The organism is Streptomyces sp. NPDC005925 (assembly GCF_040638805.1).
In the GTDB taxonomy this organism is placed as follows: domain Bacteria; phylum Actinomycetota; class Actinomycetes; order Streptomycetales; family Streptomycetaceae; genus Streptomyces.
In genome coordinates this window covers 114033-171703 of the sequence record NZ_JBEXVL010000004.1, presented here as the reverse complement: position 1 = coordinate 171703, position 57671 = coordinate 114033, and the positions used below count along the sequence as shown (strand labels likewise).

At 72.8% G+C, this 57671-nt stretch carries 45 protein-coding genes, 1 tRNA gene and 1 pseudogene (1 of these 47 only partly in view); 21 read left to right on the top strand and 26 right to left on the bottom strand.

Annotated elements, in window-relative coordinates; genetic code table 11:
- Positions 1 to 11, bottom strand: the 5' end (the start) of a protein-coding gene (locus tag ABZ354_RS07665; protein ID WP_358654021.1) for a helix-turn-helix domain-containing protein. The gene continues 673 nt to the left of window position 1, outside the view; 11 of the gene's 684 nt are visible here — the first part of the coding sequence; the start codon lies at positions 9 to 11; its stop codon lies off the left edge, out of view.
- Positions 12 to 592: 581 nt separating this feature from the next.
- Between ABZ354_RS07665 and ABZ354_RS07660 the strand changes: the two genes are divergently transcribed.
- Both ABZ354_RS07660 and ABZ354_RS07655 read left to right on the top strand, forming a co-directional pair.
- Positions 593 to 1900 carry a M6 family metalloprotease domain-containing protein gene (locus tag ABZ354_RS07660; RefSeq protein ID WP_358654019.1) on the top strand — a complete coding sequence of 436 codons (1308 nt, stop codon included), beginning with the start codon at positions 593 to 595 and terminating at the stop codon, positions 1898 to 1900.
- 546 nt (positions 1901 to 2446) lie between these two features.
- A tRNA-Arg gene (locus tag ABZ354_RS07655) sits at positions 2447 to 2519 on the top strand.
- A 351-nt stretch (positions 2520 to 2870) separates the two neighbouring features.
- Here the strand turns inward: ABZ354_RS07655 and ABZ354_RS07650 are convergent.
- The 3 genes from ABZ354_RS07650 to ABZ354_RS07640 all read right to left on the bottom strand — a co-directional run bounded on the left by ABZ354_RS07650 (position 2871) and on the right by ABZ354_RS07640 (position 4735).
- Positions 2871 to 3011, bottom strand: a complete 141-nt coding sequence (locus ABZ354_RS07650) for a hypothetical protein (RefSeq protein WP_358654017.1) — start codon at positions 3009 to 3011, stop codon at positions 2871 to 2873.
- Between the two features lie 23 nt (positions 3012 to 3034).
- Complete coding sequence (locus ABZ354_RS07645; protein WP_358654015.1) at positions 3035 to 3391, bottom strand: hypothetical protein; 357 nt, start codon at positions 3389 to 3391, stop codon at positions 3035 to 3037.
- Positions 3392 to 3484: 93 nt separating this feature from the next.
- Positions 3485 to 4735 carry a helix-turn-helix domain-containing protein gene (locus tag ABZ354_RS07640; protein WP_358654013.1) on the bottom strand — a complete coding sequence of 417 codons (1251 nt, stop codon included), beginning with the start codon at positions 4733 to 4735 and terminating at the stop codon, positions 3485 to 3487.
- A gap of 417 nt (positions 4736 to 5152) precedes the next feature.
- Here ABZ354_RS07640 and ABZ354_RS07635 point away from each other — a divergent pair.
- A pseudogene (locus ABZ354_RS07635) lies at positions 5153 to 6057 on the top strand (IS1380 family transposase); the annotation flags it as partial.
- A gap of 254 nt (positions 6058 to 6311) precedes the next feature.
- Here the strand turns inward: ABZ354_RS07635 and ABZ354_RS07630 are convergent.
- From ABZ354_RS07630 to ABZ354_RS07620, 3 genes are all read right to left on the bottom strand, one after another.
- Positions 6312 to 6791: a type II toxin-antitoxin system VapC family toxin gene (locus tag ABZ354_RS07630; protein ID WP_358654011.1), complete on the bottom strand. Its 480-nt coding sequence runs from the start codon at positions 6789 to 6791 to the stop codon at positions 6312 to 6314.
- Positions 6792 to 6852: 61 nt separating this feature from the next.
- Complete coding sequence (locus ABZ354_RS07625) at positions 6853 to 7122, bottom strand: type II toxin-antitoxin system prevent-host-death family antitoxin (protein WP_358654009.1); 270 nt, start codon at positions 7120 to 7122, stop codon at positions 6853 to 6855.
- Positions 7123 to 7508: 386 nt separating this feature from the next.
- The gene (locus ABZ354_RS07620) at positions 7509 to 8855 is read right to left on the bottom strand and encodes a chloride channel protein (RefSeq protein ID WP_358654007.1); all 1347 of its coding nucleotides are present in this window, start codon (positions 8853 to 8855) and stop codon (positions 7509 to 7511) included.
- An 869-nt stretch (positions 8856 to 9724) separates the two neighbouring features.
- Here ABZ354_RS07620 and ABZ354_RS07615 point away from each other — a divergent pair.
- From ABZ354_RS07615 to ABZ354_RS07600, 4 genes are all read left to right on the top strand, one after another.
- Positions 9725 to 10345: a snapalysin family zinc-dependent metalloprotease gene (locus ABZ354_RS07615; RefSeq protein WP_358654005.1), complete on the top strand. Its 621-nt coding sequence runs from the start codon at positions 9725 to 9727 to the stop codon at positions 10343 to 10345.
- A 354-nt stretch (positions 10346 to 10699) separates the two neighbouring features.
- On the top strand, positions 10700 to 10921 hold the full coding sequence (locus ABZ354_RS07610; RefSeq protein ID WP_358654003.1) for a hypothetical protein: 222 nt from the start codon (positions 10700 to 10702) through the stop codon (positions 10919 to 10921).
- A 1078-nt stretch (positions 10922 to 11999) separates the two neighbouring features.
- Entirely contained in the window at positions 12000 to 14144 is a 2145-nt protein-coding gene (locus ABZ354_RS07605) for a hypothetical protein (RefSeq protein WP_358654001.1), read from the top strand.
- 4 nt (positions 14145 to 14148) lie between these two features.
- Positions 14149 to 15792: an ABC transporter substrate-binding protein gene (locus ABZ354_RS07600; protein WP_358653999.1), complete on the top strand. Its 1644-nt coding sequence runs from the start codon at positions 14149 to 14151 to the stop codon at positions 15790 to 15792.
- Positions 15793 to 15982: 190 nt separating this feature from the next.
- Here the strand turns inward: ABZ354_RS07600 and ABZ354_RS07595 are convergent, their stop codons facing one another.
- Positions 15983 to 17182 carry an MFS transporter gene (locus ABZ354_RS07595; RefSeq protein ID WP_358654337.1) on the bottom strand — a complete coding sequence of 400 codons (1200 nt, stop codon included), beginning with the start codon at positions 17180 to 17182 and terminating at the stop codon, positions 15983 to 15985.
- Between the two features lie 294 nt (positions 17183 to 17476).
- On the opposite strand from ABZ354_RS07595, the gene ABZ354_RS07590 reads away from it, so the two are divergent.
- Together ABZ354_RS07590 and ABZ354_RS07585 are read left to right on the top strand one after the other, a co-directional pair.
- Positions 17477 to 18673, top strand: a complete 1197-nt coding sequence (locus tag ABZ354_RS07590; RefSeq protein ID WP_358653997.1) for a winged helix-turn-helix domain-containing protein — start codon at positions 17477 to 17479, stop codon at positions 18671 to 18673.
- Positions 18670 to 19191, top strand: a complete 522-nt coding sequence (locus ABZ354_RS07585; protein ID WP_358653995.1) for a glutathione peroxidase — start codon at positions 18670 to 18672, stop codon at positions 19189 to 19191. The genes ABZ354_RS07590 and ABZ354_RS07585 overlap by 4 nt, the downstream gene beginning before the upstream one ends.
- 377 nt (positions 19192 to 19568) lie before the next feature.
- On the opposite strand, the gene ABZ354_RS07580 is transcribed toward ABZ354_RS07585, so the two are convergent.
- The 3 genes from ABZ354_RS07580 to ABZ354_RS07570 all read right to left on the bottom strand — a co-directional run bounded on the left by ABZ354_RS07580 (position 19569) and on the right by ABZ354_RS07570 (position 21977).
- A complete protein-coding gene (locus ABZ354_RS07580; RefSeq protein ID WP_358653993.1) occupies positions 19569 to 19760 on the bottom strand; it encodes a DUF397 domain-containing protein in 192 nt (63 codons plus the stop codon).
- A 242-nt stretch (positions 19761 to 20002) separates the two neighbouring features.
- A complete protein-coding gene (locus ABZ354_RS07575; protein ID WP_358653991.1) occupies positions 20003 to 20860 on the bottom strand; it encodes a helix-turn-helix transcriptional regulator in 858 nt (285 codons plus the stop codon).
- 361 nt (positions 20861 to 21221) lie between these two features.
- Entirely contained in the window at positions 21222 to 21977 is a 756-nt protein-coding gene (locus ABZ354_RS07570; RefSeq protein WP_358653989.1) for a GPP34 family phosphoprotein, read from the bottom strand.
- A gap of 253 nt (positions 21978 to 22230) precedes the next feature.
- On the opposite strand from ABZ354_RS07570, the gene ABZ354_RS07565 reads away from it, so the two are divergent.
- Positions 22231 to 24579 (top strand): D-alanyl-D-alanine carboxypeptidase, encoded by a 2349-nt coding sequence (locus ABZ354_RS07565; RefSeq protein ID WP_358654335.1) that lies wholly within the window; start codon positions 22231 to 22233, stop codon positions 24577 to 24579.
- 193 nt (positions 24580 to 24772) lie between these two features.
- A complete protein-coding gene (locus ABZ354_RS07560) occupies positions 24773 to 26692 on the top strand; it encodes an MFS transporter (protein ID WP_358653987.1) in 1920 nt (639 codons plus the stop codon).
- Positions 26693 to 26942: 250 nt separating this feature from the next.
- On the opposite strand, the gene ABZ354_RS07555 is transcribed toward ABZ354_RS07560, so the two are convergent.
- Complete coding sequence (locus ABZ354_RS07555; RefSeq protein ID WP_358653985.1) at positions 26943 to 28061, bottom strand: ADP-ribosylglycohydrolase family protein; 1119 nt, start codon at positions 28059 to 28061, stop codon at positions 26943 to 26945.
- A gap of 165 nt (positions 28062 to 28226) precedes the next feature.
- Here ABZ354_RS07555 and ABZ354_RS07550 point away from each other — a divergent pair, with 165 nt between their 5' ends.
- Positions 28227 to 28769, top strand: a complete 543-nt coding sequence (locus ABZ354_RS07550) for a DUF2165 domain-containing protein (RefSeq protein ID WP_358653983.1) — start codon at positions 28227 to 28229, stop codon at positions 28767 to 28769.
- Between the two features lie 67 nt (positions 28770 to 28836).
- Here ABZ354_RS07550 and ABZ354_RS07545 read toward each other — a convergent pair whose 3' ends face one another.
- The 3 genes from ABZ354_RS07545 to ABZ354_RS07535 all read right to left on the bottom strand — a co-directional run bounded on the left by ABZ354_RS07545 (position 28837) and on the right by ABZ354_RS07535 (position 32727).
- A complete protein-coding gene (locus tag ABZ354_RS07545; RefSeq protein WP_358653981.1) occupies positions 28837 to 29400 on the bottom strand; it encodes a hypothetical protein in 564 nt (187 codons plus the stop codon).
- A gap of 47 nt (positions 29401 to 29447) precedes the next feature.
- Complete coding sequence (locus ABZ354_RS07540; protein ID WP_358653979.1) at positions 29448 to 32120, bottom strand: bifunctional FO biosynthesis protein CofGH; 2673 nt, start codon at positions 32118 to 32120, stop codon at positions 29448 to 29450.
- Between the two features lie 181 nt (positions 32121 to 32301).
- Positions 32302 to 32727, bottom strand: a complete 426-nt coding sequence (locus tag ABZ354_RS07535) for a VOC family protein (protein ID WP_358653977.1) — start codon at positions 32725 to 32727, stop codon at positions 32302 to 32304.
- Positions 32728 to 33023: 296 nt separating this feature from the next.
- Here ABZ354_RS07535 and ABZ354_RS07530 point away from each other — a divergent pair, with 296 nt between their 5' ends.
- The gene (locus ABZ354_RS07530) at positions 33024 to 35975 is read left to right on the top strand and encodes a BTAD domain-containing putative transcriptional regulator (protein ID WP_358653975.1); all 2952 of its coding nucleotides are present in this window, start codon (positions 33024 to 33026) and stop codon (positions 35973 to 35975) included.
- A 328-nt stretch (positions 35976 to 36303) separates the two neighbouring features.
- Complete coding sequence (locus ABZ354_RS07525; RefSeq protein WP_358653973.1) at positions 36304 to 36471, top strand: hypothetical protein; 168 nt, start codon at positions 36304 to 36306, stop codon at positions 36469 to 36471.
- Between the two features lie 89 nt (positions 36472 to 36560).
- Here ABZ354_RS07525 and ABZ354_RS07520 read toward each other — a convergent pair whose 3' ends face one another.
- The 3 genes from ABZ354_RS07520 to ABZ354_RS07510 form a co-directional block, all read right to left on the bottom strand.
- Positions 36561 to 37079 (bottom strand): hypothetical protein, encoded by a 519-nt coding sequence (locus ABZ354_RS07520; RefSeq protein ID WP_358653971.1) that lies wholly within the window; start codon positions 37077 to 37079, stop codon positions 36561 to 36563.
- A 158-nt stretch (positions 37080 to 37237) separates the two neighbouring features.
- Complete coding sequence (locus tag ABZ354_RS07515) at positions 37238 to 39592, bottom strand: PQQ-binding-like beta-propeller repeat protein (protein ID WP_358653969.1); 2355 nt, start codon at positions 39590 to 39592, stop codon at positions 37238 to 37240.
- Between the two features lie 470 nt (positions 39593 to 40062).
- A complete protein-coding gene (locus tag ABZ354_RS07510) occupies positions 40063 to 40812 on the bottom strand; it encodes a VOC family protein (RefSeq protein WP_358653967.1) in 750 nt (249 codons plus the stop codon).
- 135 nt (positions 40813 to 40947) lie between these two features.
- Here ABZ354_RS07510 and ABZ354_RS07505 point away from each other — a divergent pair, with 135 nt between their 5' ends.
- From ABZ354_RS07505 to ABZ354_RS07490, 4 genes are all read left to right on the top strand, one after another.
- Complete coding sequence (locus tag ABZ354_RS07505; RefSeq protein WP_358654333.1) at positions 40948 to 41574, top strand: TetR family transcriptional regulator; 627 nt, start codon at positions 40948 to 40950, stop codon at positions 41572 to 41574.
- Between the two features lie 154 nt (positions 41575 to 41728).
- Positions 41729 to 42397: a pyridoxal 5'-phosphate synthase gene (locus ABZ354_RS07500; RefSeq protein WP_358653965.1), complete on the top strand. Its 669-nt coding sequence runs from the start codon at positions 41729 to 41731 to the stop codon at positions 42395 to 42397.
- Between the two features lie 219 nt (positions 42398 to 42616).
- Positions 42617 to 42997 carry a hypothetical protein gene (locus ABZ354_RS07495; RefSeq protein WP_358653963.1) on the top strand — a complete coding sequence of 127 codons (381 nt, stop codon included), beginning with the start codon at positions 42617 to 42619 and terminating at the stop codon, positions 42995 to 42997.
- A gap of 128 nt (positions 42998 to 43125) precedes the next feature.
- Positions 43126 to 44334: an NAD(P)/FAD-dependent oxidoreductase gene (locus tag ABZ354_RS07490; RefSeq protein WP_358653961.1), complete on the top strand. Its 1209-nt coding sequence runs from the start codon at positions 43126 to 43128 to the stop codon at positions 44332 to 44334.
- A 14-nt stretch (positions 44335 to 44348) separates the two neighbouring features.
- On the opposite strand, the gene ABZ354_RS07485 is transcribed toward ABZ354_RS07490, so the two are convergent.
- Positions 44349 to 45668, bottom strand: a complete 1320-nt coding sequence (locus ABZ354_RS07485) for an MFS transporter (protein ID WP_358653959.1) — start codon at positions 45666 to 45668, stop codon at positions 44349 to 44351.
- A gap of 71 nt (positions 45669 to 45739) precedes the next feature.
- On the opposite strand from ABZ354_RS07485, the gene ABZ354_RS07480 reads away from it, so the two are divergent.
- Positions 45740 to 46822, top strand: a complete 1083-nt coding sequence (locus ABZ354_RS07480) for a helix-turn-helix domain-containing protein (protein ID WP_358653957.1) — start codon at positions 45740 to 45742, stop codon at positions 46820 to 46822.
- Between the two features lie 454 nt (positions 46823 to 47276).
- Here ABZ354_RS07480 and ABZ354_RS07475 read toward each other — a convergent pair whose 3' ends face one another.
- The 3 genes from ABZ354_RS07475 to ABZ354_RS07465 all read right to left on the bottom strand — a co-directional run bounded on the left by ABZ354_RS07475 (position 47277) and on the right by ABZ354_RS07465 (position 49559).
- A complete protein-coding gene (locus ABZ354_RS07475) occupies positions 47277 to 47777 on the bottom strand; it encodes an ATP-binding protein (protein WP_358654331.1) in 501 nt (166 codons plus the stop codon).
- Positions 47778 to 48442: 665 nt separating this feature from the next.
- Positions 48443 to 48955: an EF-hand domain-containing protein gene (locus tag ABZ354_RS07470; protein WP_358653955.1), complete on the bottom strand. Its 513-nt coding sequence runs from the start codon at positions 48953 to 48955 to the stop codon at positions 48443 to 48445.
- A gap of 223 nt (positions 48956 to 49178) precedes the next feature.
- Positions 49179 to 49559, bottom strand: coding sequence for an STAS domain-containing protein (locus tag ABZ354_RS07465; protein ID WP_358654329.1), 381 nt, complete (start codon positions 49557 to 49559; stop codon positions 49179 to 49181).
- Between the two features lie 365 nt (positions 49560 to 49924).
- Between ABZ354_RS07465 and ABZ354_RS07460 the strand changes: the two genes are divergently transcribed.
- A complete protein-coding gene (locus ABZ354_RS07460; protein WP_358653953.1) occupies positions 49925 to 50503 on the top strand; it encodes a sigma factor in 579 nt (192 codons plus the stop codon).
- A 287-nt stretch (positions 50504 to 50790) separates the two neighbouring features.
- On the top strand, positions 50791 to 52014 hold the full coding sequence (locus tag ABZ354_RS07455; RefSeq protein ID WP_358654327.1) for a maleylpyruvate isomerase N-terminal domain-containing protein: 1224 nt from the start codon (positions 50791 to 50793) through the stop codon (positions 52012 to 52014).
- Positions 52015 to 52140: 126 nt separating this feature from the next.
- Here the strand turns inward: ABZ354_RS07455 and purU are convergent, their stop codons facing one another.
- The 4 genes from purU to ABZ354_RS07435 all read right to left on the bottom strand — a co-directional run bounded on the left by purU (position 52141) and on the right by ABZ354_RS07435 (position 57482).
- Positions 52141 to 53022: a formyltetrahydrofolate deformylase gene (gene purU, locus ABZ354_RS07450; protein ID WP_358653951.1), complete on the bottom strand. Its 882-nt coding sequence runs from the start codon at positions 53020 to 53022 to the stop codon at positions 52141 to 52143.
- Positions 53023 to 53068: 46 nt separating this feature from the next.
- Entirely contained in the window at positions 53069 to 53569 is a 501-nt protein-coding gene (locus tag ABZ354_RS07445) for a hypothetical protein (protein ID WP_358653949.1), read from the bottom strand.
- Between the two features lie 554 nt (positions 53570 to 54123).
- Positions 54124 to 55896, bottom strand: coding sequence for a hypothetical protein (locus tag ABZ354_RS07440; protein WP_358653947.1), 1773 nt, complete (start codon positions 55894 to 55896; stop codon positions 54124 to 54126).
- Between the two features lie 200 nt (positions 55897 to 56096).
- The gene (locus ABZ354_RS07435; protein WP_358653945.1) at positions 56097 to 57482 is read right to left on the bottom strand and encodes a transcriptional regulator; all 1386 of its coding nucleotides are present in this window, start codon (positions 57480 to 57482) and stop codon (positions 56097 to 56099) included.
- Positions 57483 to 57671 lie beyond the last annotated feature (189 nt).

Below are 57671 nucleotides of genomic sequence, written 5' to 3'. Positions count from 1 at the left end.
TGGGGGCTCATCGGGCTCATCGGGCTCATAGGGCTCTGGGAGCCCTGGGAGCCCTGGTGTCTCTGGTGTCTCTGGTGTCTCTTATGACTCTTGGGGCGCTGATGGTCCCGGGGGGTGCGGCTGAGGTTCAACCCGAACTGAGAGGAGGCGCGATCCGGGGAGCATGTCCCCGTTTCGCTCGGACACAGGTCTAAACGGGGAAGCCGTCCCCGGTTATTTCCGGCTGACGCGGAAGAATCTTGTGACCCCCGCCACTCCCGTCGCCCCTACGTCGTTCCCGACGCTCCCGTCGCTCCCACGTCGTTCCCGCCGCTTCTGTCGCTCCGGCGGCTCGCGGCACTCCCGCCACTCCAGCGGCTCGCGGCACCCCTCTCCACCCGGCAACCCCCTCCGCCCCTCCGCCCCGCCATGATCACCACCCCCATCCCGTCACTACGTCACTGAAATGGCGCAACGGCTGGACAGGGGCGGATGGCGCGGACGCGATACCCACGATCGGTCTCCTCCAGCGCGCGGCCCCCCATCCACCGACTCAGGGTGATCCCAGGGGTGCAGCCGTTGACCGGCGGCTGCCGCTGGAGCGAGGGGCCGCATGCAGCCGAAGCAGACCGCCCGCCGAAGCCGAAGACGCACCCGTCGCGTGGCCGCCTTCGTCTGCGTGACTGCCCTGACCCTCGCCGTCGGCAGCTCGGCCGGCAACGGCCGCCTCTCTCCTTCCACCCCGGCCGGCTCGGGCCCGATAGCCCCCGGCCGGTCCTCGGCGCTCGGCCCCTGCCTGATCAAGGGAAAGCCCGACGTGCAGATGTCCGAGAGTGTCCCCACCGGTCGCGGCTACACCCGCTCCACCGGCACCGTCCGCGCCCTCAACCTGATGATCGACTTCTCGGACGCGCCGGGCCGCGGCCGCGCCCTGGACCGGTTCCGCGAGTTCTTCCCGCAGACCCAGAACTGGTTCCGCACCGCCTCCTACGGCCGCCTGGCCTACCGTCCCGAGGTCCCGATCCGGCACTGGCTGCGCATGCCGAAACCCTTCCACGCGTACGACATAGAACGCGGCGCGCCCTTCGACCCCGGCTACCGCGAGCTCGTCCGGGACATCGTGGCGGAGGCCGACCCGAAGGTGGACTTCAGGCAGTACGACCTGGTGAACGTGCTGGTGACGCCCAACGCGGGCCCTACGGCGCTGGACACCGTCCTGTCCGTCACCTTCGCCGGCAACACCGACGCGCCCATCGCCGACGGCGTCCCGGTCGCCAACGCGTCCTTCGTCTACTCCCGCCAGGACGACGGTTCCGGCTCCTACCACCGCACCGGCTACCGCGTACTCCCCCACGAGAACGGCCACGTCTTCGGCCTGCCCGACCTCTACACCCAGGAGGGCGGGGGCGCCGTCGGCCACTGGGACATCATGAGCGAGGACTGGGGGGCCAACAACGACCTGCTCGGCTGGCACAAGTGGAAGCTGGGCTGGCTGGACGCGTCCCAGGTGCACTGCGCGTCGGCCCCCGGGTCGGTCGAGTACGCGCTGACGCCGCTCGCCGAGCAGAACGGCCCGAAGCTGATCGTCGTACCGCTCGACAGTCGTTCGGGATACGCCGTCGAACTGCGCACGCGCGCGGGCAACGACCAGGTGGTGTGCCGCCCGGGCATCCTCATCTACAAGGTCGACGCGAACGTGGACACGGGCATGGGCCCGGTGACGGTGTACGACTCGCGCCGCGACAGCGGAGGCTGCACCCGCAGCGCGAACGTCCACGCGGAACTCTCCGACGCCCCCTTCACCCCCGGCGAGACCTTCACGGACCCCCGCAGGGGCCTGCGCATCACGGTGACCGCGGCGGACCTGAAGGGGGACTACCGGGTGCGGGTCACCAGGGGGAAGGGTGCCGGGGAGGGGTGAGGACGGGCCGGCCGACGGCGTGAAGGCGGCGGGGGCGGGCCGGGGTGAGGACGGGCCGGCAGGGCCGGGGGTGTCGGGTGGGAACAGACGGGAGGGCCGGCCCGGGGCGGTGGGGTGGGATGGAAACAGGCGGACGGGACCGGGACCGCGGGGTGGGAACAGGCGGGCTGGGCCCGGACCGGGTGCCGTCGAGCAGGGTGCGCCAGTCCTCATCCCGAGCCGTCGGTGCACAAGCTGGCGGAGGCACTGGCCGACTTCGGTCTTCCGACAGATCAACCACGGGGCCCCCGCCCGGAAGACGTCCACGTTGCTGACGGCGACATCGAGGTCGCCGAAGCGTTCTACGGCGAGGCGGACCAAGACCCTGGCGTCCTCGGAGGGGGCGATGTTCCTACCGCACCTGATCAGCCGCGCCGTACCCTCCACGAGCAGGGCAGCACCCTGCCGTACCTTGCCGCCCGACCGCTCCCGGCCCACACCAGCGCCCGCCCGAGCCCTGATCCGGTACCCTGTGGACCGAGCGCCCCGCCGGGCGCCGCCACCTTCGCCTTCGTAGCTCAGGGGATAGAGCACCGCTCTCCTAAAGCGGGTGTCGCAGGTTCGAATCCTGCCGGGGGCACAGCGTTGGTCAGGCGAGAGGCCCCGGAACTCCCAGGTCAGGGAGGGTTCCGGGGCCTCTTTCACTACCACTCTGGCTACGGTCTGACTACTGACTACAGCCTCGCTACGCCCACTGACGGGGCGCCATCCCTTAAAAATCCCCTAACGGATCTTGGCGTTTCTGCGGGCGCCCTGGACGGGAGCAACCCCCGTACTCCCAGGGGAAGACGGGGGTTGCATGTGCCGGGACGCAACGGGAGATGCCTCCCGGGGTGGAGTGGCCCGCCGCAGGCCCACGGGGAGAGGCGCTGCGGCGGGCCGGTCATCCCGCTGCCGGTACCGTCGGTGTTGCTGCCGGCAGCGGGAGTCGTCAGCGCCAGCGCCAGTACGGGTCCCGGTCCGGGCTGGTCTGCTGCGGCGCCGGCGCGCACCATCCCCGGTGCACGTAGATCGTGCTCCCGGGTCCCGTGGCGCCGACGATCGTGACGGCCTCGGACTCGGTCTCCCGCATCTGATTGAGGCATCGGTGGCACATCATCGGCGGTTCTCCCTCACGAGTCGGTACAGCCACCGGCTGATCTCGCAGCCGCCGGGGTCGTCGGTGCACTGCTCGCACATGGGGGCGTGGGTGAACAGGCCGCGGTGCGCGCGGTCGGCGGTGTCCTTCCGGCAGGCGCGCGGAAACCAGTGCATCGGCGGCGCGGTGCCCGGCAGAGGGCTCAAGTGCTCGCCGAGGTCGACCGCCGTCTCAGCCGTCAGCCGGACCTGGCACCACACGCAGGTGGCGCCGCGGGTCTGGTCGTCCGCCAGATCGTCGAGGGACGGAAGCCCGAGGATCTCCAGCACCGGAGCCGGTATCGGATGTCCCGTGCTCACGCTGGTACTCGGCATGGCTGACGCCTCCACGGTCACAGTGCTCTGTTCCACACACGTGACCGTAGAGGCGCCGTAACGGGAGAAGGGGCAGGATTCCTGCCCCTTGCTTCAGGCGGCGAGCATGCCCAGCTTCACCGCGAGTTCAGATGCGCGCTGCCTGCGCTCGGGGTGTCGCGACTCGGTCTGCTCGAGCACAATCCGGCGCGCGTACCCGTTGTACCGGATCGTCTCCGGCGCGGACTCGTGCGCCTTGCCGAGGGCGGCCAGCGCAGTGTCCGGCTGGCCATCGAGCTGGTAGGCGCGGGCCTCCTCGATCCGGTGGCGAGCACGCCTCGGCCTCGACTTGATGACGGACTTGTCCGCGCGGGCGGCCTGCCGTACGGACTCCCCGCCCTGGTGCAGTTCCACGGCGACCGTCACGGCGTGGGCGCCCATGATGGCCCGGCCGAAGGACGTGACCGGGTGGAAGTAGTTGCCGGGCAGCTTCCGGGCGGTCTTCTCCGCCTTGTCCCACCAGCCCCAAGCCGCGCCGGTCTCGCCACGGCGAGCCGCCGTGTACCCAGCCTCGAACTGCAGCGCGCCCGCGATAGCCCGCACGTGCTCGTCGGCGTCCGGCAACCGGGGCTCGAGGTAGCGCAGCGCCTCCAGAGTGACGGCGTCCGCGGCGCCTAAGTGCGCGGGCCCGGAGTCGCGGTGGGCCTGCGCGGTCAGCCACGCGGCCACGCCGATGGCGTGCGGGTCCTCGCTGTCCTGGGCAGCGACCATGCCCCGCTCGGCCACGCGCCACAGCAGGGCCGCGTCGGGCTGGTAGGCCACGAAGAACTGCGACAACGAGTAGACCTCGGAGAGGATCGCCATGGCCGCGCGCCGGTCGGTCCCGGTGTCGGCCTGCCGTACGGCGAGCTGCGCGTCCCGGATCAGGTCGGGCAGCAGCCCGCCGATGACCTCCCGGTGGTTCGGTGCCTCGTGCCGGGCCGCCCATGCCCGGTCCAGCCGGTGCCGCAGGTGCTGTGCGGACGGCGCCTCCCGGTCGGCGGTGAAGGGAAAGGCGTCGACGGCGACTTTCACGGCGGCGAGGCGGGGGTGGCCGGGGCCGATGAACAGGTCGATGTGCAGGGACTGGTCGCCGGTGAGGTCGGCGAGGTCGCGGACGCGCAGCAGCTCGGCGATGCGCAGGATCATGGGCAGCTTCGGGGGTTGGATCTGGCCGGCCTCGACTTGCTTCACCCACGAGGGGGACTTGCCGAGGAGGCCGGCGAGGACGGGGCGACTCATGCCGCGGCGCTGGCGGTAGATCTGCATGCGCTGGCCGAAGGCGACCGGGTCGGCGTACGGGTTCGGGGTAGCATCAGAAGACACGGTCTCGCCCCAATCTCTGAACTGCTCGTCACTGTCAGGGTATGGGGCGGGACCATTTTCGTGTGCGTGCCGTGCGGTTCTCCAGCCGTAGGCGGGCATGACGCAAGGCCCCCTTCCGCCGTAGCGGAAGGGGGCACGGTTCACGGGTACTGCCGACGGTACGGGTCAATTCCGAGCGACAGCAGGCCGCCGCCGCCCGGGTCGTCGGGTGGGGGCGCGCCGTCGCGGCGGCACACCAACGCGTCCGGGTCGCCGGGTGGCGCTGGAGGCTGTACCCGTCCGGGCACGACGGGCCAGGCGGACCGGCCGGGCCCCGCTCACCGCGGGGCCCCTGCTCACCGGCCTCCCCTCGACGGCCCTGCGGTCCGGGCTCGTCCGGCGGTCCGGCCGGGCCCGTCGTGACGTCCGTCCCTGGTTCAGGAGGACGCGACCGCGACCTGGAAGAAGACCTACGGCCATCACCCCCTGACGGCCTTCGTCGACCGCGGATCCGGCGGGACGGGTGAGCCGGTCGCCGCTCTTCTCAGACCGGGGAACGCGGGCTCGAACACGGCCGCCGACCACATCACCACTGCTCAACTGGCCCTGACTCGACTGCCGAAGCACTACCGGCGAGGGCGGCAGACGCTGATCCGTACCGACTCCGCGGCGGCACCCACGACTTCGTGTCCTGGCTCGCCAAGCGAGGACGGTAATTGTCCTACCCGGTCGGCACGGTGATCACCGAAGTGATCCACGAACACGTCCTGACCGTCCCGGCCACGGCTTGGACCCCGGCCGTCGAGGCGGACGGCGAGATCCGCGACGGTGCCCGGGTCGCCGAGCCCACCGGCATGCTGGAAGGCTGGCCGATGGGGATGCGGCTCATCGTCCGCAAAGAACGGCCTCATCCCGGAGCCCAGTTGAGGAGTACCGACGCGGCCGGCATGCGGATCACGTGCTTCGCCACGAACACCGCCGACAGACCGATCGCCGAGCTGGAGCTCGGCCACCGGCTGCGGGCCGGAGCGGAGGACCGCATCCGGGCCGCCCGGGCCACCGGCCTGCGGAACTTTCCCCTCCACCACACCGCCCAGAACAAGGTATGGCTGGAGATCGTTCGGCTCGCGCTCGCCCCGCTGGCCTGGATGCCGATGCTCTCCCTGACCGGCAGGGCCCGGCTCTGGGAGCCCCTCCGACTGCGGCTTTGCCTGTTCACCGTGGCCGGCCAACTCGTCACCAGCAGCCGCCGCCGCATCCTCCGCCTCGCCCGGCACTGGCCCTGGACCGGTGAAATCACTGCCGCACTCGAACGGCTCGCGCTCCTGCCCAACCCCGGCTGACCAGCAACCCTCCACCGGCCCGACGACAACATCACCTGCCCCGGGCAGTGGAACCCGGCGCCCGGCCGACGCGAGCCGGGCCACCGGCCTGCCCGACATCAGCTCCGGAAGCGAAAGGGTCCACCGACTACGTCGGCGAACCCTCACGAAAGATCGAGGCCAAAGCGGGTGTCGCAGGTTCGAATCCTGCCGGGGGCACACGGCACAGGGCCGGTTCGGTGGGCTTGATCCCTCGAACCGGCCCTGCTGCGTGGTCACATCCGTGCCACGCGCGGACCATGAAGTCCGGCTTGCGGCCGCCGTGCCAGTGCCCTGCCGTCAGCCTTCGTGGGGCGTCCTCGGCGGGTGACCGGCACGACGGTGAGGAGGTCGTCCAGCCCCTTGAAGTCGTCCGGGTCGGTGGTGAAGAGGGGAAGGTTCTCAGCCACGGCGGTAGCAGCGATCATCAGGTCGGCCACCCGGCGGCGTGGCTTGCGGCCGGCGCTGATCACTGCGGCACGGATACGGCCGTAGATACGGGCCGCTTCGGCATCGAAGGGGATGGGGTCGAACTCGTTCTCGGCGCGTTGCAGGACGTCCAGCCTGCGGGCGCGTTCGGCGTGTTCGTCGTAACTGCTCTGTTCGTCGTTGCGACGGACTTCGTGCGGACCGGCGGACAACTCGGCCAGGGTGATGGCGGTGATCGCCATTTCGTCCGGTAGCTCCTCGGGGGGCACCCAGCGGCGCAGGATCATGATGTTGGTGTCGAGGAGACCCTGCGGATGCGTCGAGCGGTCAGCGGTCAGCGGTCAGCGGTCAGCGGTCAAAGGGATCGTCCGGGTAGGTGTCGGCCGTGGCGTCCTGATCGGCGCGGAACCTGTCGAGGTCGATGCCGGGGGCGGTCCTGGACATCCCGGCGAACTCCTGGCGGGAGACGAACCGACGGCGTCGACGCAGCGGGACCAGCTGGCCGATCGGATGTCCGTCGCGAGTGACGGTGAACGACTGGCCGCCCTGTACGGCATCCATGATCTCTCGGGACCGGCTGCGTAGATCCCGTTGGGTAATTTCGGGCTGAACGCTCATAGCGACCAAGGTAGCCCCTGGTCCTACCAGGTGACACACGACGGCGGAAGGCTTGCGCCGCGACAAACCTTCCCCTTAGCAGCCGGGTATGGCCTTCGCTGATCGATCTGGTTAGAGCTACGGATGAGAAGGCATCTGACATCTACAGCTGACATCAACGACGTCGGACCGGGACACACGCCAGAGACTCTCTCTGACCGCCGCGTCAGTTGACGACAGCAGTCGAGCGCCCGGCTCCGGGGACGCGGAGCTCCGGTCCCGTCGAACGAGGTACGCGCGTGTGCGTGCGACGTATCCGCGGACGGCACTCCCGACGACGCGGGGCAACCTGCCGCCGTGCCGCCCGGCTTCCTCTGCGACGAGCAATGCCGGCACGGTTGAGACCGCTACTGCCGACGCGGCGCCGGTTGTTCCTCCGGCTCCATGAGAGGAGGTGCCAGCTTCGCCGTCGCGACGTACGAGACCACGACCGCGACGATCACCAGCGGCATGACGGTGAGCCCCTCCGACCCGATCAGCAGCGTGGCAAGCAGGACGGAGACCAGCGGAAGCCTCAGCATTGCGGCGCTCATCGCTCCAACACCCATCGTGAACCCCGCGACCAGGCTCAGCCCCGGCAGATGGGAGAGCAGGATGCCGCCCGCCGCTCCCACGAACATCGCGGGAAAGATCGGACCTCCCCTGAAACTGCTGAGCGATGCGCAATAGGCCAGGCCCTTGCACAGCACCAGCAGCGACAGCGCTCCCACCGAATACGTGGTGCTGTGCGCAAGGAGTGGATCCAGCGCCGTCTGCCCGGAATACAACACGTCGGTCGCTGCTCTGCCGGTGCCCTCCGCGTAGCCGATCGCCAGCCCCGCCACGACCAGGCCCATGCCCACCGTGGCCACCACTCGTCGCCTCTCGACGTGCGTCTTGAGCCGGACGGCGAGCCGTCGGATTCCCAGGCCCACGAGTGCGGCCGACAGACCGATGACCAGGGCCCAGCCGAATTCCGCCGCCGTCGGGCTCATGGCCTCGGGTACGTCGTGCAATGCCAGCGAATAGGTGCCCAGCCCGGTCCAGGATCCCAGTCCGACGAACATGAGAGCACCGATGCCCGCGGCCAGCAGACCGGGCATCAACACCAGCGCCATCATCGGCCCGCCCAGTCCCGAGGCTTCCATCAGGAGGAACGCGCCGAGCAGGGGTGATCCCAGCAGGAAGCTGACGGCCGCGAAACTGCCCGCCGCGCCCAACACCCCGGTCACCAGCTCCGGGGGGTCCCGTCTGACCATCCGCACGACTCCGGCGGCGAGCCCGGCGCCGAGCGTCAGGAGAGGGGACTCGGGCCCGAGGACCGCGGCGAAGCAGAGCGTCGCCAGGGCGGCGAAGAAAATGCCGGGCAGTTCGACGGGTGTGGGCGGGCCGGCGGTCTCGAACCCGGCTGTCGGCTCATGGCCACCGCGCCCCGGCAGGTACTGGATCGTCAGCCCGGTGAGCAGCCCCCCTACGGCGAGCAGCGGCAGCGGCCACCACGGTGGCGTTCCGTCGAACCCCAGCGCCTTGGGCAGATCCGTGTAGATCAGCGGCTGGACCTCGCCGACCAGCGCGAGGAAGCCGAACGCCGCCGCGGACACCGGCACGCCGATCAGCGCGGCCAGTACCAGAAGCACCAGGTACTCGCGGCTCCGGAGGAGAGTCAGCGGGTCCGGCGGTGACGCGGTCTCGGGTCCAGTCCTGGCGACCGGCATGCGCATTGTCTCCTCGCGATGCGGACCTTGTCGGCGGTCTCGTCGGCCGCCCTCAGCGAACCCGGACGGCTCGGCCACCTGATACGAGAAGCGTGGTTTCGAGCCTGGCACGCCGTTCCCACGCAGGCATGTCGACGCCGCCCGTGCGGGTGACCCCGGGGCATCCCTGTGCGCGAGCTCCGGGGGCGTCGCGGCCATGGCGCGTGCGCACGGCACGGCCGCGCCGCCGGTAGGTCAGGTGCGCGGTCGTGCGGCCGCCGGTCGGGCCGCCGTGGCGACGGCGGCGCGGGCTTCGCGCTCGCCGGCCCGGCGCGGACCGCGACGGCGGTCACGAAGGGCAATGGCCTGCGCGGTCCGCTGACGGGACACTTGACGGCGACGGGCATGCGCCCCGCCGTACGCCGGGGCCCGTTCAGGCATCCGCAGAGCACATGCGGGAGCCGGACCGCATGAGCTGGGGGTGACCGCGGGAACTCCTTGAGCGGGTGTCGCGGGTTCGCATCCTGCCGGGGCAACGTGAGAAGGGCCGGCCCGGGAGGGGTTACCTCCCCGGCCGGCCCTTCGTCGTGCTGAAGGTCGTGCCACACCCGAGCCGCTGACGCCACGCGGCTGCCACATCGTCCGGAGCCGGCACGCATCGGCTCGTTCGGAGCGCGGCAGTCGGCCGTCAGCGTGTCCGAGCCCGGCGCGCACGACCGGCGCCGGGTCGGCTCCGCGACCGCGTTCCCCCGGCACCGGACGGCGTCCCGCCGCCCGGTGCCGGTGACTATGGCGCGTTGTCGCCTCCCCCGGCACCCTGAACGGTTCGACACTGCCTGTGAGCCGGACGGGTCGTTCGTCTGTCGTGGGCACGGGACGAGGAGAGACTCATGAGCCGCAGGTCGCACGTGATACGTGGGGAAGGCACCAGACAATCCGCCCGCACGGACCGTTTCCACTGGGCGCGGTCGATGGGGGTCACGCTGGGGCTCGTGCTGGCCGCTTCGGGGCCGGCGGTGGGGCCCGCGGGCGCCGTGCCGGCCGCACCTCAGCCGGTCGCGTCGAAGATCGAGTCGGTCGTGGTGACCTACAACGACGACGCCGCGCCCGACTTAGAGGCGGACATAGCCGAGGCTTCGGCGGTCTGGAACTCGTCCGTCAGCAACGTGACGTTCGTGGAAACCGACGGCGCGGCCGACCTCTACTTCTACGAGGGCGTCGACCAGACCGCTGACGAGTACAACACGGACGGCCATGGGCACGGGTGGATCTACCTTCCCGGCTCGCTCGCCGGCACCCACCCGATACGGATCATCGCGCACATACTCGGGCACATCCTGGGGTTGCCCGACCACTACTCCGGTCCGTGCAGCGAGCTGATGTCCGGTGGAGGCCCCGGCACCAGCTGTGCCAACGTCTACCCGAACGCCACCGAGCGCGCCACCGTCGACTCGCTGTGGGCCACCGGCCCGGCGGCAGGGCCGCTCCGGGGAACCGCGACCCTCCACTGAGGTCAGGCTTCCGGGGCAGCGTCCGGTGAGGACGACGAGCGAACAGGGGACGGACGTGGTCCTCCGCGCCGACGTACCGACCGCAGGCCCGTCGGGGCTCCAGCCATCAGGGGGACGTGCCACCAGGGGCCCGTGCCACCACCGTGCCCGGCGCGGAAGTCCGGGCACGGCCGACGAGGGCGTCCTGCGATCGAGACGTCCGGCGATCTCTCCCGACCAGGTATCGAAGCCGCAGGTCAGTGGCGCGACGCCCCCGGCCTCTGCCCTGACGTGGACGTCGCCGTCCGGGGTCGTGTCGAACCCGATATGGACGGCCACAGTGCACGGGATGCCGGCGGGCGCATACTGGGGACAATGACAAAGCCTGCTGCACTGAAGCGCCATCTGCCCACCAGCCCCTTCAAGACCCGGGTCACGCCGGCTCCCATGTGCTTCGCGGTGGGAGACCAGGTGACGCACGACATGTTCGGCCTCGGCCGGGTCATCGGCGTCGAGGACGGGATCGCGGCACTCGTGGATTTCGGCTCGACACAAGAGCGGATCTTGAGCCCGTACGCCAAGATGACCAAGTTGTAAGACCTCTGTGCCCAGCCACGGCACGCCAGGTCCCTCCAGAGATTTGCAGCGAAAGGAGACCTCTCATCGATCTGACCTCGCTCTTCTCCGCTCCGGAAGGGGCGCCCCTCTGCTCTGCCACAGCGTTGCCGCCTCCGACGACGAATCCTTTCCAGGCCCCGGACTTCGGGGAGGACCAGGCCGCCGTGTGCGAGGACGCGCAAGGGCACGTTTCGGGCATGGGTGTGGCCTGACCCGAGGCAACCGATTCCCGCCGACAACGCGGGATTCGGGCGCCGGCCCGAACCTTCTGTTTTCGTCCTCCCCGAGCTACGGCTCAGCCCGCCTTGACCATCGACGGCTGAGACCAACGGTGCGGGCGAGGGCGTACGCGGCGTCTCTCCGGCCGTCGCGCGAGGCCCCCTCAGCAGTCGGAGCGGGCCGCGGCCGAATTGCTGAAGCGGGTGTCGCAGGTTCGCAACCTGTTGAGGCTCGAGGCAAAGGGCCAGCTACCCCTCTCGGGTAGGTGGCCCTTGCCATCCGGATCTGATGACGGCGCCGGGACGAGGTCGCGGCGTACAGCACGAGAGTGTGCGCCTTTCGGAAATGGACGTCCGAGCGCAACAGAGCAGCACATCAGCGGCTCCTTCTGATACGGGCTACGCCGACGTACGGCCCAACGCGTCCGGCGTCGCACGGCACGGCCCGAGGCACCCGACGCCCCGAGGGCCGACAGACACGTACGGCCCAGCGCGCCCGACGCCGCGACGGGCGGACGTGACACGTGACGGGCCGACACGACACCTACGGTTTTCCACCGACCGTCAAAGACCGACCGTATAAAGATCAAGGTCGGACCACTGCCCCGGCGAGGTAATCGGCACGCGCCTCTTCTCGCGTCTTTGGCACGATGACATTCGGGTCCGAGTTTCCTCACGCATCCGAGTCCCGGCCGCCCACTCGGACCCTCATTTCCCACCACCGCGGATTTCTGAAATATCCCCTGGTTTTCATACGCTCTTCCATTAAACTCTCCGCCACATTGACCACGTGCCGCTCAACAGCCCCGGCACGAGGCGCGGTTACGGGGGTGGGCCGGATGGTGGTCAGGCTTGGTTTCGAGGAGCTGCTCGGCGACGAGCGGTTCTTCCCGCGGCTGCTGGCCCGCAATGCCCATGGCCGCATGAGGGCGCGACCGTACGGTCCTGATGTTCCCTGCGTGCTGCTCACCGGCGGCCCCGGTACGGGCAAACAGCAGTTGCTCGAGGCGTTGCGCGACCGGTTCGGGGAGAAGGCGCCGGTGGTGCTGGTGGACTGCGCCGATCCGCAGTACGAGCGGGAGGCCGGCGAGCGCCCTTCCTGCCGGTCCGCCACGACGGAGACGCTGTACGACATCGCGCTGCGGATGGAGGAGTGGGACGGTCCGGGCGGGGCGGTGCCCACTCCCCGGTTCTTCGCCGGGATGGCCGCGGTGGCGGCGGGCCAGGGCTTACGCCAGCAGGAACTGGACGAGGAGCTCGCCCGGTACCGCCCACTGCTGGGCCCCCCGTCGCCGTGGTGGTCGCGGCTTTTCAAGAACGTCGCCCACGGATATCTGGGCGCGCTCGCGGCGATCGTCGCCCCGGCCGCCGCCATGCCGCTGGTGGGCGCCGCCCTGAGCGAGTTCCTGGAGATGCTGGCGACCAGCGGCGAGGAGCCGGTACAGGGCACGTACCGCAACTATCCGGGTGCCGGCGGAAGCGCCGCCACCGGGCTGCGCCTGCTCGGGAACAGTTTCCACAAGGGCGAGGAGGGGCGGCGGTTCGCCGAGGGGTTCCTCTTCCGCGCCCTGCTCGAGGACGTGGAGGCGGCCTACTCCGGTCCCGGCGCCAGACTCAACCGCATCGGCCGTCCCGCCGTCCTGCTGCACAGCTCCAACTGGCCGGTGGGGCGCAGGCTGCTCGCGGCCACCCTCGCCGGCCGGGCCGAGGGCCGTCACGGCTGCACGGTGCTCGTCGCGAGCGAGCGGATGCCCGAGCCGCTGTTCCTGGCGGGCGAGCAGCGCACCGTGGAACTCTCGGTCTACCAGCCGGACGAGCAGGCTCCGCCCGAGACATGGGAGTGGCTGCCGGCGCGCGGAACGCTCGGGCGGTCCGTGCTGCTGCTGCGCATGCCGTCGCTCACCTCCGGGCAGGTCAAGCAGCAGGTGCTCGAGCAGGTCGGCGCGGTGGACAACGCGGATCTGCTGCTGCGGGCCCAGGACGCGGTGTCACGGCTCTCCGGCCATCGGCCCCGCATGGTGCAGCGGCTGGCGGAGGCGGCCGCGCGGCTGCCTGGGCTGGACAACGACCGGGACCTGCTGGGCCACCCGGTCCTGTTCGACGATGCTCCCGCGCCGGTACGGGACGTACTGCTGGAGGAGCTGGTGGTGCGGCGGCTGCCGGAGCGGCTCCCCGCCGGGCACACCGACCGCTGGCTCGACCTGCTCACGCACCTGTCGGTCGCCCACAGCGGAGACTGCGCCCGCACACTGCTGCGCAGCGGTGAGCTGGAACAGCCGGCCGGCGGTCTCACCGCGGACCAGGTGCAGCAGTACCTGCTGGAGAGCGGCTGGCCGGCCTGCGAACGGCACTTCATCGGTGACTTCGGCCTGCGGCAACTGCTGATGAGCCGCCTGTACGAACCTGCGGGCACAGACCCGGACACGGACCCGGGCACCGCCCCCGGCACGGGCCCCACGACCGACTGGCACCGCAACCACACTCTCCTGCACGCGCACTACCGCGGCCTGCCCGAGGCCCCGGACCACGCCTTCGGCACCACCGCGGCACACGGCCTCAACCACGATCTGGTCGCGGGCGGCGGCCCCGAGCGCGCGATCAGGCACCTGGCGGCGGAGTTTCCCGCGACCGGCACGAGGGCCGAGGAGTGGTGCGAGCAACTGCTGGCCATCGCCCAGGCCCCCCTGCTCGGCGGACCGGACGTACGGCGGGCCCGGATGAACGTGGCGGAGATCGTGGGCACCACGCTCGAGCGGCAGCTGGACCAGCTGCTGCACGCCGTGTGGCTGTGCGAGGAACGCACCCGGCCGGCGGACGCCGCGGCCGCCGAGAAGATGGGGGAACTGCTCGGCGCCCTGGCGCTCGCGCACCCCGGCGCCGCACCCGTGCTCGCGAACCGGGCCGCGGAGTGGGGCGGACGCGCCCGCGGCAGACGCCCGCTGCAGCCCTGCGCCTGCACGTCGCACATCACTTGGGGGAGCTGAGCAGATGACCCGTACCTTCGGTACCAGGCTGTACGAGAAGACGTGGGAGACGCTGCTCAAGCGGATCGTCACCTGCACGGTGGCGGTCGTCGTCCTCGTAGCCGGAGCCGTCACCGCGGACCGCCTCATCTCCGCGGCGAGGAGCTGCGCCGGCGGTGTGACCGAGTCCGGCGACGAATGCATCGGCGTCAACGGCTCCGGCTACGACTGGGGTGTACGGGAGATCCGCCCGGTCGTCGACCGGATCAAGGAGGAGAACGACAGAATCGACGAGCCGGGCTCGGCGTACGTCACGGTGGCGATGATGCTTCCGCTGCAGCCGGAGTCGAAGGCCGAGAAGGAGCAGTTGCGCAGCGAGCTGCAGGGCGCCTACCTCGCGCAGTACCGGGCCAACCGCGAGGAGGGCGCGCCGAAGGTGCGGCTGGTCCTCGCCAACCCCGGCAGGGACTACGCGAAACAGGACGAGGTGGTCCCCGACCTCGTCCGGATGTCCCGCTCCACGGAGCACAGGCTGCGCGCGGTGACCGGCTTCAACCTGTCCCTCGACTCGACGAGGGCCGCGATACGCGACCTCACCGAGGAGCACGTGCCGGTACTGGTGGCACGGGCGTCGGCGAGCTCGCTCGCCAACGAGGAGGGCAGGAAGGCCAGGTTCGACGGGCTGGCCCGCATCCTCCCCACCAACGAGGACCAGGCCCGCGCGCTCGCGGACTACAACGGCAGCCGCAGGAACGACGACACGGCGGTCCTGCAGGACACCAGACCCGATGCGTACGTCCGCTCCCTTGCCGATGCCTTCCAGAGGCTCGAGAAGGACGAGGAGGGTCCGAAAGGCCCCGCCACCATGGACTTCGAATCTCCGGGCATCGCCGTGGAGGGCGACGTCGACAACCAGTTGCGCCCGTGGGTGAACACGATCTGCGTCTCCGGTGTGAACACCGTCTATTTCGCGGGACGCTCCACCCATCTGCGGCTGTTCCTGTTGCGTCTGGCCAAGGATTCGTGCGGGCACCGGAGGTTCACGGTGGTCTCCGGTTCGGACGCGGCGTCGCTGAAGAACAAGATGTCCGGCGACGACTGGGCGCAGCTCCTCGGCGAGGACGGCCGGCCGAAGATGACCGTGCAGTACGCGGCGCCCGCCCACCCCGCCGCCTGGGACACCGAGGTGGAGAGGTGGCGGCAGGCCGAGGAGAGGCGGACCGGGCACAAGCCGGACGCGGCGCGGGCCCCCGGCTCCCTGCGCGACCCGCAGCGAGAGCTGCACGCGCTGACGAAGAGCGCCCGGGAAGCGGGCGACATCGGTCCCTGGGAGGACCTGCTGGACGACTCCCGCACCATGATGGTCCACGACGGCGTACGCACGGCGATCGAGGCGATCCGCGGTGCCAAGCCCACGGGCGCGACGGCTCCGAGCCTCGAGCAGGTGGGCAACCGCTGGCCGGTCATGCAGGCCAACAACCGTGTCGACGGCACCAGTGGCCGCATCTGCCTCACCTCGGCCGGCAATCCGTACAACAAGCCGCTGGCGGTGGTGGAGTTGCAGCCGCCGGACGAGAAAGGGCCGCGCTCGAGCTGGCTGAAGTACGTCGGCATGGCGTGGCCGCTGGGGAAGAAGCAGGCGGAGGACTGCGTGGTACGCGGGGGTTGAGCAGCAGGTCCGGGGACCGTGCGGACGCGGCCCCCGGCCGGGGCGCACCCGCTCGCACGCGAAAGCTGCCCCCGGCCGGGGCGCCCCGCCGGGTACCCGCGCATCGCCGAGCACAGCCTGCCGACGCCTGCCGACGCCTGCCGGCGAAGAGGGCTCGCGGGTGAGTCCGGTGCGCGCCATGACATCGGCCTCATGAGGGGGGACTGACCTCGCCGGCCGTCGCGGGCGCCGCGGGCCTCTCCCCGCGCATCGCCCACGCCAGTGCCCCCGTCACTGCCGTCGACGCGGCCGCCAGCGTCGTCATCGTCCAGGCCGGGGAGGTGAGCTGGGCCATGGAGCCCGCCAGTGTCGCGCTCACCCCCTGCATCGTGAGCATGCCCGAGGAGTGGAGGCCCAGGGCGTGTCCGGTCAGGGTGGGCGGGGTCAGGGTCAGCAGGCGTTCCTGCTGGACCAGGCTCGCGCCGAAGCCGATCGAGGCCAGGGTGACCAGGACTGCCGACGGCGCGAGCGGCGGGTGGAGGGCGAAGACCGTGTACGGGGTCGCCAGCAGCAACAGCAGGGGGATGCCCGCGCGGCGCCTTGCCGTCGGGGGCAGGACACGTGCGACCAGGATGTCGCCGGCCAGCATGCCCAGGGCCGCGCACGCGAACAGGGTTCCCGCGGCTCGCGGGGCGTAGGGGACGTAGAGGGATTCGCAGCCCACCACCAGGCCGTTCGGGATCCACAGCGCCAGGTAGACGTGGCGGCGGGAGGCCGAGGACCACAGCCGGGCGTTGGTACGCCATGTCGTCCTCGGCGACGGGCGGCCCGTGGCCCGCGGGGGGCGGGTGCGCAACCCCAGGCCGAGGGCTGCGGCGGCTGCCGCGTACAGGGCCACCGACAGCAGCAGGATCGTGCGCGGGGACAGCAGAGCCAGCAGGGCGCCGCCCGTCGCGTAGCCGGTGATCTGGGTGACGCCGCTCATCATGTTGAAGGCGGAGCGGCCGAGCAGGTAGCCGTCCTTGGTGAGGATCTCGTTCAGCAGGCCCCAGCGGACTCCGCCGCCCACCGACGCCGCCAGCCCCTTGACCAGCAGCAGGGCGAAGATGCCCCAGATCGGCAGGGACGGTACGGCCATCAGGGCGGTGACCGTCGCGAAGGTCAGGGCGAGGGACGTCATCGCCGCCCTCGGGGGCAGCCGGTCGGCCGCCGACAGCAGCAGCGTCGCGCCCAGCACCTGCGCCAGGGACGCGCCGAACATGCTCACCGCGGACAGCAGCGGTGAGTCCGTCGCCCGGAACACCAGTGTGCCCAGGGCCAGGCCTCCCATCGTCTGCGCCACCCCCTGCGCGGACGCCGCCAGGAAGAACGGGGTGAACTCCCCCGTGCGGAAGAGGTCCGCGTAGCCCATGAGGACCGGAGCCGCCGGGCCGGCCGCGGGGGACGTCTCAGCCGCCGTTCCGCCTGCCCCCGTCTTTCCGCCTGCCTCCGTCTTGTCGCCTGCTTCCGTCTTCTCGCCCGTGTCGGTCCACTCCTCCGTGTCGGTCCTCGGGTCCGTCTCGGTCCTCGGGTCCGTCTCGGTCGTCTCGTCCGTCTCAGTCGTTTCGGTCCTGCCGCTGCTGCCGCTGCTGCTCATGGGGTGAGTCTGGGAAGCCCTCCGGAACGTTGTTAGTGTTTCGCGGCTGTGCGAAACCCTGGAGGAGCCTTGGGCTGGTGGCAGGTCAGTGCCGACACGCTCGCGCGCAGCCGGTTCGTCGTCTCGCCCCTCGCCGAGACCTTCGCGAGCCTGAAGCTGCTGCACTCCGGCGCCGCCGCCCACCCCGGCGAACGCGCCTGGCTCGACGCCCACCGGCCCGGTTATCTGCGGCTGCTGGCGGACGACCCGGTGACGGCGCTGCTGGTGCGGGCCGGGCTCGGGCGGGACTGGATCGCCGACTTCCTCACTCCCGCCCCGCGCGACGGGGAGACCTTCGAGGCGGGCGTCGCGCGGGTGCGCGCCGTCCCGCCCGCCGCCGCCCGCGCCCATCTGCGCGTCTCGCTCGACGGGCCGCTGCCCTGCGAACTCGAACGCGACGACCTGACCGAGCGGGCGGCGACACTCCTGGAGTACGTCTGGGAGCAGACCGTGCGGCCGTACTGGGACCGCAGGCGCCGCGTCCTGGAGGCCGACATCGTCGCGCGGACCGCGCAGGTGAGCCGGGGCGGCTGGGCCACGGTGCTGGACGCGCTGCGGCCGGGGACGCGGTGGCTCGGCGGCAACCGGTTCCAGGTGAACCTGCACGCCAATCCGCCCCGCGAGATCTCCGGCGCGGAGCTGGTCTTCGTCCCCGTCACCCCGAAGTCCGGCTGGGTGTCCTGGGAGGCGCCGGAACCGGAAGTGGGGGAGTCCGGCGGGCAGGAGGTCGGCCAGGAGAGGCCCGAGCAGCCGGGGCCCGCACGGAACGCACGGGACACGCGGGACGCACGCACCGCACCGGACGCACGCAACACGCGGGACGCACCCGAGCGGTACGCCGTCGTCTACGCCTGCTCCGGCGTCCTCGCCGACGGCGGCCGGAAAGCCGTACCCGCGAGCCTCGACGCGCTCCTCGGCGCGGCCCGGGCCAGGGTGCTCGTGCTGCTCGGCTCCCCCCTGAGCACCAGCCATCTCGTGGCCGTGACCGGACAGGGGCTCGGCTCGGTGGGGCGGCATCTGCGGGTGCTGCTGGACGCCGGGCTGGTGGAGCGGCGGCGGGCGGGACGGTCGGTGCTGTATTCGCGTACGGCCGCCGGAGAGGTCCTCGTCGGGGCCGCGTGCGGTGACGGGGCCTCACCGCGAGGGCCGGACACGCGCCTCGTCACACGCCCGTCTCCCCCCGCCCCCGCCGGTCCGGACGCCCTCCCGGTTAGCATCCGCCCATGACCACAACACAGAACACCAACGACGCCTCCTCCTCTCCCCTCGACGTAGAGATCGACGCCCTGCTGGGCGGTTCCGCGGAGCTCGGGCAGTATGCGGGCAAGGTCGTGCTGGTCGTGAACGTGGCGTCCAAGTGCGGCCTCACCCCGCAGTACGCCGGACTGGAGCGGCTCCACGAGCGGTTCGCCGGGCAGGGCTTCACGGTGCTGGGCGTGCCGTGCAACCAGTTCATGGGGCAGGAGCCCGGCAGCAGCGAGGAGATCGCCGAGTTCTGCTCGGCGACGTACGGCGTGACCTTCCCGATGACCGGGAAGACCGACGTGAACGGCGCGGGCCGGCACCCGCTGTACGAGCGTCTGGTCGGTTTCGCCGACGCCGGGGGGCACAGCGGCGACATCCGCTGGAACTTCGAGAAGTTCCTCGTCGGACGGGGCGGCGAGGTCGTGGCCCGCTTCGCCCCGAAGACCGACCCGGAGTCCGCCGAGGTCGTCACCGCGATCGAGGCGCAGCTCGCCGGCTGACTCTCCTCCCCGGCCACGCCCGCCCACCGCGGGGCGGGACCGCGCCGCGCCCCCGGCCGTCGGCCTTGCCCCCGGGGCTGGGCGGAGTGTCGATGCCGCCGGGCGGCACGTGCCGCCCGGTGACGGAGGAGGACTGTCGGGGAGGACGAGAGGTATGCCGGCGACCCGGTGTGCGACGTGGTTCCCGGTGCGGGCGGAGCAGACGCTCGGCGGAGGCAGTCGGCGGGCATGAGCCGAGCCCTCTCGGCAAGGACGGCGGGCTCGTCGAGAGGGCTCTGTCAGTGGTGCTCATGCGGTGGTGTGTCGCAGGGACGATGGGTGCGGCGTTGGGCTCGCGCGAATCATTCGGTGGTCCGGACAGCGTCGGGAAACCTCCCTTACGCCTTGACCGACGCCACGAAGGCGTTCCACGCGTTGTCCGGGAAGGCCAGCGTCGGCCCCTCGGAGACCTTGGAGTCGCGGACCGCGAGTGCCGCGGTCGTCGGGGACTTGACCTCGACGCAGGCGCCGTTGTTGTTGGAGTACGAGGACTTGGTCCAGGTGTGCGTGGCGCCCTGCTGGATTGCCATGTTTGCTCCGTAGCACGTTGCTGAATAGCTGTCGCCGTGGCCACGGGGTCCCGGCTGGAAACCCGCGGTTCGGATTGCGCCAACCCCTACTGATCGTTGGCGTGATCGACGCTACTCGCCCCCCATCCCGTACGGACCAGCCATTCACTCGACCGGATGGCATATTCCAGGAGCGACTTCCAGTCAGGCCGGCCCGGGGTGTAGCATCCCCGGCCGTGTCGGAGCGGGTATCGCTCACGCGTTCAGCGTGCGTACTCCTTCGCGACGTCCTCGATACGCCTGCGGGACTCCTCGACGTTCAGCGCCTGGGCGCGCAGATGCTCGTACATCACCGTGTACTTCTGTACGTCGGGCGCCTTCTCCAGATACAGGTCGCTGGTGACGCCCTCCATGTAGACCACGCTCGAATCGGCCGCGTCCGCGAACTCGAGGATCGAGTACTGACCGTTCAGACCCGGGTGCGCGCCGACCGCGAAGGGCAGCACCTGCACGGTGATGTGCGGCAGCTGCGACATCTCCGCCACGCGCTCCAGTTGCTCCCGCATGACCTGCTTGTCGCCGACGACGCGGTGCAGTGCCGCCTCGTCCAGCACGACCCACAGGCGCAGCGGTTCGTTCTCGGCGGTGATGCGGTCCTGTCTGCGCAGCCGGACCTGCACCCGCTTCTCGATCTCGCTCTCCGACGTCTCCGGCGAACCGCCCCGGATGATGGCCTCCGCGTACGAACTGGTCTGCAACAGGCCGGTGATGATCTGGGGTTCGTACACCCGCAGCGACTCCGCGTCGGTCTCCAGACCGATGTAGACGCTGTACGGAATGTCCCCGAAGGCGTGCCACCAGCCCTGCTGCCGCGAGTCCTTGGCCATCTGCATCAGCGAGTCGACGAGCCGCTGGTCCTCGACCTCGTACACCCCGCACAGGTCGCGTACGTCGCGCTGGCTGATGCTGCGACGACCGTTCTCCAGCCGGCTGATCTTCGACTGCGACACCAGCAGCCGTTCGGCCACTTCCTCGGCCGTCATGCCCTTGATCTCGCGGAGCTTGCGGAGCTCCTGGCCAAGCCGGCGTCGCCTGACGGTGGGATTGACATTGGACGCCACGGGACGTGCACCTCCGGCTGCTTACCTCGATGTAGTGCCACTTTGCGTATCTGCTGTTGAGCAGACTGCCACCAAGAGGCTCGCTACCGCTGGGAAACATGGGATATGCCCTGCGTAAGCGCGAGGTCAAGGCTGAAACACCGCCGCGCGGGGCGGTGGAACCGTGGTGTCGTCCGGACGTACGGTCCCACCGCCCCGCTCGGAACAGCGGCGCCCGAACCGGTTGTCGAGCGTCGGTACGGAGCGGGTGCTGCGGTGCATGGTGCATGCGTGCGCGTGGTGCGGGTGGTGCGAGGTATGTGGTTGTCCAGCTGTCGCGCTGGTTGTACCGCTGTTCGTGGCGCCGCGCTGCGCGTACGGCTCAGTGGGCCACGACGTGCGCCGCGCTACCGCGGTGCGGCTGCATCGGCACCCCGCGAGCGGGTGCCGGGGCGGCCCTGCCTCCGGCGGTGGCCTGGCGGCCGGCCGGTGGGGCACTGCGGCGCGGCTGGGCCGCCACGCCGTTCTGGACGTCCATCACGGCGTGCGCCACGAGACCGCCCATCGGGTCGTGCCTGATCAGGTCCCGCAGCCGGGATCGGGACGAGCGTCCCTCGTTCCCCGGATACAGGTGCTTGCCGAGGCCGACCGCGTGCGCGAGCGCGGCGAGTGCCGCGGTCCGCGGGTCCGGCGGTACGCCGGTGCGGATCGCGGAGTCCAGCCGGGCCCTGATCTCCCGGCTGATCGCGTTGTCCGTCGCCTGATAGCGAGTCGTCGGCAGCACCCCGCACATCTGACCGGCGACGGCATGCACCATGCCGCACCGTTCCAGATGCGAGAGGTAGGTCTGGCGGAGCCCCAGCCGGGGTCCGCCGATCCAGTGAACCGCACGCACGGGAGCGCCACGCCTTCGCAGCAACTCCAACGCGCAGTCCAGTGTTGGATCTCCAGTCGGCCGTGGCTGCACCACGGCGATACGATCCCCGTCAGGGGCTATCCGTCCGGCCAGCGCCAGCTCCACTAGCTGTGCTCCGGCCAGACCGAGGTCGAGCGACTGCGGCTGTGCAGTGGTACCCGTGGCCGGGTCCAGTGCCAGCAGCAGAAGCTCCTCCGGAAGTGTTCTGCGGCTCCTGCCCATCCATGCCTCCCCGCGTGGATGAATGACAGGGTGACCCCTCTCACATTGGTCTGTCGAGGGTGCGTGACCTGTTTGTAAGGGAACCGGCAGGTATGTCGTTCTCGTCTACCGCCCTGGGCGGGCCCGCAACACAGGACACTGGTACATGCTTCGGACAGCGGCGCGGCGGCCCCCGGCGGCGGCCCCGGCGGTGTCCGGGCAGCGGCTCACGGTTCGGTAACGCACGGAGTGCGTGCGCATCAAGGAGGCATCGGTGGCGGGCGAGTCCCCCGACAGGTCGAAGCAGCGCGAGTCGTCGGAACACCCGACGTCGGGGAGCTCGGGCCCGGTTCCCGAAGCCAGGAGCGAGGCGCAACCGGCGAAGCCGGCCGAAGAGCGGCCGGCGCGCGGGAAGCTCGATCCCCGGCTGGCGGTGGCCCGCGAGACGGCACCCCCGTCGTCGCCCGAGGCGCCCAGGACGGGCGGCGGCGCGGACACGGCCACCAAGGAGTTCGTCGTACGTGACGCCGCCGCGGAGGACGCGGACGGCGCGGAGAGGGCCGAGGACGCGCCGCGCTCGGAGGGCACCGGCGGCGGTACGCGCGACGGGCGGCTGCGGGAGGCCGTGGCGGCGTGGGTGGCGTCCGCGGACGGGGAACCGGGCAAGAGCCCGGAGAAGGCCGAGGAGGGCGCTCAGGGGGCGCCTGGTGCTCCTGAGGCCACACGGGGCGGCCCGGACGACGACACCGGCGAAGCGGGTCCCGACCGCGGCGACGCCGCGGAAGACAGCGACGACGCCGCGGATGACGACCCGGCGGGCGACGCGGACGGGGCCACGTCGGGCGAGGCGGCCGAGACGGAAGAGCCCGACGCCGAGCCGAAGGACGCCGCGCCCGCGGACGCCCGGCCCGGGGGCGACGCCGCGACCGGCGACGCGAAGCCAGCCCCCCGGGACGCCGAGGACGAGGACACCTCCGGCCCCGACGACAGCGACGCCGACGACGACTCCCGCCCCTCCGACGGCAAGTCCGGCGCGCCCCGTGTCGACCGGGCCACCGCCGCCTTCAAGGCCGTACGGCCCCCCGTCGACCAGCCCACCACCATGCTGAAGGCCGGCGACGCGGCGGCCGAACCCGAGGACCGTCCCAAGGCCGGGCCCGCCCCGCAGGCCGAGGCCGCGCATCCGGACACGCCCCGGACCCCAGGCACCGGCACCGGTGACGCCGGGCGGGCCAGTCGCTTCGTCGCGCTCCGGCCGCTCGACGAGCCGCGGGCCGAGGCCGATGCCACGCGGGCCATTCCGCAGCTCGGACCCGAGCGGACGACGCAGCAGCCGTTGCCGCCGAAGCCGCCGCTGGACCTGCTGGCGGAGCTGACGAACACCCCGCCGCCGCCTGAGACGCCGCTGCGGACGCTGGCGCGCCGGGTCAAGATCTGGACGCCGCTGGTGCTGCTGCTGGTGATCGTCTTTGCGGTCGTGCAGTCCGTGCGCGCGCTGCCGCAGCCCACGCTCGACCTCACCGCGCAGGAGAGCTACACCTTCGACGGCGGCAAGGTCGACATCCCGTGGCCGGCGGACGGTCAGGCGGCGCTGGACGTGCAGGGCATCGGTTCGTTCGGGTCGTCCGGGTCGCAGAAGCCGGTGCCGATCGCGAGTGTCGCCAAGGTGATGACGGCGTACCTGATCCTGCGCGACCACCCGGTCAAGAGCGGCAGCACGGGGCCGGACATCAAGATCGACCAGGCCGCCGAGGACCAGTCGGACGCCGGGCAGGAGTCGACCGTCCCGGTCACGGCCGGTGACGCGATCTCCGAGCGGGAGGCGCTGGAGAGCATCCTGATCGCGTCGGCGAACAACGTGGCGCGGCTGCTCGCGCGCTGGGACGCCGGCTCGGAGAAGGCGTTCGTGGCGAAGATGAACGCCGCCGCCGAGAAGCTCGGCATGGCCGACACGACGTACACGGACCCGTCGGGGCTGAACAACACCACGGTGAGCACGGCCGTGGACCAGGTGAAGCTGGCGAAGGCGGCGATGAAGAAGCCCGTCTTCCGCGAGGTCGCCGCGATGATGTCGTACGTCGACTACAAGGGCGTCAAGCACAACAACTGGAACCAGCTGGTCGGCTTCAACGACGTCGTCGGCATCAAGACCGGCACCACGACCTCCGCGCTCGGCAACCTGGTGTTCGCGGCGAAGAAGGAGGTCGGCGGCGAGACCCGGACCGTCGTCGGTGCCGTGGTGCGCCAGCCGGCGGGCGGCTCGGACAACACCATCCTCCAGGGCGCGCTGTCGGCCGGTGACCGGCTGATCCGGGCGGCGCAGGACGCGCTGGAGTCGGCGACCATCCTGAAGAAGGGCACGGTCGTGGGCTTCGTGGACAACGGTCTGGGCGGCCGTACGCCGGTCGCCGTCACCCGGGACGTCAAGGCGGTCGGCTGGGCGGGGCTGTCGGTGAAACTGACGTTCGCCGGCGCGGACCTGCCGCAGACCGCGAAGGCCGGCACGAAGGTCGGCACGCTCACCGTCGGCGACGGCACGAGCAGCGCCGTCAAGATCCCGGTGGCGCTCCGGGAGGACCTGGTGGAGCCCGGCTTCGGGGACAAGCTGACCCGCATCCTGTAAAGGCGTTCGCCCGGCCCGTGCCCGGCCGTGCCCTCCGTACCACCGGCACCGCACCCCGCTGAAGGGTTCTTCGGCGGGGTGCGTGCTAGCGTCACGAAACGGGCAGGTCGCCAGTCGGGTCAACGCAGCCGCGCACACGACGGAAACGGGACACGGCCGAGAAGACAAGAACGGGACACGGGAGTGCCTTCAGGTGGCCACTGCGGAGCCGACACGCGCCGACGACGCCGATCCGGACCCGGGATCCGGCACGTCCGGGCCGCTGATACGCGTACCCGCGCCCCGCGCGCACGGTGATGCCCAGGACCCGGGCCCCGGCGGGAAGCCGGCGTCCCCGGTGAGGGCGCCCCTCCCGGTCTCCTTCCCGACCGTTTTCCCTCCCGCGTTCACGGTCGCCTTCCTGACGCTGCGCGAGCGGCTGCTGCGGCATCCGGCGCTGTCCCTGACCGCGCTGTCGGGCATCCTGCACATCCTGTGGTTCTTCACGTTCGCGAACAGCGGTGGCGATCTCGCGGCGCAGGACGCGTGGGCGGAGTTCGTCGGCCGCCACCCCGACTCGGCGTACAACCTGGCCTGGTACGGCGGGATGCACCCGGTGTCGTACAGCGTGGTGTCGCCGTATCTGATGTCCGTGCTCGGTGTCCGCACGACGATGATGATCGCCGGGACGGTGTCGGCGGGGCTGCTGACCACGGTCCTCATCCGCAGCCGGTCGGTGCGCAACCCGCTGTGGGCCGCGCTGTCGGGCGTGTTCGCGCTGATCTGCAACGCCGCGTCGGGGCGGGTGACCTTCGGGCTGGGCACGATGTTCGCGCTCGGGGCGGTCGCCGCCGTGTTCTGCTGGCCGCACCGCTGGCGTTACCGGCGCTGGGCGAAGGCGCTGTGCGCGGCGCCGCTGGCCGCGCTGGCCACCATGGCCTCGCCGGTGGCGGGGCTGTTCGTCGGGCTGGTCGCGGTCGCGTTGTTCCTGCAGCGGCGCCGGCCGGGCGCGTGGGCCCTGGGGCTGGCGCCGACCGCGGTGGTGGCGGTGTCGGCGTGGGCGTTCCCGTTCTCGGGCACGCAGCCGATGTCGTTCTGGTCGGTGCTCCTGCCGCTGGCGTTCTCGGTGCTGGTGTGTGTGCTGGTGCCCCGGGAATGGAAGACGGTCCGGCTGACGAGCGGGGTGTACGCGCTGTCGGTGGTGCTGGTGTGGCTGATCAGCTCGCAGATCGGCTCCAACATCACGCGGCTGGCGATGCTGTTCGCGGGGGTGGCGCTGCTGGCGGCGCTGCCGTTCACGGTGCCGCGCAGCCTTCAGTGGTACGCGCTGGTGGTGGCGTTCGCCGGGTTCAACGTGTGGATCGGCGTGAAGTCGGTCATCGACATCGTGCACACCGCCCCCGCCGCGTCCTGGTCGCGGGAGCTCGCGCCGCTCGTCAACGAGTTGCAGGAGGTCCACGCCGAGCGGGGCCGCGTCGAGGTGGTCCCGGCCCGCTCGCACCGTGAGGCGTCCGCGCTCGCGCCGTACGTCAATCTGGCCCGCGGCTGGAACCGCCAGGCCGACATGGAGCGCAACCCGCTCTTCTACGACGACACCCTCAACTCGGCGAACTACCACGAGTGGCTCAAGCGCTGGGCCGTGCACTTCGTGGTGGTGCCGAAGGACGAGCCGGACGGCGACGGCGGCGAGCGGGAGCGGGCCCTGGTGCAGCGCGGCCTGCCCTATCTGAAGCAGGTCTGGGGCGACGCGAACTGGCAGCTGTTCGAGGTCACCGACCCCACGTCGCTGGCCGAGCCGAACGCGACCGTGCTGCGCGCCGAGCAGGGCGAGGTGACCGTCGAGGTGGAGCGGGCGGGCCGGATCCTGCTCCGCATCCCGTACTCCCCGTGGCTGAGCATCGTCGACGGCGAGGGCCGCAGCCTGGAGCCGCCGCGGGAGACACCGGCCTCCCGGAACCGCCCCGGGGACATGCCGAAGACGTACGAGAACGTCAACGGCTGTCTGTCGGAGACGGCGGAGGACGCCGACGGCGACCGGTGGACGGAGCTGCTCGCGCCGAAGCCGGGCGTCTACCGGCTGGCCGCGCCCTACCAGCTGCCGCGCGGGACGCCGTGTCCTGAGGAACTGCGGTGACGCACCCCCACAGCCCGCTGCCCGGCCCCGTTCCAGGGGCCGGGCACATCCTTCTGCCCCTGCGAAACTTTTCCCGTGCCCTAGCCGGGTCTCCTCCTGCCGGGGCTGGACCGGACCACGCCCAGCGGTGGTTCCGCCGTGCTGGTCGCGATCGGTGTCCGGTCCGGCCCGCCCGTCGATCACGTCGGCGGCACGCTGCCGACGACGGTGCGGGGCCGGCCCCCGGCGCCTCCGGACGCCCGGGGTGCGGTCACGCGCCCCGCGGGTAGCGCGCCAGCCACGCCGGCGACGAGCCCGCCGGACCGTGCAGGGCCGGACCCTGTGTCATCTCCATCGCGAAGTCGTCGGCGAGTTCCAGGATCGTGGGGCGGCCCTCCAGCTCGGCCAGCCAGGCCGGCGGCAGGGCCGTCTCGCCGTGCAGCGCGCCGAGCAGGCCCCCGGTCAGCGCGCCGGCCGCGGCCGACGGCCCGTCCTGGTTCACCGCCAGGCACAGCCCGTGCCGTACGTCCTCGGCGACCAGTGCGCAGTACACGGCGACCCCGACCACCTCGTGCGCCGTGCCGTCGCCGGTCAGCTCCGCGATCCGGGCCGGCGTGGGCATGCCCTGGCGCACCGCCCCCAGCGCGCGCTGCAACGCGTCCGACACCGGCTGGTGGCCCGGCCACGCGGCGAGCAGCGCGAGCGCCCGCTGCACCGCGCCGTCCAGGCTCTCGCCCCGGGCCAGCCCGTGCACGATCGCGGCGTACGCGCCCGCCGCCACGTACCCGGCGGGGTGGCCGTGGGTCTGGGCGGCGCACTCCACGGCGAGCTGCGCCACCAGCTGCGGCTCCCAGCCGACGAGCAGACCGAAGGGCGCGGAGCGCACGGCGGCCTCGGGACCCGCCTCGCCGGGGTTCTTCGGGGTCTCCGGCGTGCCCATGGTCTCGTCGCCGAGGCCCATCAGCAGGGCGCGGGCCGGGCTCCGGCGGACGTACAGCCACTCCTCGCGAGCCAGCCAGCCGTCGTCCTTGCGGCGCTCGTCGGGACCCCAGTCGCGCTGGGTGGCCGCCCAGCGCAGATACGCGCGATGCACGTCGGTCGGCGGGTGCCAGGCGCCGGTGTCGCGCCGCACCTGGGCGCGGATCAGGCCGTCGGTGGAGAAGAGGGTCAGCTGGGTGAGGTGCGTGACGGCGCCGCGTCTGCCGTAGGCGGAGGCGGGTCCGAGGACGCCCTCGGCGCCGTAGGCCGCCCGGATGTTCTCGATGTCCAGCGTGTCCACGGGGGCGCCGAGCGCGTCGCCGACGGCCACGCCGAGCAGGGTTCCGCGCACTCTGCTGCGGAAGTCCTGCTGTTCCGTACGGCCCCAGACGGCGCCGGCTGTCGCACCCATCCAGACCTCCCGGGGCACCGTCGGACGTACGACCGCTCAGCACTGTAATCGAACGGGTACCGCCGGACCGGGGCGGCTTCGGTATGCCGGATGTGGCCGAAGTGGTCGCGACCGGTCGGCCATATGCGTCGTTCGGGTGGCATGTCGGGCGGGAAGAGCCCTCTCATGGCCACCACTTCACGCGCCCTCGCGCTCGCCGCCACGCTCCTCACCGCCACCGTCGCCCTCTGCATGACGCTCGTCGCCGTGGGGAACATCACCGACTTCGGCACCAACCAGCAGTTCGTCCGGCACGTGCTCGCGATGGACACGACGTTCCGGGACGAGGACCTGATGTGGCGGGCGATCACCACACCGTGGCTCCAGGACGCCGCGTACGCCGCGGTCGTGGTGTGGGAGTCGGCCGCCGCGCTGGTGCTGCTCGCCGGTACCTGGCTGTGGCTGCGCCGCGACCGGCCGCGCGCCCGGAGCGTCACGACGTACGGGCTGCTCATGGTGATGCTGCTGTTCGGCGCCGGGTTCGTCGCGATCGGCGGGGAGTGGTTCGCGATGTGGCAGTCGGAGACGTGGAACGGGCTGGACGCGGCGATGCGGATGTTCCTGCTGAGCGGGATCGTGCTGATCACCGTCCACCTGCCCCCGCCCGAGCGGACCGGGACGTCAGAGGCGGCCGAGGCGCCAGAGACGTCAGGGGCGGCCGAGGCGTGAGGGGCGGCCGACGGGCCGGGGACGTCAGGGGCGGCCGAGGCGTGAGGGGCCGCCGGGCCGGGTGACGCTACTGGACGACCGTGACCTTCGTCCCCGTCGTGCCGAACCTCCACAGCGCCGCGCCGTCCGCCATGCGCAGCCGGATGCCGCCCCTCTCGGTGCCGGCGGCGGGCGGTGGCGAGGAGCCGTCGACCGCGTTGGAGAAGGCGATGGAGAGGCCGGACTTGGCGGCGAAGTACACGATGTTCTCGACGTTGACGCCGTCGGACCCGGGGGTCTCCGCCCGGCGGGTGCCGACCGTGTAGCTGCCCGGGTCCGGGGCGACCGTGCCCGGCCAGACCGTGAAGGTGCGCCGGGTCGCCTCACTCGCGTCGATGAGCCACACCCGCTCCTGTCCGAGCGAGTAGACGATGCGCCGTCCGGTGCCGGAGCCGTCCGGCACCCGTACGGGCCGGGGTTTCTCCGGGGCGGGGCGGGCGCTCGCCGACTGCGACACGCTCGGCCGGGCGGCAGCGGCGGCGGCAGCGGGGTGCGGGCCCTTGTCGGCCTGGACGGCCAGCGCGGCCACCGCCGCGACAGCCCCCACGGTCAGACCGCTGACCCAGGCCCAGGAGGGAAGTCGGGCAGGCACCGGCACGCATCTCCTCAGCTACGAAAACCCCGGACGTCAGGGCCCGATCATCGTACTGCGAGGGCCCCGCCCTCCGGTCCGCCCCCGTCCCCCGGCCCCGCCTCCCCCGGCGCCCGGTCCGCGCCCGCCGTCTCCCGGTCCAGTACCGGCAGCAGGTCCGGGAGGTGCCCGTCCGAGGCCGCCGCCGCCCGCTGCCGCTCCTCGGGGACGTCCCCGTACAGCGTGGTCCGCGGCCTTGCCGGGCGGCCCGCCGCCTCCGCCACGGCGACGAGGTCACGGACCGACTTGTACGAGCCGTACGACGAGCCCGCCATGCGGGAGATCGTCTCCTCCATCAGGGTGCCGCCCAGGTCGTCGGCGCCCGAGCGGAGCATCCCGGCGGCGCCCTCGGTACCGAGCTTCACCCAGCTGGTCTGGATGTGCGGGATGTGCGGGTGCAGCAGGAGGCGGGCCATCGCGGTCACCGCGCGGTTGTCCCGGACCGTGGGGCCGGGGCGTGCGATGCCCGCCAGGTAGACGGGGGCGTTGGTGTGGATGAACGGCAGCGTCACGAACTCCGTGAAGCCGCCGGTTTGCTGCTGGACGCGGGCCAGGGTGCGCAGGTGGCCGAGCCAGTGCCGGGGCTGGTCGACGTGGCCGTACATCATGGTCGAGCTGGAGCGCAGGCCCAGCTCGTGCGCGGTCGTGATCACCTCGATCCAGGTGGCCGCGGGCAGTTTGCCCTTCGTCAGGATCCAGCGGACCTCGTCGTCCAGGATTTCCGCCGCCGTGCCCGGGATCGAGTCGAGCCCGGCCTCCTTCGCGGCCGTCAGCCACTCACGGATCGACAGGCCCGTCCGGCTCGCGCCGTTGACGACCTCCATCGGGGAGAAGGCGTGCACGTGCATGCCCGGCACGCGTTCCTTCACCGCCCGCGCGATGTCGAAGTACGCGGTGCCCGGCAGGTCGGGGTGGATGCCGCCCTGCATGCACACCTCGACCGCGCCGACCTCCCACGCCTGCTGGGCGCGGTCCGCCACCTGCTCCAGCGAGAGGGTGTACGCGTCGGCGTCGGTGCGGCGCTGCGCGAAGGCGCAGAAGCGGCAGCCGGTGTAGCAGACGTTGGTGAAGTTGATGTTCCGCGTGACGATGTACGTCACCTCGTCTCCGACCACCGACCTGCGGACGTCGTCCGCGATGCGGCACAGGGCGTCCAGGGCGGGCCCGTCGGCGTGCAGCAGCGCGAGGGCCTCGGCGTCCGTCAGACGCGTCGGGTCGTCGGCGGCGGTCGCCAGGGCCTGCCGTACGTCGGTGTCGATGCGCTCGGGGGTCATGCCGGGGGCGGCGGCCTCGCGCAGCGCGTCCCAGTCGCCGTACACCTCGTCGAAGTCGGCGCGGCGGTCGGCGGTGCGGCCCTCGGTGTCGATGGTGGCGTGCAGATCGGTGCGGCCGACGGCCTCGAAGACCGCGTCGGGCTCCTGCCACGGCCGGCCCTCGACCGCCGCGTCCGGGCGGGCCAGGCCGGTGTCCGGGTCGGCGAGCGCCGCGACGTGCGGGCGCAGCCGCGGGTCCAGCCAGGGTTCGCCGCGCCGCACGAACTCCGGGTACACACACAGCCGTTCCCGCAGCTCGAAGCCGGCCGCCCGGGATCTCTCGGCGAGTTCCTCGATCTGCGGCCAGGGGCGCTCGGGGTTGACGTGGTCGATGGTGAGCGGGGAGACGCCGCCCCAGTCGTCGATGCCGGCGCCGATCAGCCGCTCGTACTCGGCGTCGACCAGGTTCGGCGGGGCCTGGAGGCAGGCGGAGGGGCCCATGATGTGCCGGGCGACGGCGATCGTGGCGACCAGGTCGTCGAGTTCCGCGTCGGGCATGCCTCGCATCGCGGTGTCCGGCTTGGCGCGGAAGTTCTGGATGATCAGTTCCTGGATGCCGTGGTGGGCGCGGGCGACCTTGCGCAGCGCGAACAGCGACTCGGCGCGCTCCTCGTACGTCTCGCCGATGCCGATGAGGACGCCGGACGTGAAGGGGACGGAGGAGCGGCCGGCGTCCTCCAGGACGCGCAGCCGGACGGCCGGTTCCTTGTCCGGGGAGCCGTGGTGCGGGCCGCCCGGCTCGGACCACAGGCGGGTCGCCGTCGTCTCCAGCATCATGCCCATGGAGGGCGCGACGGGCTTGAGCCGCTGGAAGTCGGTCCAGGTCATGACGCCCGGGTTGAGGTGGGGCAGCAGTCCCGTCTCCTCGAGGATGCGTACGGAGACGGCGCGGACGTAGGCGATCGTGTCGTCGTAGCCGTGCGCGTCGAGCCATTCGCGCGCCTCGGGCCAGCGGTCCTCGGGCTTGTCGCCGAGGGTGATGAGGGCTTCCTTGCAGCCGAGGGCGGCGCCCTCGCGGGCGATGTCCAGCACCTCGTCGGGCGACATGAACATTCCGTGCCCGGCGCGGCGCAGCTTGCCGGGCACGGTGACGAAGGTGCAGTAGTGGCACGTGTCGCGGCACAGCCGGGTCAGCGGGACGAAGACGCTCTTGGAGTACGTGATGACGCCGGGCCGTCCGGCCGCCCGGAGGCCCGCGTCCCGTACCCGGGCGGCGGAGGCGGCGAGATCGACGAGGTGTTCGCCCCGGGCCCGCAGCAGGACCGCGGCCTCGGTGACGTCGAGGGCGACGCCGTCCCGGGCACGTTTCAGGGCGCGACGCAGGGAGTTCTCGGTGGGTCCGGTTCCGGAGGTCGCGGAAGTCGTCATCCTTTGAGCATACGTTCGGGCTGATTTCGGGCCGATCAGGTCACGGGGGCGCCGCGCACGCGCCGTGCTCCCCGCCTCCGGTGGGCGGCGGGGAGGCGACCCCCGATCGGAGCACGGCGGCGTCCGGCGCGGCCCGCGGACGGGCCGGGGTACGGCGGGGTACGGCCCGGGCGACCGGCCGTCAGGGCCTGGCGTACGGCCGGGTCATGATCTCCATGTTGTGGCCGCTCGGGTCGTCGAAGTAGGCGCCCCGGCCGCCGAAGAGCCGGTTGATCCGCCCCGGTTCGGTGTGGGAGGGGTCGGCGTAGTACGTCACGCCGAGGGCGTCGAGCCGGGCGGTCATCGCGTCGAACTCCCCGTCGGGGACGAGGAAGGCGTAGTGCTGGCCCTGAATGGGCTCGTCGCGTTTCTCGTAGTAGTCGAGGGTGACGCCGTTGCCGAGGTCGAGCGGCAGGAACGGCCCGAAGGCCGCGCCGACCCGGAGCCCGAGGACGGCGGCGAGGAACTCGGCGGACAACTGCCGGTCGCGGGCGTACACGGCGGTGTGGTTCAGCTGAACCGGGATGGGCCGTGGGGGCTGATGAGACTGCTGTGCGTGCTGCTGCATGGGTGGGCGGTGTTTCCTTTCCTGCGTCAGGTCGCCCGTCGGGGGTCGGCGGAGGCGGGAAAGGAGGGTGGCGCTCTGGCGCGCCCCTGGCTCACGCCGGGGCCGGGAGTCCCGTTCGTGTGTGGCCCATGGCCGACCCGGCAGTCACGCCGCCGACCCTACCGCGTCTGCGGAGAGACTGTGAGGGCCTTGTGTCACCGGCCACCACAGCCTGTGATCGGTGGCTCGCGAAGCTGACGGGGTCGGCAGGAACAAGGCAAACTGACATCGTTGCTTCAGGGCCTAGGGGGACGGCGATGGTTGTACCGCGAGTGCCGGAGCAGAGGCGGACCGGCTCGGAGGGGCCGGGGGCGCTGCGTTTCGGAGTGCTCGGCCCGGTCCGCGCCTGGCGTGGCGGCAAGTCGCTGAACACCGGTTCTCCACAGCAACGCGCCCTGCTGGCCGCGCTGTTGCTGCGTGAGGGCCGCACGGCGACCGCCGCGGAACTGATCGACGCCCTGTGGGGCGAGGAACCGCCGTTGCAGGCGCTGGCCGCGGTCAGGACGTACGCGTCGCGGCTGCGCAAGGTACTGGGCGCCGGGCTGTTGGTCAGCGAGTCCGGCGGGTACGCGGTGCGGGGCCTCGGGGAGCGGACGCTGGACCTGGCGGCGGCGCAGGACCTGGCGGCCGAGGCGGAGAAGGCGCGGGGCGCCGGGGACCTGGGCCACGCCCGTGAATTGCTGGGGCGGGCGCTGGCCCTGTGGGACGGGGAGACCCTGGCGGGCGTGCCGGGCCCGTACGCGGAGGCGCAGCGCGTACGCCTGGAGGAGTGGCGGCTGCAACTGCGCGAAAGCCGCCTGGACATGGACCTGGAGCAGGGCTGCCACGCCGAGGCCGTGTCGGAGCTGACGGCCCTGACGGCCGCCCACCCGCTGAGCGAGCGCCTGCGCGAGCTGCTGATGCTGGCGCTGTACCGCAGCGGCCGGCAGGCCGAGGCCCTCGCCGTGTACGCGGACACGCGCCGTCTGCTGGCGGACGAGCTCGGCGTGGACCCGCGCCCGGGGCTCCAGGAGCTTCAGCAGCGCATCCTGCGGGCCGACCCCGGCCTGGCCGAGCCGCCCGCCCCGGTGGCGGAAGCGGCGGCAGCACCGGTCCGGCCCGCGCAACTGCCCGCCACGATCCCGGACTTCACGGGCCGTACGGCCCTGGTGGCGGAGCTGGGCGACGTCCTGGCGTCGGCGGAGGGCCGCGTCATGGCGGTGTCGGCCCTCGCCGGTATCGGCGGCGTCGGCAAGACGACCCTGGCGGTGCACGTCGCCCACCAGGCCCGCACGGCGTTCCCCGACGGCCAGCTGTACGTCGACCTGCAGGGCGCGGGCTCCCGTTCGGCCGAGCCGGAGACGGTCCTCGGGTCCTTCCTGCGCGCCCTGGGCACGGCCGACTCGGCCATCCCGGACTCCCTGGAGGAACGTGCCGCCTTGTACCGCTCGGTCCTCGACGGCCGCCGTGTCCTGGTCCTGCTGGACAACGCCCACGACGCGGCGCAGGTGCGGCCCCTGCTGCCCGGCACGGCGGGCTGCGCCGCGCTCGTGACGTCCCGGGTCCGCATGGTGGGCCTCGCGGGCGCGCACCTGGTCGACCTGGACGTGATGTCGCCGGAGGAGGCGCTGGCGCTGTTCACGAAGATCGTGGGCGAGGAGCGGGTGGCCTCGGAGCGGGAGGCCGCCCTGGACGTGGTGGCGGCCTGCGGGTTCCTGCCGCTCGCCATCCGGATCGCGGCGTCCCGTCTGGCGGCCCGCCGCACCTGGACGGTGTCGGTGCTGGCCGCCAAGCTCGCCGACGAGCGCCGCCGGCTGGACGAGCTCCAGGCGGGCGACCTGGCCGTGAAGGCCACCTTCGAACTCGGCTACGGCCAGCTGGAGCCGCTCCAGGCCCGCGCGTTCCGGCTGCTCGGCCTGGCCGACGGGCCCGACATCTCGGTGGCGGCGGCAGCGGCGGCCCTGGATCTGCCGGCCGAGGACACCGAGGACCTCCTGGAGTCGCTGGTCGACACGTCCCTGCTGGAGTCGGCGGCGCCCGGCCGCTACCGCTTCCACGATCTGGTCCGGCTCTACGCGCGTGCGTGCGCGGAACGCGACGAGGAACCGCCGAGCGAGCGGCGCGCGGCCATGTCGCGGCTGCTGGACTTCTACCTGGCGACGGCCGCGGGCGTCTACGCGATCGAGCGGCCCGGGGAGCGCGTCCTGGCCCACTTCGCGGCCACCCGCCTGCCCGGACTGGTCTTCCCCGACCGGGACCGCGCGCTGGAGTGGCTGTTCAGCGAGTCGGAGTGCCTGCTGGCCTGTGCGCGGCAGGGGGCGGCGGCCGGCATGCAGCGCAAGGCCGCCGACCTGCTCATGGCGGCGGTGGACCTGGGTGAGTCGGGCGCGAACTCGCTGCAGTTCACGCAGGCCGCCGCGGCCGTCAGCGAGGCCGCCCGGGCCGTCGGGGACGACTGGGCCGAGGGCCGGGCCCGCACGATGCTCACCCACGTCCACAGCGTGTCCGGGCGCTTCGCCGACGCCGAGGAGGAGGGCAGCAGGGCCCTCGGTCTCGGTCTGGTCTCCGCCGACCCGGTCGCCTGCGGCCAGGCGCCCAACCAGCGCGGCATCATCGCCCTGTACGAGGGGCGGCACGGCGACGCCGAGGCGCACTTCGGGCAGGCCCTGGAGGCGTTCCGCGCCGACGACAACCAGCCGGGGGCCGCCGCGGTCCTGTGCAACCTGTCCCGCGTACACCTGGCGACCGGCCGCACGGACAGCGCCGTGGAGCTCGCCCGGACCGGCGTGGAGATCTACGAGCGGGACGCCACCGGGCAGGCCCTGCGGCTGGCGAACGGCAAGTACGCCCTCGGCATGGCATTGACCAGCGCCGGCCGCACCGCGGAGGCCCGGGTGGCCCTGCTCGACGCGCTGGAGATCTTCCACAACAGCAGGCAGTTGCTGTGGCACGGGATGACGCTGTTCCGGCTGGCCGAGCTGCATCTGACGGACCAGCAGCCCGCCGCGGCGGCCTCGCACGCCGAGCAGGCGCTGGTGCTGCTCCGCGGCATCGGCGGGGACTGGCGGCGGGCCAACGTCCTCACGGTGCTCGGCCGGGCGCTGAGCGCCATAGGGCACACCGACCGGGCGCACGTCTGCTGGCAGGACGCGCTGTCGATGTTCGAGGCGCTGAGTTCTCCGGAGGCGGCCGGGGTACGCGCGCTGCTGAACCCGGCGGCGGTGGCCTGACCCGGCGTCCGGACCGGTGGTCAGACCGGTGAGCAGACCGGTGAGCAGACCGGTAATCGGGAGGACGTGCCGGTCCGCGTCCGGACCCGCGTCCCCGCCCCGCCCGGACCCGCGTCCCCGCCCCGTGCGGACCGCGTCCGCGCGTTCATCATTCGTTTATCGCCGGGCGGCATGCTTATCCCTACCGAACCGCCGCGTCGGGGGGCAGGCGGCTCGGTGAGGGCCCCACCGTTATGGTGGCCGGCCTCACGGATCCGTCCGGCGGCCCTCGGGGGAGTCGCCGGACGGATGCGTACGGATCGTCACAGACTTCAGGGAGTTGACCGTCATGGCCGACAACGAGCTCAAGCCGACCGACGCGCACGCGACGGACGAGGAGATCACCACCCTCGACGCCCACGCCACGAGCGAGGAACTCAAGCCGACCGACGCCCACGCGACGGACGAGGAGATCACCACGCTCGACGCCCACGCGACGATCGAGCGCCCCAACTGAGCCACTCTCACGGGGGGACCGGCCGCGGCAGTCTCAGGGGGACTGCCGCGGCCGACGTCTGTCCGGAGCCGGCGGGAACGGGGCTCCTGCTACACCACCGTCTTCGTGGCGTCCGTGATCTCGCAGGTACCGCCGTCCGTGGCACCCGGGCTGCTCGGGACGAACGGCGCCGCCACGTCCTGGGTGCGCTCCCCCTGTGCCGGGACGTACACGATCGAGTCGGTCGTCGTCTCCAGGGTCGTACCGCCGGCGTCCTTGAAGACGACCGTGAAGTCGTACGTGTACGCCGTCGGCCCGGCGGAGTTGGACGCGGTGACCGTGGCGACCAGGCCGCGGGACTCGTCGTAGCCGCAGTCGTCGATGCTCAGGTCGCTCGTGGCCGAGGAGGACGAGCCGGAGCTCGTGTCGCCGGTGGAGCCCGAGTCGACGTCGGGGACGTCCACGTCGACGTCGTAGTCGTCATCGTCGTAGTCGTGGTGCGAGCCGCCCGAGGTCGAGCTGCTGTGGTGCGAGCTGCCGCACCCGCCGCCGCTGGAGTGGCGGGCCCCGGTCAGGGCGACGACGACGCCGACCGCGATGACGGCTGTGCGGACATGACGAAGCTTCATGGTTCAACCCCCGTGTGGTGATGGCCTGGTGGAGCGGTACGGGGGGTTGCGCCCATGGCCTCCCCCGTCATGGCCGCATCACGCTAACAGGGGTTGACGAGGCACTCCGGCCGCGCGGCCGGGGGCGTGACAAACCCGTGAAGTAAGGTGCGGAACCCTCACGTGGTACGCGCCGTACCCGTCCCTTTCTCCGCGTCCAGGGCGTATACGCAGCGGTCCTTGCTGCACGCGTACACCACACCGTCGCGCACCACCGGGGAACCGGTGATCTCTCCGCCGGTGGCGAGCTTCCAGCGCAGCCGGCCGTCGTCGGCCTTCAGGGTGTACAGCAGGTGGTCGGTGGAGCCGAAGTGGATACGGCCCTCGGCGACCGCGGGCGCGCCCACGATGTCGCCGCCCGCCTGGAAGCGCCACTTCGGGGTGCCCGTGACGGCGTCGAGCGTGTAGAGGCCCTTGCCGCTGCCCACGTGGACGTGGCCCGCGGCCACCAGCACCGGTTCCACCGAGGCACGGGCCTCCGTGGCGATGCGCCAGCGGTCCCGGCCGTCGGTGGCGTCCAGGGCGTACACGGTGCCGAGATAGTCCGCGAGGTAGAGGCCGCCGCCGGTCACCGCGGGGCCCGGCACGAAGGCGGGCGGGCACAGGAACACGGCCGGGGCCTCGAAGTGCCAGCGGACGTGACCGCCGGCGACGTCCAGCGCCAGGACCCTCGTACCCGCGCAGACGTACACGTAGCCGTCCGGGGCATGGGTGAGGCGGACCGGCACGCCGCCGCAGGACGCGGCGTCGCCGATCGGGTACGACCAGCGTTCGTCACCGGTACGGGCGTCCAGGGCGCGCAGCCGGGCGTCCTGCCAGACGTACACCGTGCCCTCGTGGACGGCCGGTCCCGCCTCCGGGGACTCGAAGTCGGTCTGGGCGCCACCGAGCTCCCAGAGTTTCTGGCCGCCGGTCGCCTCCCAGGCCTGGACGCCGCCGCCGCGGGTGCCGGTGACGACGGTGCCGCGGTCGGCCTTGAGCGAGTACACCCAGGCGTCGGTCTGCAGGCGCCACAGGTCGGTGCCCTCGCGGGCGTCCAGGGCGAAGAGGGTCGGCCCGTCCGAGGCGTGCACGCGACCGTCGGCGACCGCCATGGACCAGGCGACGTCCCGCGTCTTGAAGCGGCGGCGGCCGGTGGCCACGTCGAGGGCGTGCACCTCGAAGGAGGTGACGTAGACGAGGTCGTCGGCGACGGACGGGGTGCCCCACACGTCGTTCGACATCCGGAACCGCCACGGGCGCCAGCCGCCGGGATGGTCCGCGCCGGTCGCCGGGGACGGGGGCGCGGCGGTGGCGGCCGGGTCGGCGCCGTGGACGCCGTGCTGGGCCTTCGACCAGGACGCGGCGAGCGCGAACTCCGGCGGCGGCGGCTTCACGGCGGCGACGCGGACGTCGGCGACGCGCGGACCGGGCCCGATGGGCACCGGCGCGCCGGCCAGCCGGACCGGCCCGGTGTCGGGCGCGCCGACGGGCACGGGCGGCCGGGCCGGTACGACGGGGTCGTGCGAGGGCGGCGGCGGTACGTGCGGGCGGCCCCCCGTGCTGCGGCCGGGGCCCTGGTTCGCCTTGGACGGCGGGCGGCCGTTGCGGCGGGCCTCGATGAGGCTGACCGCGACCTCGGGCAGCCAGGCCGACGCCGTACCGCTGTCGTCGGAGCCGGAGCCGAACAGGTGCGGGGCGAGCTGGGCCTGGAGGTCGGCGGGGCTGGGGCGCGCCGAGGCCTCCATCTGCATGCACGAGTCGATGAGCGGACGCAGCTCGGCGGGCAGGCCTTCCAGGTCCGGGCCCTCCCTGAGCAGCATGAACACCGTCTCGACCGGGTTGGCGCCGTGGAAGGGGGCGTGGCCGGTCGCGGCGAAGACGAGGGTGGAGCCCAGCGAGAACACGTCGCTCGCGCCGGTGACGCTGCGGGAGTCCTTGGCCTGCTCCGGGGACATGTAGGCGGGCGTGCCGACGGCGACGTTCGTCATGGTCAGGCGGGTGTTGGAGACGCCGGACGCGATACCGAAGTCGATCACGCGGGGGCCGTCCTCGACGACCAGGACGTTCGACGGCTTGAGGTCGCGGTGCACCAGGCCCGCGCCGTGGATGGACTGCAGCGCCTCCGCGACACCGGCCGCGAGCCAGCGCACCGCCTGGGCGGGGAGGGGCCCGCACTGATTCACTATCTCCTCGAGGGAGGGCGCGGGAACGTACGCGGTGGCCAGCCACGGCACGGCGGCGCGCGGGTCGGCGTCGACGACGGCCGCGGTGTAGAAACCGGAGACCGCCCGCGCGGCCTCGACCTCACGCGTGAAGCGGACGCGGAACAGCTGGTCCTCGGCGAGTTCCGTCCGGACCGTCTTGATCGCCACGCGCCGGCCGGACGCCGAGCGTGCGAGATAGACCAGTCCCATTCCGCCGGCCCCGAGCCGTCCCAGCACCTCGAACGGCCCGATCCGCCGCGGGTCGTGCTGCGTCAGCTGCTCCACCACTTGCCTGCCACCTCCCCGTACGAGCCGCGCCACCGCCATATGAACGCCATATGTCGCGGCCCGGTGCAGCGTCTCACCACCGCACCGCCGTGGCGGCACGCACCCCGATTCTTCCTGGCCGGAGCCCTGCTGGCGAACCCGGGGGCGGATCGGGGTGTCCTGGGACAAAACCACACGGCGGACCCGGAGGGAAGCCCGCGCCCGGGTGCCGCGACACCCGGACGGCGCCCGGAGGGCACCCTGCGAGCACCGTGCGAGCACCCGTGCGACGCCCGGGGACGCGCCCGGGGACGCCGGTCGGGCGTCCCCGGGACATTCCCGGGGACGCCCCGCGGGGACCTCGCGGTTCTTTTCTCAGATGTCGGACATGCCTTCGGGCACCACCCCGGTCCGGTGGGCCGGAGCCGGCGCCGACCGCCCCAGGTCGCCCCAGTACACCTGATATGCCCGATGCATCCGGTACACCCGACTCAGCGTGACAGGCCGGGCAGAGGTGACACGCGCTGCAGGAGGGCGAACGAGGCACCCTGGTCGTCACTGACGACCGCGACGGTCCCGTACGACGTGCGGAACGGCGCGGCCTGCACCCGGCCGCCGAGCCGTCGTACGCCGACGAGGGCCTCGTCGCAGTCCTCGACGCCGAAGTGGACGAGGAAGTGCGGCGGCATCTCGGCGGGGAAGACACCGGTGACGGGCGCGCGGCCGAAGTCGGGCTCGGCGTCCGGCCCGAACAGCGCCTCGCGGAACAGGACGCCGTAGAAGGCGTTGGCCGCCCCGGTGTCCCGGGTGTAGAGCTGCGCCCAGGTGAAGGTGCCCGGCTCGTACCGCACCCCGAAGCCCTCGTGGCCGTGGGGCTCCCACAGCCCGAAGACGGCACCCTCGGCGTCGGTGACCAGGGCGTACGCCCCCTCCCCCGGGACCTGCGTCGGCGCGGTCACGAGCTGCCCGCCCGCCGCGTGGACGCGTCGCACCAGGGCCGCCGCGTCCGGTGTCGCGAAGTAGACCGTCCAGACGGTGGGCATCCGGCCGTCCGTCTTGGGGACGAGCGCGGCCACGGGTTCGCCCTCCCGCAGGGCCCGCACGGAGGAGCCGTGTCCCGCACGGAAGGTCCACCCGAAGAGCCCGCCGTAGAACCGCTTGCCCGCCTCGACGTCGGGGAGCTGGACGTCGGCCCAGCAGGGGACGCCCTCCCCGAACTCGAATGCCCTGTTTTCGGCCATGCCGCCAACGTAACGGCCGCTCACGCAACGCGCAGACCAGGTACACCCGCCGCCGGACTCTCGCGCACCCCATTTGCAGTCGGCCGAATAGCGCTCACTTCCCCCCTCGGTAAGCTGACCGGCATGACAGGACAAGTGCGTACCGTCGACGGCCGCGTGGCCGGCCGGCGTGGGCAGGCGACCCGGCAGAAGCTGCTCGACTGCCTCAGCGAGATGCTCAGCTCCTCCCCGTACCGCGACGTCAAAGTCATCGATGTCGCCCGCAAGGCCGGTACGTCGCCCGCGACCTTCTACCAGTACTTCCCGGATGTCGAAGGTGCCGTCCTGGAGCTCGCCGAGCACATGGCCGCCGAGAGCGCCGACTTGGCGGAGCTGGTCGCGGGCCGTTCCTGGGTCGGCAAGGCCGGCTGGCAGACCGCTCAGGATCTTGTCGACGGCTTCCTCGACTTCTGGCGCAGAAACGATGCGCTTCTGCGCGTTGTCGATCTCGGGGCGGCCGAGGGCGACAAGCGTTTCAACAAACTCCGCACGAAGATCCTCAACTCGGTGAACAGCTCCCTGACGGAGGCCGTGACCGAGTTGCAGTCCAGGGGCAAGGTCGACAAGGAGGTGAGTCCGGCGGCGATCGCCGGTTCGCTGGTCGCGATGCTCGCGGCCGTGGCCTCGCACCAGAAGGGCGTGGGCGTGAAGCAGGCGGAACTGAGGCCGAATCTCGCGCTGTTGGTGTATTTGGGGGTCACGGGGAAGAGACCGGTCAAGTAGCCGCCCCGGTGAGCGCGGCACGTCCCGTACGGGTTGCCCGACGTCTCAGACGCCCCAAGTCCTGTCAGCCAGGCGGTGGTCCATGCGCATGGATCACCGCCTGTCGCGCGTCCGGGGCGGCGTGCGGCACGGCGGGGCGCACGACAATCGGGGGATGGGAATGGATCTTCACGAACTGCTGAGGTCGCTGCGAGTGTGGGACCCCGAGGTCACCGAACTGCCGGCCTTCGACCCGGACACCGCGCCCGACGAGCCGCTGCCGCTGTTCACACGGTGGTTCGCGGCAGCGGTGGCGGCCGGGCAGCCGGAGCCGCACACCATGTCGCTGGCGACGTCGGACGGTGAGGGCCTGCCGGACGTACGGACCGTGATGCTGCACGGCGCGGACGCCGACGGCTGGGCCTTCGCGACGCACGCGACGAGCCGCAAGGGACGGCAGCTCGCGGCACGCCCGTACGCGGCGCTCTCCTTCTACTGGCCCGTCCTGGGCAGACAGGTACGCCTGCGCGGCCCGGTCGGCATCGCCTCCCCCGAGGAATCCCGGGCGGACCTGCGCGCCCGCTCCACGGGAGCCCTGGCCGCGGCCCTGACCGGCCGCCAGAGCGAGGTGCTGGAGTCGGTGGAAGCGCTGGAGGAGGCGTCCCGGGCGGCGTGGGACCGGGCCGGCCGCGAGCCTGCCACGCCGGCGCCGACGTGGACGCTGTACCGGCTGGTGCCGGACGAGGTGGAGTTCTTCCAGGGGGAAGCCGGCCGGCGTCACGTACGGGTGCAGTACCGGCGGGGCGCGAACGGGAGGTGGGACCGGCGGCTGCTGTGGCCCTGAGGGTCGCACCGGGGCCGGCCCGCCGACGGCGGCGGGGCACGTCCGGGCCGGTCATCCGGGCCTCCCGCGGCGAGAACGCCGTACAGGCGCCGAGCCGGGCCGCACGATGGCACTTCCGCACCTGCCGGCCGTCACGGACTGCTACCGTTCCCTCACACACAATGACCCCGGCGGGTGCTGGAACACCCCCGGGGCGTGGCCGACTGACCAGGAGCCGACATGCGCAACCCTATCGCGCGAGCCCTCGCGGCATGCCTGCGCAGCTTCCTCGCCGTCGTCCTGCCCGCACGGGGCAGGCACCGGCTCGCGCCGGGCTGGCGCAAGGCCACGCCGACCGTTCCCGCAGCACCGGCGCCCCCCGCGGCCCCGCTGCCCCGCAGCCCGTACGCGGCGTACAACGCCGAGCCGGAATCCCTGACGGGGGAGCAGGTCCGTCTGATCCGCCCGTACCTCACGGCCCATGAGCGAGCCGTACAGGCACGCGTGAAGCGGGCCGCCCACGAACGGATCACCCGTGAGCACCGGCTCGCCGCCGCCCTGACCACGCCGGGCGTGGACATCGGACCCGACGCGACCCACGGCGGCCGGATCCCCGCGTAACGGCCCCCGCCCCCGCCCACGCCCACGCCGTGCGCCGGAGGCCGGGCCACGCGGAGATCCGGCGCGTGCCCTCTCCCACGCCCGGGGTCCTCGCACAACCGTTCCCCCGCGTGGTGGATACTCCCGCCATGGCCGACTCCACCACGTCCTCGCACCCCGCGCCGCAGCCACCGGCGGACCCCGCGCGCCCCGTCTACGTCATCGGCGCCGGCCCCGGCGGCCTGGCCGTGGCGTACGCCCTGCGCGCCCGGGGCATCCGCGCCGTCGTCCTGGAGAAGTCGGACCGCGTCGGGTCGTCCTGGCGGGGCCACTACGACCGGCTGCACCTGCACACCACGCGCCGCCTGTCGGGCCTGCCCGGCCTGCCGATCCCGCGCCGGTTCGGGCGTTGGGTGTCCCGGGACGACGTGGTGCGCTACCTGGAGAAGTACGCCGAACACCACCGCCTGGAGATCGTCACCGGCGTCGAGGTGTCCCGTGTGGAGCGCACGCCCGACGGCACCGGCTGGCTGCTGCGCGCCTCCGGCGGCCGGGAGCTGACCGGTGCGGCGGTCGTCGTGGCGACCGGCCACAACCACACCCCGCGCGTCCCGTCCTGGCCGGGACGTGACACGTTCACGGGCGAGTTCCTGCACGCGCGCGAATACCGCGACGCGAAGCCGTACGCGGGGCGGGACGTACTGGTCGTCGGCGCGGGCAACACCGGCACCGAGATAGCCGTGGACCTCGCGGAGGGCGGGGCGGCGCGCGTGCGCGTGGCCGTCCGTACCGTGCCGCACATCGTGCGGCGCTCGACGGCGGGCTGGGCCGCGCAGTACACCGGCGTGCTGGTCCGGCGCCTGCCGACGGCGCTGGTCGACAGGCTGGCCCGGCCGATGGCCCGCCTCGGCGTGCCCGACCTGGCGGAGCACGGCCTGCCCCGCCCGGACACCGGCCTGTACTCCCGCGTCCGGGAGGGCGCGATCCCGGTCCAGGACGTCGGCTTCATCGACGCCGTACGCACCGGCACGGTGGAGGTCGTGGCGTCCGTCGAGCGGTTCGAGGACGGCGAGGTGGTCCTCGCCGACGGCAGCCGCGTCACACCGGACGCGCTGATCGCGGCGACCGGGTACGCCCGCGGCCTGGAGAGCCTCGTCGGCCATCTCGGCGTACTGGACGACCGGGGAAGACCCGTCGTCCGGGGCCCCCGCACCCCGGACGGGGCACCCGGCCTGTACTTCACCGGGTACACCAACCCCATCAGCGGCATGCTCCGCGAACTGGCCCGCGACGCGGTGCGGATCGCCGCGGCCGTCGCGAAGCACGGCACCGGCCGGGTGTCCCGCCTGCCGGGCTGAGCGGCCCCGGCCTCTCAGGCGAGCACCGGCGTCGGCGCCGGCGCCGTGCGGCGCCGGATCACCAGGACCATCAGCGCCGCCGCCGCGCACAGCGCGCCCGCCGCGTACCAGACGACGTCGTACGAGCCGAAGGCGTCGCGGGCCGCGCCGCCGAGGAAGGCGACGAGGGCGGCGCCCAACTGGTGGGAGGCGATCACCCAGCCGAACACGATCGCGCTCTCCTCGCCGTAGTGCTCCCGGCACAGCGCCAGTGTGGGCGGGACGGTGGCGACCCAGTCGAGGCCGTAGAACACGATGAAGAAGATCATCGGCGGGCGGACGCTCGGCGCCAGCAGGATCGGCAGGAAGAGGAGGGAGACGCCGCGCAGGGCGTAGTAGACGGCGAGCAGGCGGCGCGGTTCGAAGCGGTCGGTGAGCCAGCCGGAGGCGACGGTGCCCACGACGTCGAACACCCCGACCACGGCGAGCAGGGAGGCGGCGGCCGTGATGGGCATGCCGTGGTCGTGGGCGGCGGGCACCAGGTGGATCTGGATCAGGCCGTTGGTGGACGCGCCGCAGATCGCGAAGGACCCCGCCAGCAGCCAGAACGGCCCGGTGCGCGCGGCGGAGAACAGCACGGTGACCGCGCGGCGGGCGGCCCCGGGCACGGGCGGGGGCTTCGGTACGAACTCCGTCGCCCCGTACGGCTTCAGGCCCACGTCGGCCGGGTGGTCCCGCATGAGGAGCAGGACGAACGGCACGACCGCGAGGGCGGCGAGCGCGACGGTCACGGCGGCGGGGCGCCACGCGTACCGGTCGACGATCCAGGACAGCAGCGGCAGGAAGATCAGCTGTCCGGACGCGGAGGCGGCGGTGAGGATGCCGGTGACCAGGCCGCGCCGCGTGGTGAACCAGCGGTTCGTCACCGTCGCCGCGAAGGCCAGCGCCATCGAACCGGAGCCGAGGCCGACCAGCAGCCCCCAGCACAGCATGAGTTGCCAGGCCGCGGTCATCCACACCGTCAGGCCCGAGCCGAGGGCGATCACGGTGAGGGCGACGGCGACCACACGCCGGATGCCGAAGCGGTCCATCAGCGCCGCCGCGAAGGGCGCGGTCAGGCCGTACAGGGCGAGGTTGACGGAGACCGCCGCGCCGATCGTGCCGCGCGACCAGCCGAACTCCTCGTGGAGCGGGTCGAAGAGCAGCCCCGGCACGGAGCGGAACGCGGCGGCGCCGATGATCGTCACGAAGGCGACGGCGGCGACGAACCAGGCACGGTGGACGCGGGGGCGCCCGCGACGGCCCACGTCCTCGGCGGCGGTGGCGGCAGCGGTGGCAGCGGTTGTCTGAGGCACGGCACCAAGCCTGCGGTCCCGGACCCGCACGGGCGAGTGGCCCGAAGGACAGTATTCGTTAGGATCGGGCCATGACCTCGGCCGCCCCGTCCAGCCGCTCCGCCTCGCCGTCCCGCCCGCACCGCGTCGTCGTCCTGGCCCTCGACGGCCTGCTCCCCTTCGAACTGGGCATCCCCCACCGCATCTTCGGCCGCCCGAAGGACGCCCGGGGACGGCACCTGTACGAGGTCGTCACCTGCTCGGTCCGGCCGCCCGGCCCGGTGCGGACGGACGCCGACTTCTCCCTGCACGTCGCACACGGCCCGGAGGCACTGGCCACCGCGGACACGGTGATCGTCCCGGCGTCGTACGAGCTCGGCCCGGTGTACGAGGAGGGCGTGCTGACCGAGGAGCTCGCCGCCGCGCTGGCCCTCGTCCGGCCCGGCACCCGTCTCGCCTCCATCTGCACCGGGGTCTACGTGCTGGCCGCCGCCGGCCGTCTGGACGGGCGCCCGGCGACCACGCACTGGGCGGACGCCGAGCGCCTCCAGCGGCTCTTTCCCCGCGTGCGGGTCGACCCGGACGTGCTGTTCGTGGACGACGGCGACGTGTTGACCTCGGCCGGGGTCGCCGCCGGCATCGACCTGTGCCTGCACATGGTGCGCCGCGACCACGGCACGGCGGTCGCCAACGACATCGCCCGCCGTACGGTCGTACCGCCGCACCGGGACGGCGGGCAGGCGCAGTACATCGCGCGGCCGGTGCCCGATCCGCAGCAGGCGACGACGACGGGGGCGCGGGCCTGGGCGCTGGGACGGCTGCACGAGCCGATCCAGCTGCGGGACATGGCGGGCCGGGAGAGCATGTCCGTCCGCACGTTCACGCGCCGGTTCCGCGAGGAGACCGGGGTGAGCCCCGGGCAGTGGCTCGCGCAGCAGCGGGTGGAGCGGGCGCGTCAGTTGCTGGAGTCGACCGACCTGTCGGTGGACCAGGTGGCCCGCGAGGCGGGCTTCGGCACGGCCCAGTCGATGCGGCAGCACCTGCAGGCGGCACTGGGGGTCACACCGACCGCGTATCGCAGGACCTTCCGGGTCGGGGCGGAAGCGACGGCGGGACCGCGAGCCGTGGCGGAAGCCGTGGTGGGACCGAAAGCCGTGGCGGGACCGGAAGCCTGAGCGGGACCGGGAGTCGTGGCGGTGGCGGGACCGGAAGCCCGAGCGGCGCCGAAGCGGTACCGGGACGGTGTCGTGGCGGTGGGGGCGGGCGCGTCCCGTTCCGTCATCCACAGGCTGTGGACGACGGAACGGAAGCGCCCCGCCGCCACCCGGCTCCGGCGCCCCCATCCGGTCTCCCGTGACCCCGGGGAGACCGGCGCCGGATCACGACCCGCACTCGGCGAGGGCCTCCGTCACCTGGGCCCTCGCCGTCCCCTCACGGCAAGTCGCTGCCACAAGCGTGATCAAACGGACATGGAGCGTCAACACCCACTCAAGGATTTATGACGTACACACCTTTTGCTACGGACGCGCACAGAAGCACGACCCCGGCGCACCAGTTGACGCCCCGAGCACGCCACGCGTCCGGCGTGCGCCCCCGCCCCCGGCCGGCCCCGCCCGCGAGCCCCGGCCCCTAGACCGCCTCGTACGCACACCCGTCGTACGCCGTGGCGCCGCCGCCGTAGGCCACGGCACCGGTGGCGCAGGCCTCCGTGCCGGCAGCGCAGGCGTCGGGGCCGGAGGGCCGGGCGCAGCGGTCGAGTTCGCACCAGATGCGCTTTCCGGCGCCCTCGGCGTTCCAGCCCCAGCGGTCGGCGAGCCCGTCGACGAGGGCGAGTCCGCGGCCGCCCGTCGCGTCACTGTCCGGGCAGCGGGGCACCGGGGCACGGTCGCTGCGGTCGGCGACCTCCAGGCGGACGATGGCGCCGTCGGCCGCGGAGCCCGGCAGGGACAGCCGCAGCACCGCCGGACGACCGGTGTGTACCACGGCGTTGGTGACCAGCTCGGACACCAGGAGGATCAGCGTCTCCGCGATCGGCTCGTCGGGCCGTATCCCCGACCCGGCGAGGCGTGAGCGGGCCCATTTACGGGCTCGCGCCACCTCGGCGGGGTCGGGCCGGACCTCCAACTGCACTTGAAGCACCTGCACCGCTCACACCATCCGAACCGTCGGACACTTGGGCTCACGCCTCACGAGAACCACGATCGCGGCCCCTTCCCGCAGAGGCCGGAACCACGACCGGGTCATGGATCACGGAACGTGAATTCCTTACGGGACAGCGTGGTTGACGTACAGTCACGCCGCCAAGCGCTTCGGGCATATTCCAACGAGAAGGAGTACCCGTGCGGCATACTGTGCGACCCCCGCCGCGAGACGCCGCACACGCGGCCCCGCCGAGCCCTCCCGACCCGCGAACAGCGGCGCGGACCGCCGTATCCGGGGCCGCCTCCGGGCAACTCCGGCCGGGCGCGCGCTCAGGGCCACTCGCGTTCACCACAAGGTACCCGAGCGGACGCACAACTCCGGGACATGACGAGCCGTTCCGCGAAACCCGCGCGCCCTTGACTCTGCGTGACCGACGAAGGGGCGGGACGCCCACCCTCGACATCACACTCCGTGACGCCGCTGTTGACGGGTCGGCGCAACGCCCCAGCCCAGACCGCCGCCGCACCGCCCGACCGGGCGAACACCCCCACCGGGGCGTACGCGGACGCTCACTCCGTGTCACGACGCACGGCACCAACACCCCGCGTCCGTACGGGACTTGGGCCCGCTCCGGGGGCCGGCCGGGACCCGGCCTATTCGGGGACGGTGAAGTAGTGAGCGAAGGCGGACACGATCTCGGCCTCGCCGATCCTGCCGTCGGCGTCGGCGTCGAGGGCGGCGGCGGCCCGGGCGGCGACCTCGTCGCTCACCCCGAGGCAGCCCAGTACGCGGGCGGTGTCCTCGACGGTGGCCCGGCCGTCGCCGTCGGGGTCCGCGACGTCGAGAGCCGCGTGCAGGAAGGGACGGGCGATCTCGGCGAACCGGTCGGGGTTGTCGCGCAGCCGCTTGACCGCGCCGGTCACGAACTCCGTGCGGGTGATGCGCTGGTCGCCGTCCCGGTCGGCGATCCCGGCCATGCCCTGCCAGAACGCCTCGGCACCGATGTACAGCGCCTGGCCCTTGTCGGTGCGCGCCGGTACGGCGAACTCCGCGAGCAGCGCCTTGGCCGCCACGTTGAAGTCCGCACGGTCGATGTAGCCGTTGCCGTCCTGGTCGAAGGTGGCGAAGCGGGCGGCGATCCTGCGCTCGTACTCGCTGCTGACCATGTCTTCTCGGGCCGCCTTCCGTCGGGTGGGGTGGACGTGTCGCCCGGAGCGTACGACGGCGCGGGCCGCACCGGAGCGGGAAACCGGCGCTTGCACCGGGACGGGCCTGCACGAGCACCGGCACGTACGGGCACCGGCTCGGACGGGCACCGGCGCGCGGCGGGTCCGGCGGTGAGGGCCGACCTGCTCGCGACCAGGCAAGGGGGACGTGGGGAAGCTCCGTCTAGGCCGACAGCGGGCCGGCCTGCGGGGCGACGGCCGCTTCGGCGTCGGGGTACACGTCGAACAGCCGTCGGACACCGAGCGCGCCCATGACGCGGTTGACGTGCGAGCCGTCGGCGGCGCCGCGGGCCGGCAGAACCAGCCGCAGGCTGCCACGGCAACTGCGGATGAGACGGCGGGAGGCGATGAGGACGCCGACGCCGCTGGAATCACAGAACCAGACCTCCGAGAGGTCGAGGACGAGACTGTGCCTGCCGTCGGCCACCGCGTCGTGGACGCCCTGCCGCAGCACCGGCGACGTCACCAGGTCCAGCTCGCCCGACACCCGGAGCACGGCCCACTCGCCGCGCTCGGCACCGGTCACTTCGAACGCCACCGCCATGCCCTTCGCTCGCCGGACCAAACGGAAGTAGTTCTTTCGCTTCCTTGCAGCGCGGCTGCCCAGCCGCCGTTCCCTGAAACACCCGGGCACAGACGGCCACCGGCCGAGGCGGCCGGTACAGGTCGGCTTCCCTCCCGTTCGCCGGGTCTGTCCCGGCCCCGGGGCCGGACGGAGACACCGGACGGCCCGCGTGACCTGTGCCATGCGACGCCATACCACCCGCCGGTGTGCCGAGTGCACACATTGACGCAAAAAGGGGTGCACTGTCAGGCGTGCCGACTACATTCGAGGAGACGGTGGGCGTACGTGGGGCCTCCGAGGGAGTCCCACGACAGCCGAGCCGGGCAGGCAAGCAGGGGGGCCGTATGGCGAAGAAGGCAGCACCGCGCCGCTGGGACCACACGATGCACCAGCGGCTCGCACGCGGGGAGGCGGCGGCACTGGGCGAGCTGTACGACCGGTTCGCCTGCCTCGTGCACGGCCTCGCCCACCGCGTGCTCGGTGACGAGCGCGCGGCCGACCGCGTCACGCGCGAGGTGTTCACCCACGTCTGGCAGCACCCCGGGACCTACGACCCGAAGCAGGGCCCGCTGCGCAGCTGGATCGCGGCGCAGACCCACCGCCTCGCCGTGCAGCGGCTGCGCGACACCGGGGCCGCCGCCCTCGTCCGCGACGGCGGCAGCCCGGAGGAACTGGAGGGCAGGGTGCGTGAGGCCTCCGTCGCGGCCCGCGCCGACTACATCGTGCAGTCCATGCCCGGCCCGCTGCGCGCCGCCCTGGAACTGGCGTACTTCCAGCGCCACGACTACCGCCGGACCGCCGTCGATCTCGGCGTCACCGAGGACGAGGCGCGTCGCAGGCTCCGCCTCGGCCTGCAGCTGCTGTCCACGGCACGCGACGCCGGCGCGCCGGGCGCACCGTCCGGCTACGGGGGTGCGGCGTGAGCGGACCGGAACCGTCCGGGGCGTACGACGCGCACGAGGGTGACCAGGGACACACGGGAACCGGCGTCGGCGAGGGTGCCGGCGCACGGTGGTCCGGCGGATTCGCCGACCACGGCCCGCCCCACCCGTCCGACGTGCCGTGCGCGTCCGGCGACCCGCGCGACTGTGACGACCGGGACCGTCCCGCCGACCGGTTCTCCGACCGTGACGCCGACCGGGGCGAGCTCGGCGGGTCCGGCGGGCCTCGGGAGGGCGGGCCGCAGCCTGGCGGCCCGGAGGAGGACGGTATCCGTCTGCTCCCCCGGCTCCGCATTCCGCCGCCGCGGGTCTCCGTCGAGGGCGGCGGACGACCGCTGCCCCCGCCCGCGGAGCACGGCCGCCCGTGCTGCGCCGCCCCGCCCGTCCTGGGCCACCGGACCCTGAAGTCGCTGCTGGGCGCCTGGGCACTGGCCGCCTGCCCGGCCGAGGAGGCGGCAGTCGTCGAGGAGCACCTGCGCGCGTGCGCCGCCTGCGCCGAGGAGGCCGAGGGGCTGCGCGACGCCGTCGGCCTGCTCCAGCGGCCCGAGAGCCTCGACCTGAGTCCGGCGCTGCGCACCCGTGTCCTGGACGCCTGCCTGGAGCGGCGCCCGCCACGCATCCCGGTGCCGGAATGGGCGACGGCGTACGACGCCGAGACCGCCCGGCTGGACGCGCTGCTGCAGGACTTCGGCGAGGCCGAGTGGCGCGCGCCCGTGCGGCTTCGCTGGTTCGCGGACGACGAGGAGACCGGCCGGCGGACGACGGTCGCCGGGGTGATCGCGCACCTGCTGACGGTCGACGGGCTGGTCGCGGCGGCGCTCGGGCTGGACGATCCGCTCGGCGAGACCGCCGCCGAGGCCGGGACGCCCACGGCGCGCACCGAGGCGTACTGGCGGGTGCTGCACATGCCGCCCTCCCCCGGGGTGCGGGCGCAGTGGCGCGAGCAGAGCCACGACCTGGTGCGGACGGCGGCGTTCACCGGCGGCGGCGAGGGCCGGATGCCCATCTCGTACGGCGGCACATGCGTGCTGCCGCTGGCCGACGCGATGCTGGACCGGGCGTTCGAGTGCTGGCTGCACGCGGAGGACATCGCGCAGGCGGTGGACTATCCGTACGAGCTGCCGTCGGCGCGGCACCTGAACCGGATGATAGATCTGGCGGCGCGGCAGCTGCCGAGGGTGCTGGCGGGCCGCACGGACGGGCCGGCCGCGTCCGACGGGCACCGGCATCTGTTCGCGGCGGGCGCGCCGTGCCGCAGTCTGCGGCTGGAGATCGAGGGTTCCGGCGGCGGCGAGTGGCTGATCCCGCTGGACTCCCCGGCGGCGGTGGGATCCGCCGAGCACGAGGTGGCGCACATCGCGCTGGACAGCGTGGAGTTCTGCCGGCTGGCCGCGGGACATGTGTCCCCTCAGGAGGCTGCCGTGGGCCAGCTCGGGGACAAACGGGCCATCGAGGACGTGCTGTTCGCGGCGGCCTCACTCAGCCGCATGTGACGCCACCGCGTGCGCCCCTGCCGCAGCGGACCCGGTCACGTGTGACGTGTCCGCGCGGCAACGTGACCGCGCGTGGCCCGGCCGCGCGTGACCGGCCACCGGCGAGGAGCAGAGCGAGGATCAGGATCAGGCGAAGACGACCGTCCGCCGCCCGTTGAGCAGGATGCGCCGCTCCGCGTGCCACTTCACCGCGCGCGCCAGTGCCTGGCACTCCACGTCCCGGCCGATCGCGACGAGCTGGTCCGGGGTGACGCCGTGCCCCACCCGCTCGACCTCCTGCTCGATGATCGGCCCCTCGTCGAGGTCGGCGGTCACGTAGTGCGCGGTCGCGCCGATCACCTTCACACCCCTGGCATGCGCCTGGTGGTAGGGCTTGGCGCCCTTGAAGCTCGGCAGGAACGAGTGGTGGATGTTGATGATCCGCCCGCTGAGCTGCTTGCACAGATCGTCCGACAGCACCTGCATGTACCGGGCGAGCACGACCAGCTCGACGTTCTCCTCACGCACCAGCTCCAGCAGCCGCGACTCGGCCTCCGGCTTCGTGTCCTTCGTCACCGGGATGTGGTGGAAGGGGACGCCGAACGACTGCACGAGCTCGGCGAAGTCGGTGTGGTTGGACACCACGGCCGCGATGTCCACCGGCAGGGCGCCGATCCGGGCGCGGAACAGCAGGTCGTTCAGGCAGTGCCCGAACCTGCTGACCATGAGGACGACACGCATCCGCTCGTCGGCCCGGTGGATCTGCCAGTCCATCTGGAAGGAGTCACCGATCGCGGCGAAGCTGGCCCGCAGCTTGTCCACGGTCACCGGCGGCTCCGCCGAGAAGTGGACGCGCATGAAGAACAGTCCCGTGTCGTGGTCGCCGAACTGCTGACTGTCCTCGATGTTGCAGCCGGTCATGAACAGGTAGCTCGACACGGCGTGCACGATGCCCTGCTTGTCGGGGCAGGACAGCGTCAGGACGTACTGGTCGGCGAGGGCCGCGGCTCGGGTGGACTGCGCGTTCATGCGGGACAGGGTCGCATATCCGGTGCCGCACCGATCCGGCGTTCCGCTACGCGGACCGGGTCATCATGTTCAGCACGCCGAGGCTGCGCGGCGGGGTGTCCGGGTCCTCGCCGTCGCTCGTGGCCAGCCGCAGGTGCGCGTCGCGGGCCGCGCGCACCGCCTCGGGCCAGGCCTCGTGCGCCAGGTACGTCTGCACGGGGGCGTCGGGCCCGACCTGGTGCATGATCCGCAGCACGCGCAGGACGGCGGTGTCGACGAGGGCGGCCTCCTGCGAGTCACGGAAGATCGTGCCCACGTACTTCTCGGCCGACCAGTGGTCCAGCCAGGTGTCCTCGACCAGGCGGTAGACGGCGTCGGTGACGTCGCCGTAGCCGTCCGTACCGGCCAGCCAGACGTCCCGCTGGAACACGGGGTCGGAGAGCATGTGCAGCGCGGAGCGCACATTGCTGCGCCAGCGCCACCACGGCATGTCGTTCAGTGGCATGCCGCCCATGGTGTAGGAGCGACGGCCGCGACGGGAAGAGTTCTCCGAACCTTGCACGGTCACCGATCGTACGTTCTTCACCGGGCGCGCCCCACCGGCCCCCCGCAATCCACCTGGCGGTCACCGACCGTCGATGCGCGACGACTCCCCGGTCGGCGGCGCGCCGGAATCGTTCGGCGCATGACCGGTAGGCGCCACCCGCTGCTCGTTCCTGTCCCGCCTCCTCGCCCGGCGCCCCCGCCGTCCGGCCCGGCCGCGGTCGCCCTGGCGAGGTGCGTGACGCTCACCGACGGCTGCGGGGGCGCCCCCGGTACCAGGGGGTTCCTGGGACGCCCCGGTCACCGTCACGACCTGGGCACCGATGGACACGGGCGCGACCGGCACACACTGACGCCGGCACCGCGGTGGAGGTTCCGGGGCCGGCTCGCCTCCGTGGGCTTCCCCCGCCCGGTCGACGCCGGTGACCCTTCAGGTCGTACGGGAGGGCCGGCTGGTGGCCGCGCGCGAGGGCTTCGTGGACGTGACGGGGACGCTGCGGAACGCGGACCTGTGACGCCGTGAGTCGGGGCCGGGCCGTCCCTCCGCCAGGCCCGGCCCCGCGTCCTGGCGACACGTCGTCACAGCTGGGTGGGCCTGCGCTCGGTCAGTCCGTACGTCTTGGCGATGGCGTTCCACAGCTCGGCCGCCCTGGCCTTCTGCTGGCTGGCCGTGCCGCTCTCGCGGTTGCCCGCCGCCGTCTGGCCGGTGCTGGGGGCCTGGCCCTTCTTGCACTTGCCCTTCTTGGCGGCGACCTGGTCGGCCCAGGCCGCGTAGTGGTTGTCGGCCGACGCGGACGCCTGCCAGGCCTTGGTGAGCGCGGACGTCAGCTCGGCGTGGCCGGGCAGCTTGTCGACGGCCACCCCGGACAGGCGGGTGACCAGGCCGGTGCGCTGCTTGGCCGCGTCGCGCAGGTCCTGGGCCGCCCCGTCGAGGTTGCGGCAGGCCTTGACGTCGGCGACGGCGCTGATCACCGAGGTCCGGCTGTCGCCGCTGTCGGCGAGCAGCTTGTCCAGCTCGACGGCCTGCGCCTCGGCCGGGTCGGCGGACGGCGAGGCGGACTCCTCGGCCGTCGGGCCCGTCGCGGACACCGGCTGCTTCGTGTCGTCGTCCCCGCCGCCGCCACCGGCGAGGAGCGCGCCCGCGCCGATGCCGACGACGGCGATGGCGACACCGATCGCCGCGATCAGCGGCACCCGCGAACCGCCGCGCCCGCCGCGGGCTCCCCGGCCGCCGCCGTCACCACCGTGACCGCCGTGGCCGGTGCCGGGCCGTCCGGCGCCGGGGCCCTGCGGGGCGTACCCGTTCGGCGCGGCGGCCTGCGGGGGGCCCGGCCGCTGGAAGTGGGGCATCTGCTGGGTGGCGCCCGCCGGGCTCGCGCCCGGCTCGCTGCGGAAAAGGTTGTCGAACTCGGCGGGCGGCTGCCGCTCGCCGTACGCCGCCCCGGGATGTTGTCCGGCGACGGGCGCCATGAACTGCGTGGCCTCGGCGTCCGGCCCGGAGGCGGGCGGCAGGGGCCCGGCACCCGGCTGGGGCCCGCCGTGCGCGTGCTGGGCGGCGTGCGAGGCGTGGGGCTGCTGACCGGCGTGGCCGGTGTGCGGCTGGGCGCGGCCGAGGAACTGCGTGGCCTCGGCCGGTGACTCGGCGGGCGGACCGGCCGGCATCTCGGGCGGCAGGGCACCTGGCCCCACCGGGGGTATGTACTGCGTCGCACCCTCGTCGGGGGCGTTCGCGGCGACCGGCGGCAGGTAGTGCGTCGCCCGGTCGGCGTGAGCGCCGGGAGGCGGCAGCGGGGCACCGGGGGACGGCAGGGCGTGGGCCGGACCGCCCTGGCCGGCGGGCGGCAGCGGGGCCGCGCCCTGGTGGCCGTACGTACCGCCGCCGGCGGGCGGCAGGGCGTGCCCCGGACCGGCGTGCTGCGCGGGCGGCAGCGAGGCGCCGCCTCCATGGCCGTGAGCCCCGCCGTCCTGGTGCGGCTGCTGCACGTGCGGCGCCGCGCCGTAGGCGTCCGGGCCGCCCCGGGGCAGTGCCCCGGCGTCCTGGCCCGGGGTGCCCCAGGAGGCGGGCTGCTGCTGCGCCCCGTCGGGCGGGCCCCAGGGCTGCGCGGGCGGCGGCGTCCAGCCGGGGGCCTGCGGCGGGGTCTGCTGCTGCTCGGGGCCCCACGGGGTGCCCCAGGACTGGCCGCCGGCCGGGGTGGTGGTCGGCGGCGGGGCGGGCGCGGGCCCGCCGGGCCGGCCGCCGCCGGACGTGCCCGGCATACCCGGCAACAGCGGTTCGCCGCCGTCGGAGGGCAGCACGATGCCTTCGCGCGCGGGGCGCGCCGAGGGCTGCTCGCCCTGTCCACTCTGCGTCACCGGGACTCCTACGAATGGGGGACCTTCGGAATCAACGGTTCACGCTACCGGGTCCCCCGAGCCCGTTGCCACGCCGCACAGGGCGCGATCTTCTGCCCTGTGAGCGCGACAACAAACCCGGGCCGTGCGACGCCGGTCGTGTCAGCTCCCGCGCGGGGGCCCCACGTTCCCCTCGGCTTCGTGTGCGGGGACCGGGCCGTTCATGCCGCCGTCTGCAGTTCGAGCCGCGCCGTGAACTCCCTGACCACCGGTTCCTCCCGGTACGGCGCCAGCCGCTGCTGGAAGTCCTCCAGGTACTCGGCGCCCCGGTTGGAGCGCAGCCTGTCCAGCAGCCGGACGGCGCGCAGTGCGGTCGCGCAGGCCTGCTCGACTTCACGTTGCTGCACCTGCGCGGTGGCCAGCAGGGCGTAGCCGATGGCCCGCCTGCGGGCGCGGGACTCCGGGTGCCCGGCCAGGGACTCCTCCGCCCAGCACGCCGCCGCCTCGGCCTGCCCGAGGTCGCGGTGGCAGTGCGCCAACTCGTCGGCGAGGTAGGCCCGGTCGAAGTGCGCGATCCACTCCGGGTCGTCCCCGGTGCCCGGGTCGGCCGCCTCCAGGGCGCTCACCGCCCGCCCGGCCGAGGACTGCGCGGCCCGCGCGTCGCCCAGCAGGGCGTGCCCGCGGGCCTCCGCCGCGAGGAACATCGCCTCCGCGCGCGGCGTCACGCGCCCGCGTGCGCCTTCCTGCGCGGCGCGCGCCAACTGGGCGATCTCGCGCGGGCTTCCGAGCTGCGCCGCGAGGTGGCTCATGGACGCGGCGAGCACATAGCCGCCGTACCCGCGGTCCCCGGCGGCCTGCGCGAGGCGCAGCGCCTGGATGTAGTACCGCTGGGCGAGGCCCGGTTGCCCGGTGTCGACGGCCATGTACCCGGCGAGTTCCGTCAGTCGCGCCACGGCGCCGAACAGGTCCCGGCCCACGGCCTCGCGGTACGACCCCGCCAGCAGCCCCGAGACGACGCTGTTGAGGTAGTGCACGAGGACCGGGCGCACGTGCCCGCTGCCGTACTGGTGGTCGAGCCCCACGAGGGCCTCGGTCGTGGCGCGGACGGCCGCCACGTCGGACTGGCCGACGCGCGGCCCCGCCGAGCGTGCCACCTGGCCGTCGGGCGCGGTGATCAGCCAGTCCCGGCTGGGCTCGACCAGCGCGGACGCGGCGGCGGACGAGCCGGACAGGAAGTCCCTGCGGCCCACGTCGCTGCGCCAGAGTTCACACACCTGCTCGACGGCGCCGGGCACCGTCGGCGAGAACTGGAGACCGACGCCCGAGGCGAGGTTCTTGCCGTTGGCCATGCCGATCTCGTCGATCGTGACCGTACGGCCGAGTTTGCGTCCGAGTGCCTCCGCGATGATCGCCGGTGCCCGGCCCCGCGGTTGCTGGCCCCGCAGCCAGCGCGCCACGGACGTCTTGTCGTAACGCAGATCGAGCCCGTGCTCGGCGCCGCACATGTTGACCCGGCGGGCCAGCCCGGCGTTCGAGCAACCCGCCTCCTGGATGAGCGCCTGCAGCCGTTCGTTCGGCTGTCGCGCGACGAGAGGCCTGGCGGCCATGACGTACCCCCTGAAGCTGCGGTGCCTGCTCACGCACCGAGTTGACGTGACTTTCCCTCGGCCGAGCCTCCTCGCCCCCGGCGAAAAGATCCGGCCGTGGGGATCAATGCCCCGCCCGCTTGGGGAAAATGCGAGGCTTACGAGGTTTTGCCGGATACTGCCCTTCTGTGCGGGCAGCGGCCGGTCCCC

Coding starts and splice junctions, on each gene's coding strand:
- ABZ354_RS07630 (WP_358654011.1), bottom strand. CDS start 6,791: ATGATCCTGCGCCGCTGGGTGCCCCCCGAGGAGCTACCGGACGAAATG.
- ABZ354_RS07585 (WP_358653995.1), top strand. CDS start 18,670: ATGACCACAACACAGAACACCAACGACGCCTCCTCCTCTCCCCTCGAC.
- ABZ354_RS07435 (WP_358653945.1), bottom strand. CDS start 57,482: ATGGCCGCCAGGCCTCTCGTCGCGCGACAGCCGAACGAACGGCTGCAG.
- ABZ354_RS07555 (WP_358653985.1), bottom strand. CDS start 28,061: ATGGGTGCGACAGCCGGCGCCGTCTGGGGCCGTACGGAACAGCAGGAC.
- ABZ354_RS07470 (WP_358653955.1), bottom strand. CDS start 48,955: ATGGTCAGCAGCGAGTACGAGCGCAGGATCGCCGCCCGCTTCGCCACC.
- ABZ354_RS07490 (WP_358653961.1), top strand. CDS start 43,126: ATGGCCGACTCCACCACGTCCTCGCACCCCGCGCCGCAGCCACCGGCG.
- ABZ354_RS07660 (WP_358654019.1), top strand. CDS start 593: ATGCAGCCGAAGCAGACCGCCCGCCGAAGCCGAAGACGCACCCGTCGC.
- ABZ354_RS07480 (WP_358653957.1), top strand. CDS start 45,740: ATGACCTCGGCCGCCCCGTCCAGCCGCTCCGCCTCGCCGTCCCGCCCG.
- ABZ354_RS07535 (WP_358653977.1), bottom strand. CDS start 32,727: ATGCAGCAGCACGCACAGCAGTCTCATCAGCCCCCACGGCCCATCCCG.
- ABZ354_RS07525 (WP_358653973.1), top strand. CDS start 36,304: ATGGCCGACAACGAGCTCAAGCCGACCGACGCGCACGCGACGGACGAG.
- ABZ354_RS07495 (WP_358653963.1), top strand. CDS start 42,617: ATGCGCAACCCTATCGCGCGAGCCCTCGCGGCATGCCTGCGCAGCTTC.
- ABZ354_RS07550 (WP_358653983.1), top strand. CDS start 28,227: ATGGCCACCACTTCACGCGCCCTCGCGCTCGCCGCCACGCTCCTCACC.
- ABZ354_RS07650 (WP_358654017.1), bottom strand. CDS start 3,011: ATGCGGGAGACCGAGTCCGAGGCCGTCACGATCGTCGGCGCCACGGGA.
- ABZ354_RS07530 (WP_358653975.1), top strand. CDS start 33,024: ATGGTTGTACCGCGAGTGCCGGAGCAGAGGCGGACCGGCTCGGAGGGG.
- ABZ354_RS07510 (WP_358653967.1), bottom strand. CDS start 40,812: ATGGCCGAAAACAGGGCATTCGAGTTCGGGGAGGGCGTCCCCTGCTGG.
- ABZ354_RS07570 (WP_358653989.1), bottom strand. CDS start 21,977: ATGGGCAGGAGCCGCAGAACACTTCCGGAGGAGCTTCTGCTGCTGGCA.
- ABZ354_RS07465 (WP_358654329.1), bottom strand. CDS start 49,559: ATGGCGGTGGCGTTCGAAGTGACCGGTGCCGAGCGCGGCGAGTGGGCC.
- ABZ354_RS07500 (WP_358653965.1), top strand. CDS start 41,729: ATGGGAATGGATCTTCACGAACTGCTGAGGTCGCTGCGAGTGTGGGAC.
- ABZ354_RS07540 (WP_358653979.1), bottom strand. CDS start 32,120: ATGACGACTTCCGCGACCTCCGGAACCGGACCCACCGAGAACTCCCTG.
- ABZ354_RS07610 (WP_358654003.1), top strand. CDS start 10,700: ATGACAAAGCCTGCTGCACTGAAGCGCCATCTGCCCACCAGCCCCTTC.
- ABZ354_RS07605 (WP_358654001.1), top strand. CDS start 12,000: ATGGTGGTCAGGCTTGGTTTCGAGGAGCTGCTCGGCGACGAGCGGTTC.
- ABZ354_RS07600 (WP_358653999.1), top strand. CDS start 14,149: ATGACCCGTACCTTCGGTACCAGGCTGTACGAGAAGACGTGGGAGACG.
- ABZ354_RS07520 (WP_358653971.1), bottom strand. CDS start 37,079: ATGAAGCTTCGTCATGTCCGCACAGCCGTCATCGCGGTCGGCGTCGTC.
- ABZ354_RS07615 (WP_358654005.1), top strand. CDS start 9,725: ATGAGCCGCAGGTCGCACGTGATACGTGGGGAAGGCACCAGACAATCC.
- ABZ354_RS07580 (WP_358653993.1), bottom strand. CDS start 19,760: ATGGCAATCCAGCAGGGCGCCACGCACACCTGGACCAAGTCCTCGTAC.
- ABZ354_RS07460 (WP_358653953.1), top strand. CDS start 49,925: ATGGCGAAGAAGGCAGCACCGCGCCGCTGGGACCACACGATGCACCAG.
- ABZ354_RS07625 (WP_358654009.1), bottom strand. CDS start 7,122: ATGAGCGTTCAGCCCGAAATTACCCAACGGGATCTACGCAGCCGGTCC.
- ABZ354_RS07595 (WP_358654337.1), bottom strand. CDS start 17,182: ATGGGCTACGCGGACCTCTTCCGCACGGGGGAGTTCACCCCGTTCTTC.
- ABZ354_RS07645 (WP_358654015.1), bottom strand. CDS start 3,391: ATGCCGAGTACCAGCGTGAGCACGGGACATCCGATACCGGCTCCGGTG.
- ABZ354_RS07620 (WP_358654007.1), bottom strand. CDS start 8,855: ATGCCGGTCGCCAGGACTGGACCCGAGACCGCGTCACCGCCGGACCCG.
- purU (WP_358653951.1), bottom strand. CDS start 53,022: ATGAACGCGCAGTCCACCCGAGCCGCGGCCCTCGCCGACCAGTACGTC.